The sequence below is a fragment of the Cupriavidus sp. GW823-FHT07A04 genome, assembly GCF_058794615.1.
Window position 1 is genome coordinate 80357 of record NZ_JBXAHA010000018.1, and the last position, 54011, is coordinate 134367.

At 67.7% G+C, this 54011-nt stretch carries 48 protein-coding genes; 25 read left to right on the forward strand and 23 right to left on the reverse strand.

Annotated elements, in window-relative coordinates:
• Positions 1-46: 46 nt before the first annotated feature.
• From AC1Q7Q_RS28410 to AC1Q7Q_RS28420, 3 genes are all read right to left on the reverse strand, one after another.
• Complete coding sequence (locus AC1Q7Q_RS28410; RefSeq protein WP_492374147.1) at positions 47-886, reverse strand: BON domain-containing protein; 840 nt, start codon at positions 884-886, stop codon at positions 47-49.
• A gap of 90 nt (positions 887-976) precedes the next feature.
• Complete coding sequence (locus AC1Q7Q_RS28415; RefSeq protein WP_043350515.1) at positions 977-1564, reverse strand: phosphoheptose isomerase; 588 nt, start codon at positions 1562-1564, stop codon at positions 977-979.
• A gap of 99 nt (positions 1565-1663) precedes the next feature.
• The gene (locus tag AC1Q7Q_RS28420) at positions 1664-2032 is read right to left on the reverse strand and encodes a YraN family protein (protein WP_492374177.1); all 369 of its coding nucleotides are present in this window, start codon (positions 2030-2032) and stop codon (positions 1664-1666) included.
• A 39-nt stretch (positions 2033-2071) separates the two neighbouring features.
• Here AC1Q7Q_RS28420 and rsmI point away from each other — a divergent pair, with 39 nt between their 5' ends.
• Complete coding sequence (gene rsmI, locus AC1Q7Q_RS28425) at positions 2072-2995, forward strand: 16S rRNA (cytidine(1402)-2'-O)-methyltransferase (RefSeq protein WP_492374146.1); 924 nt, start codon at positions 2072-2074, stop codon at positions 2993-2995.
• Between the two features lie 72 nt (positions 2996-3067).
• Here the strand turns inward: rsmI and AC1Q7Q_RS28430 are convergent, their stop codons facing one another.
• Complete coding sequence (locus tag AC1Q7Q_RS28430) at positions 3068-3892, reverse strand: septal ring lytic transglycosylase RlpA family protein (protein ID WP_492374145.1); 825 nt, start codon at positions 3890-3892, stop codon at positions 3068-3070.
• A gap of 335 nt (positions 3893-4227) precedes the next feature.
• On the opposite strand from AC1Q7Q_RS28430, the gene AC1Q7Q_RS28435 reads away from it, so the two are divergent.
• The 3 genes from AC1Q7Q_RS28435 to AC1Q7Q_RS28445 all read left to right on the forward strand — a co-directional run bounded on the left by AC1Q7Q_RS28435 (position 4228) and on the right by AC1Q7Q_RS28445 (position 6000).
• Entirely contained in the window at positions 4228-4878 is a 651-nt protein-coding gene (locus AC1Q7Q_RS28435; RefSeq protein ID WP_492374144.1) for an MBL fold metallo-hydrolase, read from the forward strand.
• 74 nt (positions 4879-4952) lie between these two features.
• Entirely contained in the window at positions 4953-5600 is a 648-nt protein-coding gene (locus tag AC1Q7Q_RS28440) for a 3'-5' exonuclease family protein (RefSeq protein ID WP_492374143.1), read from the forward strand.
• 172 nt (positions 5601-5772) lie between these two features.
• Complete coding sequence (locus AC1Q7Q_RS28445) at positions 5773-6000, forward strand: hypothetical protein (protein ID WP_492374142.1); 228 nt, start codon at positions 5773-5775, stop codon at positions 5998-6000.
• Between the two features lie 97 nt (positions 6001-6097).
• Here the strand turns inward: AC1Q7Q_RS28445 and arsC are convergent, their stop codons facing one another.
• Complete coding sequence (gene arsC / locus AC1Q7Q_RS28450) at positions 6098-6457, reverse strand: arsenate reductase (glutaredoxin) (protein ID WP_492374141.1); 360 nt, start codon at positions 6455-6457, stop codon at positions 6098-6100.
• A gap of 103 nt (positions 6458-6560) precedes the next feature.
• Positions 6561-7466, reverse strand: a complete 906-nt coding sequence (locus AC1Q7Q_RS28455; RefSeq protein ID WP_492374140.1) for a LysR family transcriptional regulator — start codon at positions 7464-7466, stop codon at positions 6561-6563.
• A gap of 248 nt (positions 7467-7714) precedes the next feature.
• On the opposite strand from AC1Q7Q_RS28455, the gene AC1Q7Q_RS28460 reads away from it, so the two are divergent.
• On the forward strand, positions 7715-8305 hold the full coding sequence (locus AC1Q7Q_RS28460) for a GNAT family N-acetyltransferase (RefSeq protein WP_150992589.1): 591 nt from the start codon (positions 7715-7717) through the stop codon (positions 8303-8305).
• A gap of 195 nt (positions 8306-8500) precedes the next feature.
• Here AC1Q7Q_RS28460 and AC1Q7Q_RS28465 read toward each other — a convergent pair whose 3' ends face one another.
• Entirely contained in the window at positions 8501-9769 is a 1269-nt protein-coding gene (locus tag AC1Q7Q_RS28465; RefSeq protein ID WP_492374139.1) for a M20/M25/M40 family metallo-hydrolase, read from the reverse strand.
• Between the two features lie 43 nt (positions 9770-9812).
• Positions 9813-11078, reverse strand: a complete 1266-nt coding sequence (locus AC1Q7Q_RS28470) for an allantoate amidohydrolase (RefSeq protein WP_492374138.1) — start codon at positions 11076-11078, stop codon at positions 9813-9815.
• Positions 11079-11503: 425 nt separating this feature from the next.
• Here AC1Q7Q_RS28470 and AC1Q7Q_RS28475 point away from each other — a divergent pair, with 425 nt between their 5' ends.
• The 6 genes from AC1Q7Q_RS28475 (at position 11504) to AC1Q7Q_RS28500 (ending at position 18359) form a co-directional block, all read left to right on the forward strand.
• Positions 11504-12916, forward strand: a complete 1413-nt coding sequence (locus AC1Q7Q_RS28475) for a C4-dicarboxylate transporter DctA (protein ID WP_492374137.1) — start codon at positions 11504-11506, stop codon at positions 12914-12916.
• Between the two features lie 45 nt (positions 12917-12961).
• A complete protein-coding gene (locus tag AC1Q7Q_RS28480; RefSeq protein ID WP_043350559.1) occupies positions 12962-13651 on the forward strand; it encodes a GntR family transcriptional regulator in 690 nt (229 codons plus the stop codon).
• A gap of 474 nt (positions 13652-14125) precedes the next feature.
• The gene (locus AC1Q7Q_RS28485) at positions 14126-14947 is read left to right on the forward strand and encodes an SDR family oxidoreductase (RefSeq protein ID WP_492374136.1); all 822 of its coding nucleotides are present in this window, start codon (positions 14126-14128) and stop codon (positions 14945-14947) included.
• A gap of 88 nt (positions 14948-15035) precedes the next feature.
• Complete coding sequence (locus tag AC1Q7Q_RS28490; protein WP_174425825.1) at positions 15036-15812, forward strand: enoyl-CoA hydratase-related protein; 777 nt, start codon at positions 15036-15038, stop codon at positions 15810-15812.
• 52 nt (positions 15813-15864) lie between these two features.
• Positions 15865-17544, forward strand: coding sequence for a long-chain-fatty-acid--CoA ligase (locus tag AC1Q7Q_RS28495; protein ID WP_492374135.1), 1680 nt, complete (start codon positions 15865-15867; stop codon positions 17542-17544).
• Complete coding sequence (locus AC1Q7Q_RS28500) at positions 17541-18359, forward strand: crotonase/enoyl-CoA hydratase family protein (RefSeq protein WP_043350572.1); 819 nt, start codon at positions 17541-17543, stop codon at positions 18357-18359. Before AC1Q7Q_RS28495 ends, AC1Q7Q_RS28500 begins: the two co-directional genes overlap by 4 nt.
• Before the next feature lie 76 nt (positions 18360-18435).
• Here the strand turns inward: AC1Q7Q_RS28500 and AC1Q7Q_RS28505 are convergent, their stop codons facing one another.
• The 3 genes from AC1Q7Q_RS28505 to AC1Q7Q_RS28515 form a co-directional block, all read right to left on the reverse strand.
• The gene (locus AC1Q7Q_RS28505) at positions 18436-18819 is read right to left on the reverse strand and encodes a DUF2784 domain-containing protein (RefSeq protein ID WP_492374134.1); all 384 of its coding nucleotides are present in this window, start codon (positions 18817-18819) and stop codon (positions 18436-18438) included.
• Positions 18816-19733 (reverse strand): LysR family transcriptional regulator, encoded by a 918-nt coding sequence (locus tag AC1Q7Q_RS28510; RefSeq protein ID WP_416049919.1) that lies wholly within the window; start codon positions 19731-19733, stop codon positions 18816-18818. Before AC1Q7Q_RS28510 ends, AC1Q7Q_RS28505 begins: the two co-directional genes overlap by 4 nt.
• 193 nt (positions 19734-19926) lie before the next feature.
• Complete coding sequence (locus tag AC1Q7Q_RS28515) at positions 19927-20865, reverse strand: LysR family transcriptional regulator (RefSeq protein ID WP_416049920.1); 939 nt, start codon at positions 20863-20865, stop codon at positions 19927-19929.
• Positions 20866-21214: 349 nt separating this feature from the next.
• On the opposite strand from AC1Q7Q_RS28515, the gene AC1Q7Q_RS28520 reads away from it, so the two are divergent.
• Positions 21215-22528: an MFS transporter gene (locus tag AC1Q7Q_RS28520; RefSeq protein ID WP_492373486.1), complete on the forward strand. Its 1314-nt coding sequence runs from the start codon at positions 21215-21217 to the stop codon at positions 22526-22528.
• Positions 22529-22583: 55 nt separating this feature from the next.
• Positions 22584-23795, forward strand: a complete 1212-nt coding sequence (locus tag AC1Q7Q_RS28525) for a M20 aminoacylase family protein (protein WP_492373487.1) — start codon at positions 22584-22586, stop codon at positions 23793-23795.
• On the opposite strand, the gene AC1Q7Q_RS28530 is transcribed toward AC1Q7Q_RS28525, so the two are convergent.
• Entirely contained in the window at positions 23780-24727 is a 948-nt protein-coding gene (locus AC1Q7Q_RS28530; RefSeq protein ID WP_492373488.1) for a hypothetical protein, read from the reverse strand. The two genes, AC1Q7Q_RS28525 and AC1Q7Q_RS28530, sit on opposite strands and share 16 nt — an antisense overlap.
• Before the next feature lie 364 nt (positions 24728-25091).
• Between AC1Q7Q_RS28530 and gcl the strand changes: the two genes are divergently transcribed.
• The 8 genes from gcl (at position 25092) to AC1Q7Q_RS28570 (ending at position 36812) form a co-directional block, all read left to right on the forward strand.
• Positions 25092-26867 carry a glyoxylate carboligase gene (gcl, locus tag AC1Q7Q_RS28535; protein WP_043350593.1) on the forward strand — a complete coding sequence of 592 codons (1776 nt, stop codon included), beginning with the start codon at positions 25092-25094 and terminating at the stop codon, positions 26865-26867.
• A gap of 130 nt (positions 26868-26997) precedes the next feature.
• Positions 26998-27780: a hydroxypyruvate isomerase gene (hyi, locus tag AC1Q7Q_RS28540; RefSeq protein WP_492373489.1), complete on the forward strand. Its 783-nt coding sequence runs from the start codon at positions 26998-27000 to the stop codon at positions 27778-27780.
• 52 nt (positions 27781-27832) lie between these two features.
• Entirely contained in the window at positions 27833-28759 is a 927-nt protein-coding gene (gene glxR / locus AC1Q7Q_RS28545) for a 2-hydroxy-3-oxopropionate reductase (protein ID WP_492373490.1), read from the forward strand.
• Between the two features lie 88 nt (positions 28760-28847).
• Positions 28848-30161: a glycerate kinase type-2 family protein gene (locus AC1Q7Q_RS28550; protein WP_492373491.1), complete on the forward strand. Its 1314-nt coding sequence runs from the start codon at positions 28848-28850 to the stop codon at positions 30159-30161.
• A gap of 65 nt (positions 30162-30226) precedes the next feature.
• Complete coding sequence (pyk, locus tag AC1Q7Q_RS28555) at positions 30227-31705, forward strand: pyruvate kinase (RefSeq protein WP_416049927.1); 1479 nt, start codon at positions 30227-30229, stop codon at positions 31703-31705.
• Positions 31706-31806: 101 nt separating this feature from the next.
• A complete protein-coding gene (ypfJ, locus tag AC1Q7Q_RS28560; RefSeq protein ID WP_174425813.1) occupies positions 31807-32700 on the forward strand; it encodes a KPN_02809 family neutral zinc metallopeptidase in 894 nt (297 codons plus the stop codon).
• A gap of 130 nt (positions 32701-32830) precedes the next feature.
• Positions 32831-33559 (forward strand): TetR/AcrR family transcriptional regulator, encoded by a 729-nt coding sequence (locus AC1Q7Q_RS28565; protein ID WP_492373492.1) that lies wholly within the window; start codon positions 32831-32833, stop codon positions 33557-33559.
• A gap of 154 nt (positions 33560-33713) precedes the next feature.
• Complete coding sequence (locus AC1Q7Q_RS28570; RefSeq protein WP_492373493.1) at positions 33714-36812, forward strand: multidrug efflux RND transporter permease subunit; 3099 nt, start codon at positions 33714-33716, stop codon at positions 36810-36812.
• Positions 36813-37042: 230 nt separating this feature from the next.
• On the opposite strand, the gene AC1Q7Q_RS28575 is transcribed toward AC1Q7Q_RS28570, so the two are convergent.
• The 8 genes from AC1Q7Q_RS28575 to AC1Q7Q_RS28610 all read right to left on the reverse strand — a co-directional run bounded on the left by AC1Q7Q_RS28575 (position 37043) and on the right by AC1Q7Q_RS28610 (position 42896).
• Complete coding sequence (locus tag AC1Q7Q_RS28575) at positions 37043-37396, reverse strand: hypothetical protein (RefSeq protein ID WP_492373494.1); 354 nt, start codon at positions 37394-37396, stop codon at positions 37043-37045.
• A gap of 436 nt (positions 37397-37832) precedes the next feature.
• Complete coding sequence (gene rnk / locus AC1Q7Q_RS28580; RefSeq protein ID WP_492373495.1) at positions 37833-38252, reverse strand: nucleoside diphosphate kinase regulator; 420 nt, start codon at positions 38250-38252, stop codon at positions 37833-37835.
• A gap of 533 nt (positions 38253-38785) precedes the next feature.
• Entirely contained in the window at positions 38786-39226 is a 441-nt protein-coding gene (locus AC1Q7Q_RS28585) for a Cd(II)/Pb(II)-responsive transcriptional regulator (protein ID WP_492373496.1), read from the reverse strand.
• 100 nt (positions 39227-39326) lie between these two features.
• Complete coding sequence (gene speD, locus AC1Q7Q_RS28590; protein WP_492373497.1) at positions 39327-39704, reverse strand: adenosylmethionine decarboxylase; 378 nt, start codon at positions 39702-39704, stop codon at positions 39327-39329.
• 10 nt (positions 39705-39714) lie between these two features.
• A complete protein-coding gene (locus tag AC1Q7Q_RS28595; RefSeq protein WP_158001334.1) occupies positions 39715-39882 on the reverse strand; it encodes a hypothetical protein in 168 nt (55 codons plus the stop codon).
• A 6-nt stretch (positions 39883-39888) separates the two neighbouring features.
• Positions 39889-41409, reverse strand: a complete 1521-nt coding sequence (locus tag AC1Q7Q_RS28600; protein WP_492373498.1) for a DUF4178 domain-containing protein — start codon at positions 41407-41409, stop codon at positions 39889-39891.
• A 21-nt stretch (positions 41410-41430) separates the two neighbouring features.
• Positions 41431-42465: an SPFH domain-containing protein gene (locus AC1Q7Q_RS28605; protein WP_492373499.1), complete on the reverse strand. Its 1035-nt coding sequence runs from the start codon at positions 42463-42465 to the stop codon at positions 41431-41433.
• Positions 42466-42509: 44 nt separating this feature from the next.
• Complete coding sequence (locus tag AC1Q7Q_RS28610; protein ID WP_043350632.1) at positions 42510-42896, reverse strand: DUF350 domain-containing protein; 387 nt, start codon at positions 42894-42896, stop codon at positions 42510-42512.
• 262 nt (positions 42897-43158) lie between these two features.
• Between AC1Q7Q_RS28610 and AC1Q7Q_RS28615 the strand changes: the two genes are divergently transcribed.
• From AC1Q7Q_RS28615 to htpX, 4 genes are all read left to right on the forward strand, one after another.
• Positions 43159-44670, forward strand: a complete 1512-nt coding sequence (locus tag AC1Q7Q_RS28615; protein WP_492373500.1) for a polyamine aminopropyltransferase — start codon at positions 43159-43161, stop codon at positions 44668-44670.
• Between the two features lie 27 nt (positions 44671-44697).
• Positions 44698-46416 carry an NAD(P)-binding protein gene (locus AC1Q7Q_RS28620; protein ID WP_492373501.1) on the forward strand — a complete coding sequence of 573 codons (1719 nt, stop codon included), beginning with the start codon at positions 44698-44700 and terminating at the stop codon, positions 46414-46416.
• A 59-nt stretch (positions 46417-46475) separates the two neighbouring features.
• Positions 46476-46877 (forward strand): hypothetical protein, encoded by a 402-nt coding sequence (locus AC1Q7Q_RS28625; RefSeq protein ID WP_492373502.1) that lies wholly within the window; start codon positions 46476-46478, stop codon positions 46875-46877.
• A gap of 161 nt (positions 46878-47038) precedes the next feature.
• A complete protein-coding gene (htpX, locus tag AC1Q7Q_RS28630) occupies positions 47039-47917 on the forward strand; it encodes a protease HtpX (protein ID WP_492373503.1) in 879 nt (292 codons plus the stop codon).
• Here the strand turns inward: htpX and AC1Q7Q_RS28635 are convergent.
• From AC1Q7Q_RS28635 to AC1Q7Q_RS28645, 3 genes are all read right to left on the reverse strand, one after another.
• Positions 47907-48947: a GlxA family transcriptional regulator gene (locus AC1Q7Q_RS28635; protein ID WP_492373504.1), complete on the reverse strand. Its 1041-nt coding sequence runs from the start codon at positions 48945-48947 to the stop codon at positions 47907-47909. The two genes, htpX and AC1Q7Q_RS28635, sit on opposite strands and share 11 nt — an antisense overlap.
• A gap of 85 nt (positions 48948-49032) precedes the next feature.
• A complete protein-coding gene (locus AC1Q7Q_RS28640; protein WP_492373505.1) occupies positions 49033-50247 on the reverse strand; it encodes an MFS transporter in 1215 nt (404 codons plus the stop codon).
• 108 nt (positions 50248-50355) lie between these two features.
• Positions 50356-53661 carry a bifunctional cytochrome P450/NADPH--P450 reductase gene (locus AC1Q7Q_RS28645; RefSeq protein ID WP_492373506.1) on the reverse strand — a complete coding sequence of 1102 codons (3306 nt, stop codon included), beginning with the start codon at positions 53659-53661 and terminating at the stop codon, positions 50356-50358.
• Between the last annotated feature and the right edge of the window lie 350 nt (positions 53662-54011).

Consider the following 54011-nt stretch of genomic DNA (forward strand, 5'->3'; position numbering starts at 1 on the left):
GCGCGAAAGGCGGGAGCCTGGCGGGCCGCCTTTCGCGCGCGGCCGTTCAGGGCAGGTTACGGCCGGGCGGCAATGCCACCGGCGAGGCAACGGGCGATGCCACCGGGCTGGTCGTGGCGCCGCTGGCGGCGTCGGGTGCGGTTTGCGCGGGCGCCGACTGCACCGGTGCTGGCGTGCCAGGTGTGGCGGGCGCTGCGTCTGGCGGCGTGGTCCGCCCGGTGGAGGCAGCGTCGAGCCTGGCCGCCTCGGCTTCGGTCACATAGTCGAATGCCTTGACCACCTTGACCACGCCGCTGGCATTGCGCGCCACATCGGTGGCGCGCTCGCCCTCGGGCGGCGTGACCACGCCGAGCAGGTAGACGACGCCCTTCTCGGTGACGATCTTGATCGAGTTCGAGGGCACGCCATCGGCGGTGACCAGCATGGTCTTGACCTTGCTGGTGATAAAGGTGTCCTGGCTCTGGGTGACGAACGACGGCGACGAGACGATCTCGAGCTCGTTGACCACTTCGCGCGCATTGGGCAGGCCCTTTACGTATTGCTCGATCTGCTGCTTGACCGTGTTGTCCTTGGCCTCGCCTGTCAGCAGCACCTTGCGGTTGAAGACCGACACGCTCACGCGGGCCTGGCCGTTGTAGCGCGAGTTCAGCGTGTTCTCGGCTTCGAGCTGCAGGCCGCGGTCGATGGTCTGGGTGGCGGTGGGCCGGCGGTCGGTGGCCATGGTCACGCCGCTGGCCATGCCGGCAGCGATGACCGGAAAGCAGCCGGCGAGCTGCGTGGCCGCGACGGTCAGGGCCGCCATCATGGCGGCGGTGCGGGCCAGGCGCGGCAGGTGCCCGGTCAGCCGGGCGGCGCGGGATTCACGCGGGTTGGGCAGAGTCGTCATGCGGTCCTTGCTGAAAGCGGTGAGGCAAAAAAAGGGCTGTGGTGGCAAAAGGCGGCAGCGCCGCGCGGCGAGCTTGGGTGGGCGCAGGCCTTACCCCTCGCCCAGCAACGCTTCGTCGATGCCGTCGCACAGGCAATGCAGGGTCAACAGGTGCACTTCCTGGATGCGCGCCGCGCGCTCGCTGGGCACGCACAGGTGGACGTCGAATTCGTCGAGCAGGCCGGCGAGCTCGCCCCCGCCCTGGCCGGTCAGCGCCACCACGCTCATGTCCCGCTGCTTGGCGGCCAGCACCGCGGCGATCACGTTGGCGGCGTTGCCGGAGGCGGACATGGCGAGCAGCACGTCGCCCGGCTGGCCGAGCGCTTCCACCTGCTTGGAGAACACCACGCTGAAATCGTAGTCATTGCCGATGGCGGTGAGGATGGAGCTGTCGGTGGTCAGCGCGATGGCCGCCAGGCCCGGGCGCTCGCGCTCGAAGCGGCCGATCAGGTCGGCCGCGAAATGCTGGGCATCGGCGGCGGAACCACCGTTGCCGCAGGCCAGGATCTTGTTGCCGCTGGTGAGCGCGCCAACCAGGCGCTCGATCGCCGCGGCGATGTGCGGCGCCATCACCGTGGCGGCCTGGCGCTTGGTCTCCGCGCTGTCGAAGAAATGCTGCTGGATGCTATCGATATGCATGGCTCGATCGGCCTTCTTGTTTTCAAACGCTTTTCAAATACGGCATGCGCCGCAAGATACCGCTGCATTATGACGCAGGCGCCTGGGCTGCCTGCCGCTTCATTGCGCCGCGCCAGCATCGAACGCGTCGCGGATCCATTCGAGGCGGCCCGGCTCCAGCGCGACCACATCCAGCCGGCAGCGCGGCTCGAAGCCCTGTCCTGCCTGCGCCGCCAGGTAATGCGCCGCCGCCAGCAGGATGCGCCGCTGCTTGGCGGGCGTGACGCTGGCCGCCGCACCGCCATAAGCACGGCTGGCGCGCTGGCGCACCTCGACAAACACCAGCGTGCCGTCGGCCGCGCGCATGATCAGGTCGATCTCGCCGCCTTTGCAGCGATAATTGCGAACCACGAGCGCCAGGCCCTGCCTTTCCAGGTAGTCCAGCGCGCGCGACTCGGCCCGGGCTCCCCGCGCCTGCGTCGGCGACATCGTGGATTTGAATGATGGTTTCAACGGAAGTTCTCAAGCATGACTGACTGGATCTCCCTGGCGGCCGGCCAGTCCTACCCGTCCGGCACCCTGTATGTGGTGGCCACCCCGATCGGCAACCTGGCTGATCTCTCGCTGCGGGCGCTGCATGTGCTCGGCCTGGTCGACGCCGTGGCCTGCGAGGACACCCGCAACACCGGGCAACTGCTCACGCGCGTGGGCCTGCACCGCCCTTTGCTGGCGGTGCACGAGCACAACGAGCGCGAAGCGGCCGAGCGCATCAACGCGCGGCTGGCGGCCGGCGAGCGCATCGCCTATGTGTCCGACGCGGGCACGCCCGGCATCTCGGATCCGGGCGCGCGGCTGGTGGAAGCGGCGCGCGCCGCGGGCCACGCGGTGGTACCGCTGCCCGGCCCGAGTGCGACGGTGGCCGCGTTGTCGGTGGCGGGCGCGATGCTCGACAGCGGTGACGGCCGCTTCACCTTTGCCGGTTTCCTGCCGCCCAAGGCGCGTGCGCGCGCCGATGCCATCGCCGGGCTGGCCACACTGGACCATGCCTGGGTGGTGTATGAGGCGCCGCACCGCATCGCCGACACGCTGGCGGCGCTGGCTGCCGCGCTGCCGGCCGGCCGGCGGCTGTTGATCGGCCGTGAGCTGACCAAGCTGTTCGAGGAAATCAAGGTGCTGCCCGTGAGCGAGGCGCCGGCCTGGCTCGCCGCCGATCCGTCGCGCGCCAAGGGCGAGTTCGTGCTGGTGGTGGAAGGGGCAGCACCGGCGGCGGCGGATGCCGGCCTGCCCGACGCCCGCGCCCAGCAGGTGCTGGGCCTGCTGCTGGCCGAGTTGCCGGCCAAGCGGGCTGCCAAGCTTGCCGCCGCCATTACCGGTGCGCCAACGGATGCGCTGTACCGGCTGGCGCTGGCCCAGCGCGCCGAGGGTGGCGCGGAGGACGAAGCCACGGAGTAAGCCGGAGACAAGCGCGAGGCTGGCGCCGTCGGCCTCGCGGACCTGGCAGGGCTGCATGGTCCGCGCCCCGGCTCAACGGCTCTTGCGCTTCGTGGTGGCAGGCTTGCGCGCCTTGCGGGCCGTGCGCGCCGGCTTGGCGGGATTGTCTGCCATCTCGGGACCGGTGGAGGCATCGTCGCCGCCATCGCCCGCATCGTCATCGCCCGGCGCGATCTGTGGCCCCAGCGCCGCGACCTCGGAGCGCGACAGGCGCCGGATTTCCACCTGGGTCGAGCCGTGGTCGGTGAAGCCGAGGCGCTTGGCGGCGCCATAGGAGACATCGAGGACGCGGTTGCTGTGATACGGCCCGCGATCGTTGATGCGAACCACCGCGACCTTGCCGTTGCGCAGGTTGCGCACCAGCACCCAGCTGTCGAGCGGCAGCGAGGGATGCGCGGCGGTCATCGCGCGCATGTCGAAGCGCTCGCCATTGGCGGTCTTGCGGCCATGGAAGCCCTTGCCATACCAGGACGCCGTGCCGCGCTGCTCAAAGGAGCCCAAGTCGGGCCGCAAGCCTTCCAGCGAGCCCTGGCCGGCGCCCTCGCCCAGCGCATCGTTGCCGCCGCCCCAGCGGAACAGGCCCCAGCCGTTACCGTTGTCTTTCTGGGCATGATCGGTCGCCTCGCCCCTGGTGGCGTCATCGGCCTTGCCATGCTTGCCGCCGTTTTTGTCGCCCTTGGCCGTCTTGCCCGGCTTGGCAGCCTTGGCACTTCCCGGGGTGGCGGCAGTGGGCATGCCCTCCTGCGCTTCATCCGCCGGCGGGATCGCACAGGCGGCCAGCGCCAGCGCGCACGTGGCGTGCAGGCACAGGCGGACGATCCGCCCGGGGCGGGGAAAATGGGGGGGTAACCAAGACATCGCGGGAGTCTAGCATCACGCAGTTACACCTATGGTCTTGATTATGTTACGAATTGTCTGTAACGCGCGGCAAAAACCGTACCCGATTCGGCGGCGGTCGGGCGCAATGCCAGTCCTGGCAAGGCTTTCACGGTGTGCTGCCCGCATGGCTTCATGGCTTGGCCGTGCTGCCGGGCGCAGCACGTTCCAGTGTGCCCGACGCTACAATGCGAGGACGATTCCAATCGCGGGCCGTCCCGGCGGTTGCGCCCGTTGTGGCGCATCAGGCGCCCGCGGCTTCCACGGCTTCCGCGGCTTTCGCGATATCCCGCGTTCCCCCTCCTGAATTCCGCCCCATGCAAGTCCTATTGATTCCCGTGACGCCTTTCCAGCAGAACTGCGCGCTGCTGATCGACGAGACCACCGGCCGCGCCGCGGTGACCGATCCCGGCGGCGACCTTGACCGCATCCATGCCGCGGTCAAAAAACACGGCGTGACGCTGGAGAAGATCTTTCTCACCCACGGCCATGTGGACCATTGCGCGGGCGCCGCGTCGCTCGCGCGCGAGCTTGGAATCCCGATCGAGGGGCCGCACGAGGACGAGCGTTTCTGGATCGAGCAACTGCCCGAGCAGACGCGCCGCTTCGGCTTTGGCCACGCCGAGATCTTCGAGCCGCAGCGCTGGCTCGACACGGGCGACACCGTGCAGTTCGGCAGCGAGACGCTGGAGGTCTACCACTGCCCGGGCCACACGCCCGGCCACGTGGTGTTTTTCTCGCGCGCCAACCGGCTTGCCATCGTGGGCGATGTGTTGTTCGCCGGCTCGATCGGCCGCACCGACTTTCCGCGCGGCAACCACGCCGACCTGATCCGCTCGATCCGCACCCATCTGTGGCCGCTGGGCGAGGACGTCACCTTCGTGCCCGGCCACGGGCCCGTCTCCACCTTTGGCGAGGAGCGCAAGAACAACCCGTACGTGGCGGACCACCTGATCGATGTGGCCTAGTGGCCTGGCAGGCTAGTGGGCTAGTGGGCTAAACCCGCCGCCGCTTTTCTCGAACCTCATTTCCAAGGCAGGCCATGGCCAAGCGACAGGCACCTGACACCCGTCCCGAAATCTATGTCAGCACCGACGTGGAGGCCGACGGCCCCATCCCCGGGCCGCACTCCATGCTGTCGTTCGCCTCCGCCGCGATGCTGGCGGACAAGACCGTGGTGAGCACCTTCTCGGCCAACCTGGAAACGCTGCCGGGCGCGGCCGGGCATCCGGCGCAGATGCAGTGGTGGCAAACCCAGCCGGAAGCCTGGGCCGCCTGCCGGCAGGACCTGGAGCCGCCCGAGCGGGCCATGGTGCGCTACGTGGAGTGGGTGGAAAGCCTGCCCGGCAAGCCGGTCTTCGTGGCCTTTCCGGCTGGCTTCGACTTCACCTGGATGTTCTGGTACATGATGCGTTTTGCCGGCCGCTCGCCGTTTGGCTGGGCCGCGCTCGACATCAAGACGCTGGGGTTCGCCATGACCGGGCTGCCCTACCGCAAGACCGTCAAGCCGGCACTGCCGGCCGAGTGGAAGGACCCGCTGCCGCACACCCATGTGGCGCTTGACGATGCGCTGGAGCAAGGTGCGCTGTTCTGCAACATGCTCGCCGAGCTGCGCGCGCGGGAGGCCACGCTGGCCGCCGCGCAAGCTTTGGCCGAAAGCGATGGTGCGCCACCGGCTCCCACGGCCTGAGCAGGTTTGCCCGCGGATTGCCGCGGGCCGTGCGCCGGCCTCGCATCCTGGGCCGCGCCAGCTATAGTTAAGACGTATATGGCATCCGAACCCACCCCGTCACAGGGCTGCCGCGGCGCCACGCCATATACGCTTACACGGCCTCGCGAGCCACGCCCAGGAGGTGTCGCCCATGCGTTTCCATCCCGACCTGCACTTGCGCCATATGGCCGGCCGGTTGCACTGGCCGCACGTGAGCGCATCCTCGCGAGAGTCCACACGCTCGCATTCCCTGGAGGACGACGCCGACGTCGCCAAGGCCACGGTCTACGTGAGCGCGGTGACGCTGGTGATCCTGCTGGTGGTCCTGGCGGCAATCGCTTTCGGCCAGGAGGCCATGCACTGGCTGGGTGTTCATTAGACGACCCGCCTGAAGCAGTTCAGCCTCCCTGACCGGGCCGGCCCCCACCTAGGTGGGGGCCGGTTTTATTCCGGGACCAAGGTATGCCGGCGCCGGCTCAGGCCAGCAAGGGGGAGACGTTCTCGGGCGGGCGGCCGATGGCGGCGCGGCGGTTGCGCACCACCAGCGGGCGTTGCAGCAGGATGGGGTGGTCGGCCACCGCGCCCAGCACCTCGGCATCGGTCAGGCCCGGATCGGCCAGGCCCAGCTCCTTGTAGGGCGCTTCGTTGTCGCGCACCATCTCGCGCACCGGCACGCCCAGCATGGTGTGGAGCTGCTTGAGCGTGGACAACGTGGGCGGCGTCTTCAGGTATTCCACGATCTCCACGGGCTCGCCCAGCCGGCCAGCGGCTGCCTCGACCAGCGCGAGGGTTTCACGCGACTTCGAGCAACGGGGGTTGTGATAGATGGTGATCATGGCGGCACTCCTGGTTCGACCGATGCCCCGGCATCGGGGCTGAAACCCGCACTATACAAGCGGCGTTGCCCGCCCGCATGCCCCCGAGAGGTGGCATATCGGCTCAGGCCGGGCTTTGCCTTTCCGGCGCCAGCCGCAGCAGGGCCGCCACGGTGGCGCGCAGCCCGGCGCGCAGCGGCTTGTCGTGGCGCAGCACCAGCGCCAGCGTGCGCGCCAGCGGCGGGGCCAGCGGGCGCACGGCGATCCGCGCGCGCGGCTGGCCCGGCGGCAGCGCCATGCCCGGCAGCACCGAATAGCCCAGCCCGGCGCCCACCAGCTCCTTGATCGCCTCGACGCTGTCGAGCTCCATCACCGGGCGTGCGCTGATGCCGGCGCGCAGGAACCATTCGTCCACCAGCCGGCGCGTATTGCCACCGGGCGAGAACAGCACCAGCGGCCGGCCGGCCAGGTCGGCGGGCGTCACGGTAGCGGGCAACGGCTCGTCGTCGGCGGGGCCGATGGCCACGAACGGGTCTTCCAGCACAGGCGTGATATCGAACATCCGGCCAGAGGCCGGCAGCGTCACGAAGGCCAGGTCCAGGGCGTTGTCTTCCACCGCCTTGAGCGCTTCGCCGGTGTTTTCCGTGCTGACCACGATCTCCAGCGCAGGCATGGCGCGGCGCAGGTCACGCAGCACCGCAGGCAGCAGGTAAATGCAGGCGGTGGCGCCAGTGCCCAGCCGCACCCGGCCGACCACCCCACCGGCGTGGCGCGCCATGCTGTCGTCAGCGGCGGCCAGCGCACCGGCCACGCCACGCGCGTGCGCCAGCAAGTCCTCGCCGGCGGCGGTGGGCAGCACATGGCGCCCTACCCGTTCGAGCAGGCGCAGGCCATAACGCTGCTCCAGCTGGCGCACCTGCAGGCTGACCGCCGGCTGGCTCAAACCGAGGCGCTCGGCCGCCGCCGAGAAACTGCCAAGATCGCAAACCAGTGAAAAAGCGTGCAGGAAGTCGGGATTGAGATGCCGCATGCCAAAGAATTTCTTATGCGCTGCATAAGTCAGCGAAGCTTCCTTTATAGCATCGGCGCAAGTTAAGGTAGCAGCGTGCCCCGGCCCTTGCCACTGCGGGGCAGCTTGCCGCAACACGGCTTTCATCCACGTATCGCCTTTCCCCCGGCATCGACTACGCTCGAACCGGCTCACCTGCCCAGACCGCTCGCCGCGCCAGCATCATGAAAGCCCCTCTCGCCACACTCAGCGCCGCCTCAGCCACGCCGATGGCCGTGGCCAATGCCACCGCCGCCGTCCAGGCCTGCGCCAGCCCGTCGATCCGCGACGCCACTGCTGCCGACATCCCCGCCATCCAGGCCATCTACGCGCACCACGTGCGTCACGGCCGCGCGTCGTTCGAGGAGGTCGAGCCGGGCGTGGACGACATCCGCCTGCGTCACGCCGAGGTGAAGCGCCAGGGCCTGCCCTACCTGGTGGCCGAGCGCGGCGGCGAGGTGCTGGGCTACGCCTACGCCAGCGCCTACCGCACGCGCAGTGCTTACCGTTTTGCCATTGAGGATTCGGTCTACATCGACGAGCGCTACCGGGGCCAGGGCCTTGGCCTGGCGCTGCTTGCCGCGCTGGTGTCGCGCTGCGAGAGCGGCCCGTGGCGGCAGATGGTGGCGGTAGTGGCCTGCACCGCCAGCGGCGAAGGCGCTGGCTCGCTGGCCTTGCACGAGCGGGTGGGCTTTCGCACCATCGGCCGGCTGCAGTCCGTCGGGTTCAAGCACGGGCAGTGGATCGATACGGTGCTGATGCAGCGGTCGCTGGGAGATGGGGACGAAACGCCGCCGGTGGAGCGTTCTGCCAGGCCGTAAGACCTGGCCGGCACCAAGCCGGCAGACAGCCGATCCACCTTAGTTAATTCCAATGAGGAATTATAAGTTGATATAACCAGGTAAATATATTCGTCATGCGCATGATCTTGCGATCAAGGCTGACGAGAGGGCGCGGCGAGCGCCTGCCCTCTCTTCTAGTCCCGAGGCTGATATCAGCCCCGGGACCATGACGGATCAACCGATCAGATCCGACAGCGCCAGCGCCACCACCTTGGTGGCACGGTTCAGGTCGTTCAGGCGCAGGTTCTCGTCCGAGTTGTGGCCGCGCGCTTCCATCAGCGTGCGCGGGCCGGCGCCGTACAGCACGGTGGGGATGCCGTACTTGGTGTAGTGGCGGGCATCGGTGTAGAGCGGCACGCCTTGCACCGGGATCTCCACGCCGAACACTTCCTCGGCACGGCCCTTCAGGGCGCCGATCAGCTTTTCCACGCCCGGCAGTTCCGACAGCGGCTCGGCCAGGATGATGCGCTCGACCTTGACCTCGATGCCCGGACGGTCCTTGGCGGCCTTCTCGACCACGGCGCGCAGCTCGCCCTCGGCGTCGAAGCCGATTTCCTCGGGGATCATGCGGCGGTCGACGCGGAAGGTCACCAGGTCAGGCACCACGTTGGTGTTGATGCCGCCCTTGATCAGGCCGACGTTCAGCGTGGCGGTATCGATGCCCAGCGTCTTCGACTTGCGCGTGGCCAGCTCGGCACGCAGGCCGTAGATGGCTTGCAGGATATGGGTGGCGGCTTCGATCGCGTCCACGCCGGTGTGGGGCATGGCGGCGTGGCCTTGCTTGCCCTTGACCGTCACTTCCACGTGCAGGCAGCCGTTGTGGGCCGAGGTGATGCCGTAGGAGAAGCCGGCCGAGATGGCGTAGTCCGGCTTGCTCAGGCCCTGGTCGAGCAGGAACTTGGGACCGATGTCGCCGCCGGTTTCCTCGTCGTACGTGAATTGCAGTTCCAGGGTGCCGTTGAGCTTGGCGCCTTGCTTTTCGGCTTCCATCAGCGCCAGCACAGCGTACGTGTAGGTGGCGAAGTCCGACTTGGACACCGCCACGCCACGGCCGTACATGACCGGGCCGTACTCGCTGTCGGCGATTTCGCCGCCGTACGGGTCCTTGGTCCAGCCCAGGCCCGGAGGCACCACGTCGCCGTGGGCGTTCATGGCGATGGTGGGGCCGCCCGTGCCGAAGGTCTTGCGCACCAGCAGGTTGGTGGCGCTGATCATGCCAGCGGCCTTGACCAGCTCGTCCGGCACTTTGTGCGCTTCGACCTTGAAGCCCAGGCCTTCGAGCAGCACCTTGGCGCGCGCGCCGTGCGCGTCGCAATCGCCCGGCGGGTTATCCGACGGCACCTTGACCAGTTCGGCGAGGAAGGCTTCCTGCGCGGGACGCTGGGCGTCGATGTAGTTGGTGAGCGTGGTCTGCAGCGGGTTCACGTTGTCTCTTGCGGTCATGTTGATTCTCGAAAAGTCTTTCAGGATGGCGGATGCGGGCGCTTTACTGCTGCGGCGCGGAATGCTTGTCGAAATGCTCGACGAAATCGCTGAACACGGCAGCCGCGCTGGCGGCATCCTCCGCGGTCATGATCTCGGTGGGGTGATGGCTGATGCCACCGTTGCCGCAGCGCACAAACAGCATCGCGACATCGGCAATGGCCGCGATGGCCATGGCGTCGTGGCCGGCGCCGGAAGGCAGGTGCCGCACCGGCAGCCCCTGGCGGGCGATGGCATCCGCCCATTGCTGTTGCAGCCAGGGCGCGCACGGCACGCTGACGGCCTCGTGGGTCTTGCGGATCTGCACGCGCACATTGCGCCGGGCACACACGCGCTCGATCTCCGCCAGCACGTCATTCACGGCAGCCTGGCGCACGGCGTTTTCGCCGGCACGGATGTCGATGGAGAAGACCGCGCGGCCCGGCACCACATTGGCGGCGCCGTTAGGCACGTTGAACTGGCCGATCGTGCCGACCAGGCCCGGCAGGCCACTGCAACGGCGCTCGATAAACAGGCCGATCTCGGCGCCGGCCATGGCGGCGTCGCGGCGCATGTCCATCGGCACGGTGCCGGCGTGGCCGGCCAGCCCTTCAAGTTCCACGATAAAGCGGGTGGCGCCGGAGATCGCGGTCACGACACCCAGTGACAGCCCTTCGTTGAGCAGCACCGGGCCTTGCTCGATATGGACTTCCACGAACGCCAGCACCTGCTCGCGCGCATGCGCGGCGGCGGGCAGGCCGGCGGGATCGAAACCTGCCGCGCGCATCACTTCGCGCATGGTCTTGCCCGAGTCGTCCACGTTGTCGAGCACATTGGTGTCGAAGGTGCCGGCGATGGCGCGGCTGCCCAGCAGCGTGGCCTTGAAGCGCACGCCCTCTTCCTCGGCAAAGCCGACCACCTCGATGGCGAACGGGAAGCGCTTGCCCTGGCGGTTCCACTGCGCCACGCAGGCGACCGGGAGGATCACGCCGAGGTTACCGTCATAGCGGCCGCCATCGCGCACGGTGTCGAAGTGCGAGCCGGTGAGCAGCGCCGGCGCATTGGGCGCGGTGCCCTCGTAGCGGCCGATCACGTTGCCGGCCGCGTCGCGGCGCACCGTCATGCCGGCAGCCTGCATCCACTCGGTGAGCTGCGCGGCGGCGCCGTGGTGCGCTTCGGTGAGATAGGTGCGGGTGAGCATGCCGGGCTGCTCGGTGTGGACGGCCAGGGTATCGGCCCAGGCCATGATGCGCGCCCCGGTTTCGGTAGCGGGCGTGAGGGTTGCTGCCATGCGTGTCTCCTGCTGGAAGTGCGCGAATGCGGGTGGCGCCGGATCATGCAAGCCCCGCACCAGCGGTGCCTCGGGTGCCGGGCCGGCGCCGCCGGACCATCCCGGTGCGCCCTGACTCTCGTGCGAGAGCTCTATTTTGTGCGATTCATGGTAGCACAGTGAATTCAAAAATTGCATACAAAAATGATATGCACTATATTGGCTTCCACGTTCCGACAATTCGCTGCGGACAATCCGATCCGGACAGCGAGTTGCGTGGATTTCGCCCCAACAAGCGGGCCAATCCACGAAGCGCCGCAGCCCTCACCCGGCCACGCGCCCGGCACGTCAGGCCGGCTGTCCCGCCACGCGGGCAACCGGCAATTCCTGCAGCAATGACAGGATGCGCCAGCCAAAGTCTAGGACGCGTCCGCATGGAGACAACGATGCACCCAGCAGTCCAGCAACGGCCGGCTTCCGGCCGCCCGCAAGCCGCCTTTTCCCGCTTCTTCCGATCCCTGTTTGGCCAGGTCCTCGTTGCCCTGGTGCTCGGGACTGCGCTCGGGCTGTTCTTCCCTGAATTTGCCGCCAAGCTCAAGCCGCTGGGCGATGCCTTTATCAAGCTGATCAAGATGCTGATCGGCCCGATCGTGTTCTGCGTGGTGGTGGCCGGCATCTGCGGCGCCGGCGAGCTCAAGAAGGTGGGCCGGGTCGGCGTCAAGGCCGTGCTCTACTTTGAGGTGGTCACCACCATCGCGCTGGCGCTGGGCATCGCGCTGGCTTACATCTTCCACCCCGGCACCGGCATGAACGTGAACCCGGCCTCGCTCGACGCCTCGGCCATGTCTGCCTATGTGGACACCGCCGAGAAGGTCAAGAGCGCGGGCATGGTGGATTTCCTGCTCAAGCTGATTCCCAGCACCATCACGGGCGCGTTCGCCAGCGGCGACGTGCTGCAGGTGCTGCTGGTTTCGATCCTGTTCGGCTGCGCGCTGTCGCTGGTGGGTGAGCGCGGCCAGCCGCTGGTGACGATCATCGACAACTTCTCGCACACGCTGTTCAAGATGATGGGCTTCATCATCAAGCTGGCGCCGCTGGGCGTGCTGGGCGCCGTGGCGTTCACCGTGGGCAAGTACGGCATCGGCTCGCTCAAGCAGCTGGGCTACCTGGTGCTGGTGTTCTACGGCGCGGTGGCCTTGTTCGTGATGGTGGTGCTGGGCACGGTGATGCGCCTGTGCGGCTTCTCCGTCTTCAAGCTGATCCGCTACCTGCGCGCCGAGCTGCTGGTGGTGCTGGGCACCGCATCGTCCGACAGCGTGCTGCCGCAGGTGATGAAGAAGCTGGAGTTCCTCGGCATCAAGAAATCGGTGGTGGGCCTGGTGATCCCCACGGGCTACTCCTTCAACCTGGATGCCTTTTCGATCTACCTGACGCTGGCCGCGGTGTTTATCGCCCAGGCCACCAATACGCCGCTGGCGCTGGGCGACCTGCTCGGCATCCTGGCGGTGGCGCTGGTCACCTCCAAGGGCGCGCACGGCATCCCCGGCTCGGCCATCGTGATCCTGGCGGCCACGCTGTCGGCGCATCCGGCCATTCCCGCCATCGGGCTGGTGCTGGTGCTGTCGGTGGACTGGTTCATCGGCATTGCCCGCGCGGTCGGCAACCTGATCGGCAACTGCGTGGCCACCGTCGTGGTCGCCGCCTGGGAAAAGGATATCGACCGGGCTCGCGCCCACGACGTGCTCAACGGCAGGATCGACGCCAGCGACCTCGAAGCGGGCTTTGCCCCGGCGCCGCACGAGGCCGCCCTGGCTACCCCCGGGGCATCCCCGCTGCCCGGCACGGCCGCGGGGCGCTAGAATCTCGGGATTCCTCCTACCGAGACGCTGCGCAAGTGCGCGACCATGCCTGAGCATATCGACCCTGCCATGACCGCCGAAGCGATCGCCGAAGACATCGTCGCGGCGATCGTCTCGCACCGCCTGCCGCCCGGCACCAAGCTGCGCGAAGAGGCCCTGGCCAGCGTCTACCGCGTCAGCCGCACCAAGGTGCGCGCCGCGCTGCTGATGCTGTCCAAGGACAAGCTCATCCAGATCGTGCCGGACAAGGGCGCCTTCGTGGCCAAGCCCAGTGCCGAGGAGGCACGCGAAGTGTTCGCGGTGCGCCGCATCCTGGAGGCGGCCCTGGCGCGTGAATTCGTGGCGCGCGCCACCGCCGCCGACTACAAGCGCATCGACCGGCACCTCGTCGCCGAGAAGAAAGCGCTGGGCGGCAGCGATGCGCATGTGCGCACCCGCCTGCTCAGCGATTTCCACATCATGCTGGCGGACGTGGTGGGCAATGGCGTGTTGACCGGCATGCTGCAGGAGTTGTCGTTGCGCAGCGCGGTGATCACCATGCTCTACCAGTCCCGCCGCGACGCCGCCTGCTCCTCGGACGAGCATCGCGACTTCATCGAGGCCGCCCGCGCCGGCGACACCGAGCGCGCGGTGACCCTGATGGTGGAGCACCTGAACCACGTCGAGGCGGCGCTGCATTTCGAGCAGGTGCCCGCCGCCCGCAGCAAGGACCTGGTGACGGCGCTGCTGGCCTGATCCCGGCATGCTGCTGCGCGCTTGACCCAGGTCAATGCGCGCCACGCGCCTTTGCACCATCATCGACCTCGTCATGAAGCTGCGGGGGCGCGCTTCATGACACACTGGCCCGTCCATCGCGGACGGCAGCCCGCACGCCGGCTTGGGTGCGGGCTTTTTCTTTTGCGCGCCGCGCGCGCCGTCATTGCCAGATCCGCGCGTGATCGAATCACGGCTTCGGAGTAGGATGTCGGAGGCCCAAGTCAGAGGCCGCTTAAAAGATCAATGGCAAAAGATAAAAGCCAGGAGACAGACATGACCCGTTCCAGCCGTCCGGTGGCGATGTTCGAGGCATCGCCAGCACCAGCCCGCGCCATCCTGCTCCCCGATTTGCCATCCGTGCGCCCGCGCCGCGTGCGCGGCTGATCTTCCCGCCCGACCCCCGTGCCGGGCCATCCGCTTTCATCATCCAACCCATCCTGGTGAGGGAAATCCATGTCCAACGCGTTCAAAGATGACGTCCTGGCCGGCAAGGTCGTGTTTATCGCCGGCGCCTCGTCCGGCATCAACCTGGGCATCGCCCGGCATTTTGCCAAGGCGGGCGCCAGGCTGGCGCTGGTCAGCCGCGACCCCGAGCGCATCGCCGCGGCGGCGGCCAGCATCAACGACGCCGGCGGCAGCGCCATCGGCATGGCAGCCGATGTGCGCGACTACGGCGCGGTGGAGGCGGCGCTTGCGCGCACGCGCGACGAGCTTGGCCCGATCGATATCGTGATCTCGGGCGCGGCCGGCAATTTTGTCGCACCGGCGCTAGGCATGTCCGCCAACGGCTTCAAGACCGTGGTGGATATCGACCTGATCGGCACCTTCAATGTCTTCCGAGCCTGCTTTGCCTTTCTCAATGCGCCGGGCGCCTCGCTGATCGCCATCACCGCGCCGCAGGCGGTCAACGCGATGATGTTCCAGGCCCACGTCTGCGCCGCCAAGGCCGGCATCAACATGCTGGTGAAATGCCTGGCCATGGAATGGGGCCCGGCCGGCGTGCGCGTCAACGCCATCTCGCCCGGCCCCATCGCCGGCACCGAGGGCATGGCGCGGCTCGCGCCCACGCCGGAAATGGAGGCGCGCTTCAAGGCGCGCCTGGCGCTGCGCGACTACGGCGACAAGGACGATATCGCCAATACGGCGCTGTTCCTGTCCACCGACAACGCCCGCTATATCACCGGCACCATCGTCGACTGCGATGGCGGCAGCAAGCTGGGCGACGCGTCCGCCGATGCACTGCATCCGCCCAAGGCACCGGGCAAGGCGGCCTGAGCCGCGCGGCGCTACACACACTCAAGCCTTCGTGCATTTGTGCATTTGTGCATTTGCGCATCAGAACACCTACGACAAGGAGACAGCCATGACATCACCCGTGCTCTATCACGCCGCCGAGGGCGTGGCCACCATCACCCTGAACCGCCCCGACGTGCTCAATGCGCTCAACAGCGCGCTGATGCTCGAGCTGCGCGCCGCCGTCGAGCGCGCCGCGCAGGACGAGGCCGTGCGCGCGGTGGTGCTGACCGCCAATGGCCGCGGCTTTTGCGCGGGCGCCGACCTGGCCGGGCGTGAGCCCGGGCTGCAGGATTCGGGCACGCTGCTGCGCGAGCGCTACCACCCGATCATCCTGGCGCTGCGCAATATGCCCAAGCCCGTCATCACCTCGGTCAACGGCGTAGCGGCCGGCGCCGGCATGAGCCTGGCGCTGGCCGGCGACGTGGTGCTGGCTGGCCGCTCCGCGTCGTTCCTGCAGGCGTTCTCGAAAATCGGCCTGGTGCCCGATGCGGGAAGCACCTACTTCCTGCCGCGCTACGCGGGCGAGATGCGCGCCCGCGCGCTGGCCATCCTGGCCGAGAAAATCGACGCCGAAGAAGCCCATCGCATCGGCCTCGTGTGGAAGGTGCATGAAGACGAAGCCCTGCCGGCCGAGACCGCCAAGCTGGCCGCCCACCTGGCGCAGATGCCCACCTTTGCCTACGGCCTGATCAAGGAAGCACTCAACGCCAGCCTGGAGAGCGACCTGCCGGCGCAGCTCGAACGAGAAGCCACGCTGCAGTCGCGCGCCTCGAAGAGCGAGGACTTCAAGGAAGGCGTGGCGGCGTTCCTGGAAAAGCGCAAGCCCGCATTCAAGGGCCGCTGACCACCGCTGGCTACGCATCGCACCACCCATTCGAAACCAGGAGACGCGCACCATGCTAGGCCTCATGCAAGACCGTCCGTTGCTGATTTCCTCACTGATCGAGTACGCCGCGCAGTACCACCCGCTGCAGGAGATCGTGTCGCGCACGATCGATGGCGGCACGGTGCGTTCCAACTACGCGCAGGTGCACCGCCGCGCAAAGCGGGTGGCCAGCGCGCTCGCCGGGCTTGGCATTCAGCAAGGCGACCGCGTCGGCACGCTGGCGTGGAACACGCACCGCCACCTGGAGCTGTACTTCGGCGTGTCGGGCGCGGGCGTGGTGCTGCATACCGTCAATCCCCGCCTGTTCCCCGAGCAGATCGACTACATCATCAATCACGCGGAAGACCGCGTGCTCTTCTTCGACCCGTGCTTCGCGCCGCTGGTGGCGCAACTCGCGCCGCGCCTGTCCAGCGTCAAGCACTACGTGGCAATGACCGATCGCGCCGGCACCGACGCGCTCGGCCTCGCCGGCAAGCTGCCTAGCCTGCTGTGCTACGAAGACCTGGTCGAGGCCGGCAGCGAGGACTATGCGTGGCCGCAGTTCGACGAGCGCACCGCGTCGTCGCTTTGCTACACATCGGGCACCACCGGCAACCCGAAAGGCGTGCTGTATTCGCATCGCTCCACCGTGCTGCACAGCCTCAAGGCCTGTGCGTTCGACACCTTTGGCGTGAGCGCGGACAGCGCGATCCTGCTGGTCGTGCCGCTGTTTCACGCCAACGCCTGGGGCATGCCCTACGCATGCGCCATGACGGGCGCCAAGATGGTGCTGCCCGCCCAGCACCTGGACGGCGAAAACGTCTACCGCATGCTGCGCGACGAACGCGTGACCTTTTCCACCGCGGTGCCCACGGTGTGGCTGATGCTGTTCCAGTACCTGGATGCGCATCCAGAGATCGATGCGCGCTCGCTCGGGCTGAAGCTGGCCGGCGTAGGCGGCTCCGCCGCGCCGGCGGCGATGATCGAGCGCTTCGAGCAGCAGTTCGGCGCGCGCTTCGTCCAGGGCTGGGGCATGACGGAGACCAGCCCGATCGGCGTGATCAGCACGCTCTTGCCCAAGCATCAAGCGCTGGGCACGCAGGAGCAATTGAAGATCAAGCTCAAGCAAGGCCGCGCGCTGTGGGGCGTGGACCTGCGCATCGAGGACGACCAGGGCAACGCGCTGCCGCACGATGGCCAGGCCTTTGGCCGGCTCAAGGTGCGCGGGCCGTGGATCGCCTCGGCGTACTTCAAGGCAGAGCACGACGCGCTCGACGCCGACGGCTGGTTCGACACCGGCGACGTCGCCAATATCGATGCCGACGGCTATGTGCAGCTGGTGGATCGCGCCAAGGACGTGATCAAGTCCGGCGGCGAGTGGATTTCTTCCATCGACCTGGAGAATGCCACCATGGGCCATCCCGCCGTGGCCGAAGCCGCCGTCGTGGGCGTGCCACATCCCAAGTGGCAAGAGCGCCCGCTGCTGGTGGTGGTGCGCCGCGCGGGCAAGGACGTGAGCGCCGCCGAACTGCTCGCGTTTCTCGCCGCGCGCGTCGCCAAATGGTGGGTGCCCGACGACGTCGCCTTTGTCGACTCGCTGCCCCACACCGCCACGGGCAAGCTGCTCAAGGTGAAGCTGCGCGAGCAATTCAAAGACTATGTCCTGCCCACGGCGCAGGACCCGATTCCAGCAAGGAGCCATGCAAGATGAGCACCAGCAGCGAACGCATCATCCTGACCATCGAAGATGGCGTGGCCGAGGTCAGGCTCAACCGGCCCGACAAGATGAACGCGCTCGACCCCGCCATGTTCGACGCGCTGATCGAGACCGGCCAGCGTCTCGCGCGCGAACCGGACTTGCGCGCCGTTGTGCTGTCGGGTGCAGGCCGCGCATTTTGCGCCGGGCTCGATATGCAGAGCATGGCCGGGCTGGGCGATGGCCAGGGCGACGCCATCGCCGCGGGCCGCCTCGCGGCGCGCAGCCACGGCATCGCCAATCGCCCGCAGTTCGCCTGCATGGTGTGGCGCGAACTGCCGGTGCCGGTGATCGCCGCTGTGCACGGCGTGGCGTTCGGCGGCGGCTTGCAGGTCGCGCTCGGCGCGGACCTGCGCTATGTCACCGCGGACACGCGCATGTCGGTGATGGAGATCAAGTGGGGGCTGGTGCCCGACATGGCCGGCATGCTGCTGATGCGCGGCCTGGTGCGCCCCGACCGCCTGCGCGAGCTGATCTACAGCGGCCGCATCGTCACTGGCGAAGAAGCCTGCGCGCTGGGCCTGGCCACCGCCGTGGTGGACGACCCGCGCGCCGCCGCGCTAGCCACCGCGCGCGACATCGCCAACCGCAGCCCGGACGCAATCCGCGCCGCCAAGCGCTTGATGCAGGTGAGCGAAGACGGCGACGGTGCCGCCATTCTGCTGGCCGAATCGGTCGAGCAGGACCGGCTGATCGGCGGCGCCAACCAGCGCGAAGCAGTGATCGCCAATATGGAAAAGCGGGCAGCAGCGTTCAAGCCGGCGTCGTAGTGTTGCGTGGTGCGGGCTGAGGTGCCTGGCGATCTGCGATCTGCGCCTTGCGCCTTGCGTTTTGCGTCTTGCGCGCTCAGGCGTGCCGACGCGTTCGCTGGCGCCGCATCCGGCAATAGAGCGCCACGTAGACCGCCAGGTTGAGCGCCAGTACCACGGCGCCAAGCACCATCTGGATCTCGCGCGTGAGGCCATCGGGATAGATCAGCGCCAGCACGTAGTGCTGCACAAAATCCCCGCCATAGGCTTGCTGCCCCGCGCGCTGGCGCAGCGCATTTTCCAGCGGCGTGAGCGGGCAGATCCATCCGCTCCACTCCACCACCACGCCCCAGGCCGCTGCCGGCAGATGCAGCCAGGCCATGCGCGGCCAGCGCAACACCAGCAAACCGCCCAGCATGACGAAGACGATAAAGGCGAGGTGAAAAAGGACGACCGCGTCCGCGAGCCACGCCGCCATCATCGTCCTTGCCGCCCGGTCCAGTAGCCCGGCACCGCGAACGCTGCCTTCAGGTGCTCGATAAAAAAGCGGATCTTTGCCGGCACCGGACGCTGCTGCGGGTACACCGCAAGGATGTCGTAATCGGGCAGCGCATACTCATCCAGCACCGTGATCAGCTCCCCGCTCTCCAGCTGCGGCAGGATTTCCCAGGTGGAGCGCCAGCCCAGCCCCAGGCTCTCGCCCGTCCAGCGATGCAGCAACTCGCCGTCGTTGCAATCCAGGTTGCCATTGACGCGCACCGTCACCGTCTTGCCGTCTTGCTGGAAATACCAGCCGCGCTGCTGGCCTCCCTGCAGGTTGAACGCCAGGCAGTTGTGCTGCGCCAGGTCGTCCAGTGTCTGCGGCACGCCGTAGCGTGCGAAGTAAGCCGGCGTGCCGCAGACCACGCGCTTGTTGGTCGCCAGCTTGATCGCGACAAAGTTTGGATCGATGGCCCCGCCAATGCGGATGCCCACGTCATAGCCCTCGCGCACGAGGTCCACCACGCGGTCGGTCAGGTTGAAGGAAATCTGCACCTCGGGGTTCGCCGCCAGGAACGCCGGCGCATGCGGCGCCACATGCTTGCGCCCGAACGCCGCCGGGGCCGACACGATCAGGTGGCCGGTCGCCTTGTGCTTGCCTTCGGCGATCAGCATCTCGGCCCGGTCCAGGTCCGCCAGGGCCTTCTTGCACTGCTCCATGAACGCCGCGCCTTGCTCCGTCACCACGATGCGCCGCGTTGAGCGGTGCAGCAGCTTCACGCCGATGCGCGCCTCCAGCGCATTGATGCGGCGCCCGATCATCACCGGCGTCACCCCCTGCGTCAGCGCGGCCGCAGCCATGCTGCCGTGTTCGACGACAGCGATAAAGGCTTCGATCTGTTTTAGCTTGTCCATGCTGTGTGTCTCCTGGGCGTCATTGTGGCGCATTTGAAGGCGGCGGGCATGTGTGGGGGCTATGGAGGCGATTTGGGTGGGGGCATGAGGAATGAGGAATGAGGAATGAGATATCAGGCGGGAGGCCCGGACCTGGCGTCCGCCATCGGGCCATTCGTGCCCGATCAAGCGCTCCGACAATGCATCACTGCACTCACCTGCCCGCACGCACCGCGGGCCGCCCTCGCGGCATCGTTTGCGCGCAATGCCGTACCTCCTTGCTGAACTCGGCGCAGGCGTGGGTCATCAGGTCTTCCGAGCGGTAGACGAGGAACACGCGGAACTCGGGTAGTTCGTCGCTGATCGGCAGTCGGATCAATGACGAAGGATCGAGCCGCAGCGGGCCGGTGCCGTCGAAGACGAAGTCGGACCACATGCTGATCAGGTCGGTGCGCGTGGCCAGCTGCAGGCCGAGCAGGTTGGAGGCGCTCTGCACCACGCGCTTGGGCATGTCGAGCCGGTGCAGCCGCATCACGCTGGCGAGCGGGCTGCCGGGGTCGTCGAGCGGGTCGAGGACGAGCCAGTCGGCGTCGAGCAGCGGCCTCAGCCGGCGTACCCGCCGCAGCGGATGGCCGGCGCGCACGGCCAGCGACATTCCGGTGGAAAACAGCGGTTCCCACTGGAAGGTGCCGGTGCCGGGGCCGCTGTTGGTGGAGATCAGGCCGAGGTCGAGCCGGCCTTCGCGCAGGCCTTCGAGGATCTGTTGCGGGCGCAGCTCGAAGCCGCGCAGGGCGACATTGGGAAAGCGCTTGCGGAACGCGGCCATGGCGTCGGGCAGCGGGCCGCTGGAGGCCACCGCAGTGAAGCCGATGTTGAGCTGCGCGTCGGCGTGGCCGCGGATGGCTTCGATGTCTTCCAGCGCATGCCGCAGTTCCTGCTCCACCAGGCTGGCGCGCTTGACCAGCGCCACGCCATAGGCGGTCAGGCTGACGCCGCGCACGGAGCGCGACATCAGGGTGACGCCGAGCTCGCGTTCCAGTTCGGCGATGGCTTTGGACAGTGCCGGCTGCGACACATGGAGGCTGCGCGAGGCTTCGTGGATGCTGCCGTGCTGGGCTACCGCCAGCAGGATGCGTAGTTGCTGCAGCTTCATCTTGGCTTTTCCTCTTTTTATGTTCTTCCAGGCGCCCCGCAACGGTGCGCGCCGCCCCGGAGCCGTGCCCGAGCGCCGTTGGCGGCACTACTGCGCGCACCCGGTGCTGCGCCGCGAATGCCCATGGCACAAGGCTTCTCGGTACTTGTACCGATAGCGGCGCGACGGTGGTTATGACGGCGATGCCATTTGGTTATCAGGATGAAAATATATGATTTTTGGCTTGCCGTGTTTGCCTCAATACTTCATCGCCAGGGAGTCCCCACTTTCCCGCGATGGATGCCCGGCAAGCGCCGGCCTCCACGGCCCCCACCCCCTCACCCCCTCAACCAGTTCGTGGAGATCCGACATGAACGATGCCACCCTGCCCGCGGCGCCCTCGCTGGCCCCTTCTCAGGCCAAGCCCGCGAGCCCGCCGCGCCAGAGCCAGTCCCGCCTGATCGCCGCCTGCTCGATCGGCAATGCGCTCGAGATGTACGACTTCACCGTCTACAGCTTCTTCGCGTTGCTGATCGGCAAGCTGTTCTTTCCGTCCGACAGCGCATACGGCTCGCTGCTGCTGGCGGTGGCGACCTTCGGCATCGGCTTCGTGATGCGGCCGCTGGGCGGCTTTGTGATCGGCAACTACGCGGACCGCCATGGCCGCAAGGCGGCAATGACGCTGACCATCGGCCTGATGGTGATTGGCACGATGTGCCTGGCCTTTGCCCCGACCTACGCGGTCGCTGGCTTGTTCGGGCCGGTGATGATCGTGGCCGGACGCCTGCTGCAGGGCTTTTCGCTGGGCGGCGAGATTGGCGCTTCCACCGCCATGCTGATGGAGTCCGGCGGCGTCAAGGGCCGCGGCTTTCGCGTCAGCTGGCAACTCGGCAGCCAGGGCATCGCGGCGACGCTGGGCGCGCTCACGGCCGCCATTCTTTATGGCGTGCTGCCGCAGGCTTCGCTGGAAAGCTGGGGCTGGCGCGTGCCCTTCGTGCTGGGCCTGCTGATTGCACCTGTGGGCCTGTATATCCGCGCTCACCTGGACGAGACGCACACGGCCGAGGCGCACGCGCCCAGCCCGCTCGGCACGCTGTTCCGCGAGCATGGCGGCACTGTGGTCAAGGGCATCCTGACCATCATCGGCGGCACGGTCGCCACCTACCTGGTGGTGTACTTCATGCCCACCTACATGATCCGCGAACTGCATCTGCCGCCATCGCTGTCGCTGCTGTCGGGCTGCGTGACGGGTGTGGTGTGCCTGGTGATGTCGCTGGTGGCCGGCACGCTGGCCGACCGCTTGCCGCACCGCAAGCCGCTGGTGCTGGGCTCGATGGCCTTCACGCTGGTGTGCCTCTATCCCGCGTTCTGGCTGATGACCCATTACCCGAGCGTGCCGCTGGTGCTGTCGCTGTCCGCGTTGCTGACCGCCAGCGTCTACCTGGGCTCCACGCCGATGCTGCTGATGATGATGGAACTCCTGCCGGCCCATGTGCGCGCCAGCGGCCTGTCGGTGATCTACGCGGTTGGCGTGACGGTGTTCGGCGGTTCCTGCCAGTTCATCGTCACCTGGATGCTGGCCAAGACCGGCAACCCGATGGCGCCCGCCTTCTACATGATGGCCTGCGGCACGGTGACCATCCTCGCGGTGCTGACGATCCGCGAAAACGCCCAAGCGCATTGAGCGCTCTCCTCCTCTACCCGGCCAGGCTGGCCGACTTGCAGCAAAGGATAAACACATGACCCGCGAACCGACCCTGACGCCCTTCCAGTTGCTGCCGCATCTGCTGCCGGCGATCCAGATCGATGCCGAGACCTTTATCGGCATCCGCCGCCAGATCCACGCCCAGCCTGAGCTCGGCTTCGAGGTTGGCGCCACCAGCAAACTGGTGGCCACCTTGCTGGAGAGCTGGGGCTACGAGGTGCACACGGGCATCGGCAAGAGCGGCGTGGTGGGGCAGTTGAAGCTGGGTAACGGCAAGCGCCGCCTGGGCATTCGCGCCGACATGGATGCGTTGCCGGTCGTCGAGGCCACGGGCCTGCCGTATGCCAGCAAGATCCCGGGCAAGATGCACGCGTGCGGCCACGACGGCCACACCGCCATCCTGCTGGCCGCCGCCAAGGCGCTGGCAGATAGCCGCGATTTCGATGGCACCCTCAACCTGATCTTCCAGCCCGACGAGGAAAACCTTTGCGGCGCGCGCGCGATGATCGAGGATGGCCTGTTCACGCGTTTCCCGTGCGATGCCGTGTTCGCCTTGCACAATATGCCGGGCGTGCCCGCCGGCACCTTCCGCGTGCTGCCCGGCCCGGTGAGCTTGTCGTCCGACGTGGCCGACGTGACCATCAAGGGCGTGGGCGGGCATGGTGCCATGCCGCACCGCGCGCGCGATCCGATCGCAGCATCCGCGGCCATCGTCACCGCGCTGCAGACGGTGGTGGCGCGCAATGTGGCGCCGGACGATTCGGCCGTGCTGTCGGTGGGCTTTATCCGTGGCGGCGCCACGCACAACGTGATTCCGGAATCAGTCACGCTGGGCCTGAACGTGCGCGCGGCGCGCCCGGAGACGCGCGCGCTGGTGGAGCAGCGCATCTGCGAGATCGTCAGCCTGACCGCGCAGGCGCACGGCGTGGAGGCGCACATCGACTATCGCCAGCTAACGCCGCCGATGGTCAACACGCAGGCCGAAACAACGCTGGCGCAGCAGGTTTGCGCCGATCTGGTCGGCACCGACAAAGTCGTGACGCAAGCCCCCAAGGGCCTGAACGGCAGCGAGGACTTTGCGTGGATGCTCAACGAGGTGCCGGGCTGCTACCTGATCCTCGGCAACGGCGAAGGCGAGTTTGGCGGCTGCATGGTGCACAACCCGGGCTACGACTTCAACGACCAGGTGCTGCCGCTGGGCGCGGCTTGCTGGGTCCGGCTGGCCCAGACCTACCTGGCGGGTTGAGGCAGCGCAGGCAGCGTGGGCGGACCCGCTGCCGCGTGGTCCGCGTGGTCCACTTGCGCCGCGGCATCCTCTTCTGGCGAGGTCGCGGCTGCATCCCCGAGCGCGCTTGCATGGAGGACTTCGGGCGGTACCGGCGCCGGAGATGGGACCGCGGATGCGGGCGCTGCAATGGGCGCTGCAACGGGTACGGCGGCGACCACTGCCGATGCCGCCGCGGGCGGCGTTGGCGCCTTTTCCAGCTGCGCGCTGATCTGCGCCGCTTCGCCGAGCACGTAGGCAAGCCGGCGCAACGGCCGGCTGACCTGCAATTGCAGGAAGACCGCCAGCGCCGCGCCCGACACGAAGACAAGGCCGTAGAGCGACAGCAGCGGCAGCAGGCTGCCGCCTTTGCGCGGCAACTCGAACAGGCCCGTGACCAGCACCAGCGCGGCCGGGCTGACCGCGATCAGCAAACCGATCGTCCTCGCCATGCCCTCCCACATCCGTAACTGCATCTCCACCCGCCGTGCCCTGGCGCGCAGCGCCTGGGCGGGGACGCGCGCCAGCGAGCGCAGCAGCGCGCTTTCCGTCTCATCGTGCCGGTCGACCTGGTCGGCCAATGCCCCGAGCGGATCGCGCAACTTGCGCGCCAGCGCCGGCAGGTGCGTGAGCAGCAGCGCTGCCAGCCCCGCCACGCTGCCGCCCAGCAAGCTATAGACCAGCCGCGCCAGCCATGGCGCCGGCGTCTGCCTGATTTGGTACTTGGTGTACAGCACAGCACCGGTCACTAGCAGCGCAGCCACCGAACAAGCCCAGAACAGCACCAGCAGGCCCCTTTGCAGCCGCATCAGGTTCATGGCGGCCGCGGGCGAACCGGCGGTATCGGATGCGGCGGGCGGCTTGCGCTTGAGCGCGTCAAGCAGCTCGCGGGTGGGAGGGAGCCTGGTATGCATGGCGGTTGGGTTGGCAATAGGTGGTTCCTGCGCCGTGCCTTGGCACAGGTACTGGCGCGATACCCGCACATTGTCGCCATTTAGCGGGCCGCAGGGTGCGCACCGGGACCGTCGGGCGGGCTTTTCCCGCAATTTCCTACGTATCGTTGCCGTCACACAACGTAGTTCCATGACACGCGCCAGACCGCGTCGGGCGATCGTGTTTTCTGCCTCGGGCGCCCTCATTCGATATCACGGGTATCGAATCAACTGATCTCCCTTCCCTTTATCCCAACCCGCTTGCGGGAATAGCATGGACTCCAACAGTGATTCGCAGCCATTCATAGCCATTCACAAAACATCGCATCAACGATTGGAGACAGACATGCCGAAGATGAGAGCAGTTGACGCGGCCATCGCCGTGCTGGAAAAAGAAGGTATCACCACCGCGTTCGGCGTGCCCGGCGCCGCCATCAACCCGTTCTACTCGGCCATGCGCCGGGCCGGCACCATCGACCATTTCCTGGCCCGCCACGTGGAAGGCGCCTCGCACATGGCCGAAGGCTACACCCGCGCCGAAGCCGGCAATATCGGCGTGTGCATCGGCACCTCGGGCCCGGCCGGCACCGACATGATCACCGGCCTGTACTCGGCCTGGGCTGACTCCATCCCCATTCTCTGCATCACCGGCCAGGCGCCGCGCGCCCGTTTGTACAAGGAAGACTTCCAGGCCGTCGACATCGAGTCGATCGCCAAGCCGGTGACCAAGTGGGCGGTGACCGTGCGCGAGCCGGCGCTGGTGCCGCAAGTGTTCCAGCAAGCTTTCCACCTGATGCGCTCGGGCCGCCCGGGCCCGGTGCTGATCGACCTGCCGTTCGACGTGCAGGTTGCCGAGATCGAGTTCGATCCGGAAACCTATCAGCCGCTCGCCCCGTACAAGCCGGTTGCCTCACGAGCGCAGATCGAGAAGGCCATCGCCATGCTCAACGCGGCCGAGCGCCCGCTGATCGTGTGCGGTGGCGGCGTGATCAACGCCGACGCGGCCGAGCTCCTGGTGGAATTCGCCGAGCTGGTCAACGTGCCGGTGGTCCCCACGCTGATGGGCTGGGGCGTGCTGGCCGACGACCACCCGCTGCAAGCCGGCATGGTTGGCCTGCAGACGTCGCACCGCTACGGCAACGCCACGATGCTGGCATCGGACTTCGTGCTCGGCATCGGCAATCGCTGGGCCAACCGCCACACCGGCAGCGTCGAGGTCTACACCAAGGGCCGCAAGTTCGTGCACGTGGATATCGAGCCTACCCAGATCGGCCGCGTGTTTGGCCCGGACCTGGGCATCGTCTCCGATGCCAAGGCCGCGCTGGAGCAGTTCGTGGAAGTGGCGCGCGAGATGAAGATGGCCGGCCGCCTGCCGTGCCGCAAGAGCTGGGTGGCGGACGTGCAAAAGCGCCGCCGCACCATGCAGCGCAAGAGCGATTTCGACAACGTGCCGGTCAAGCCGCAACGCGTGTACCGCGAGATGAACCAGTACTTCCCGCGCGATGTGCGTTACGTGTCCACCATCGGCCTGTCGCAGATCGCCGCCGCGCAGTTCCTGTCGGTCAACGAGCCGCGCCACTGGATCAACTGCGGCCAGGCCGGCCCGCTAGGCTGGACCATCCCCGCCGCGATCGGCGTGAAGGTGGCCTCGCCGGAATCGGATGTGGTGGCCATCTCGGGCGACTACGACTTCCAGTTCATGATCGAAGAACTGGCCGTGGCCGCGCAGTTCAAGGTGCCGTACATCCACCTGGTGGTGAACAACTCCTACCTCGGCCTGATCCGCCAGGCGCAGCGCAATTTCGAGATGGACTACTGCGTGCAGCTGGCCTTCGACAACGTGAACTCGCCTGAGCTCAACGGCTACGGCGTGGACCACGTGAAGGTGGTGGAAGGCCTGGGCTGCAAGGCGATCCGCGTGTTCAAGCCGGAAGACATCGCGCCGGCCTTTGCCGAAGCGCGCGACCTGATGGCCGAGTTCTCGGTGCCCGTGGTGGTGGAAGTGATCCTGGAGCGCGTGACCAATATCGCGATGGGCACCGAGATCGACAACATCAACGAGTTCGAGCCGATCGAAGACATCGAGGAAGCCATCCTCAAGGAAGAAGTGGAAACGGCGTAAGCACAGCAGGCTGACAAGCGCGGGCCACGAGCCCGCGCGCAGCGCTGCATCCCCGCTGTACCCTTGATGCGCCCCCCAATCACCGCCTCCGCGCGAGCGGAATCACAAGACAAGTCATCCGGAGACATCCATGCCAAAACTTGCCGCCAACCTGACCATGCTGTTCAACGAAGTGGCTTTCCTCGACCGCTTTGAAGCCGCCGCGCGCGCGGGCTTCCGCGGCGTGGAGTTCCTCTTCCCCTACGCCTTTCACGCCGACCAGATCGCCGACCGGCTCAACCGCTTCCAGCTCGACCTGGTGCTGCACAACCTGCCCGCGGGCAAGTGGGAAGCGGGCGAGCGCGGCATTGCCTGCCACCCGGACCGCGTGAGCGAGTTCCAGGACGGCGTGGGCGAGGCGATCAAGTACGCCAAGGTGTTGGGCGTGCGCCAGCTGAATTGCCTGGTCGGCATCCAGCCGCAGAACGTCAAGCGCGAGCAGGCCCAGGAAACGCTGGTGGAAAACCTGCGCTTCGCGTCGCAGGCGCTCGGCGCCGAGCAGATCGACCTGCTGGTCGAGCCGATCAACACCTTCGACATCCCCGGCTTCTTCCTGTCGCGCACGCAGCAGGCGCTGGACCTGATCGCACAGGTCAACGCGCCCAACCTCTACGTGCAGTACGACATCTATCACATGCAGCGCATGGAAGGCGAAATCGCCGCCACGCTCAAAGCCAACCTGCCGAAGATCAAGCACGTGCAGCTGGCCGACAACCCGGGGCGCAATGAGCCGGGCACCGGCGAGCTGAACTACCACTTCCTGTTCAAGTGGCTCGATGAGATCGGCTACGGCGGCTGGGTCGGCTGCGAGTACAAGCCGCGCACGACCACGGTGGAAGGACTGGGCTGGCGCGCGGAACACGGCGTGCAGTAAGCGGAACAAGCAAATCCACAAACATTCAACGATCCCATCAAGGAGACATCACATGGCAAACCAACGCAACATCGGCTTTATCGGCCTGGGCATCATGGGCGCACCGATGGCGGGCCACCTGCGCGCGGCCGGCCACACGCTGTTCGTGCATGACGTGAACCCCGCACCGCAAGCGCTGGTCGATGCCGGCGTCACGGTCTGCACCAGCGCCGAGGAAGTGGCCAAGCGCGCGGACATCATCGTGATCATGGTGCCGGACACCCCGCACGTGGAAGCCGTGCTGTTCGCCGAGAAGGGCGTGGCCGCCGCGCTCAAGGGCGCCGGCAAGGAAGCCGCGCACGGCAAGATCGTGGTCGACATGAGCTCGATCTCGCCGATCGCCACCAAGGATTTCGCCGCGCGCGTCAACAAGCTCGGCGCTGCCTACCTGGATGCACCGGTGTCCGGCGGCGAAGTGGGCGCGAAGGCCGCATCGTTGACCATCATGGTCGGTGGTCCGCAAGAATCGTTCGACGAGGTCAAGCCGCTGTTCGACCTGTTGGGCAAGAACGTGACGCTGGTCGGCGGCAACGGCGACGGCCAGACCACCAAGGTGGCCAACCAGATCATCGTGGCGCTGAACATCCAGGCCGTGTCCGAAGCGCTGCTGTTCGCCTCCAAGGCGGGCGCCGATCCGGCGCGCGTGCGCCAGGCGCTGATGGGCGGCTTCGCGGCTTCGCGCATCCTGGAAGTGCATGGTGAGCGCATGGTCAAGCGCACCTTCGATCCGGGCTTCCGCATCGAGCTGCACCAGAAGGACCTGAACCTCGCGCTGCAAGGCGCGAAGGCGCTGGGCGTGGCACTGCCCAACACCGCCACCGCGCAAGAGCTGTTCAACACCTGCGCCGCCAACGGTCTGGGCAAACAGGACCACTCGGCACTGTGCCGCGCCATCGAGATCATGTCCAACCATGAGATCGCCAAGGGCGGCGCCAAGTAAGCCAGCAGCGCCATCACGGCCTGCCTCGGCAGGCCAGCATCACTCCCGGCCGCTCGCGGCCGGGAACGCAGCACTTCCGGATCCCGTCATGCTCGCCACCGATTCCTACCCTACCTTGCTGGCGCCCCAGCGCCCTGCCGGACTCACCGATCCGCGCGCCCTGCTGCGCGACCTGTTCGATACCGCGGTTGCCGCCGTCAGCGCCAGCCATTGCCTGCCGCCGCAACTGCCCACGCCGCCCAAGGGCCGCACGGTGGTGATCGGTGCCGGCAAGGCCGCCGCCGCCATGGCGCAAGCCGTCGAGGCGCACTGGCAAGGCGAGATTTCCGGACTGGTTGTGACGCGCTACGGACATGGCGCGCCGTGCCAGCGTATCGAGGTGGTGGAGGCCGCGCACCCGGTGCCCGACGAAGCCGGCCAGCGCGCCGCGCAGCGCATGGTGGCGCTGGTCAAGGGCCTGACCGCCGACGACCTGGTGCTGTGCCTGATCTCCGGCGGCGGCTCCGCGCTGCTGGCCGCGCCGGCCGACGGCATCACGCTTGCCGACAAGCAAGCCGTGAACCGCGCGCTGCTAAAGAGCGGCGCCAACATCGGCGAGATGAACTGCGTGCGCAAGCACCTGTCGGCGCTCAAGGGCGGCCGGCTGGCATTGCACTGTGCGCCCGCACGCGTCGAGACCCTGTTGATTTCCGATATTCCCGGTGACGATCCCACGCTGATCGCCAGCGGCCCGACCCTGCCCGACGCCACCAGCTGCGCCGATGCGCTGGCGGTGATCGCCAAGTACGGCATCGACGTGCCCGCCAATGTGCGCGCGCACCTGGAGAGCGGCGCGGGCGAAACGCCCAAGCCCGGCGATGCGCGCTTCGACGGCCATCGCAGCGTCACGCTGGCCACCGCGCAGCAATCGCTGGAAGCCGCGGCGGCGCGCGCGCGCGAGCTGGGCGTTGAAGCCCACATCCTGTCCGACAGCATCGAAGGCGAATCGCGCGATGTGGCGCTGGTGCATGCCGCCATCGCGCGGCAGGTTGCGCGGCATGGCCAGCCGTTCAGGAAGCCTTGCGTGATCCTGTCCGGCGGCGAGACCACGGTGACGGTGCGCGGCAGCGGCCGCGGCGGGCGCAATGCCGAATTCCTGCTGGCGCTCGCGGTCGCACTGGACAGCCTGCCGGGCGTGCATGCCATTGCCTGCGACACCGACGGCATCGATGGTTCCGAAGACAACGCCGGTGCGTTGCTCGCCCCCGATACGCTGACCCGTGCCGAGGCACGCGGACTGTCCGCGCGCGCGCACCTCGGCAACAACGACGGCTACGGCTTCTTCGCCGGCCTGGACGACCTGATCGTTACCGGCCCGACCCGTACCAATGTGAACGATTTCCGCGCCATCCTGATTGTGTAAGCCCTGAATTTGAACAACGGCGCGCCCATCGCGGCGCGCCGCCCGAGATTGGAAGAGGAGACAAAATGAGACGCCAGCGCAAAGCCAAGATCGTTGCCACGCTCGGACCGGCCAGCACCGACATCGAGGTGATCCGTCAGTTGTTCGAAGCCGGAGCGGATGTCTTCCGCCTGAACTTCAGCCACGGCTCGCACGACGACCACAAGCGCCGCTACGACGCCGTGCGCCAGGTCGAGGCCGAGACCGGCCGCCCCATCGCCGTGCTGGCCGACCTGCAAGGCCCCAAGCTGCGCATCGGCACCTTCGCCGCGGGCAAGGTGGCGGTCAAGGCCGGCGACGCCTTCGTGCTCGACAGCGACCCCAGCCCGGGCGACGCCACCCGCGTGCACCTACCACATCCGGAACTGTTCCGGGTGGCCGCGCCGGGTCAGTCGCTGCTGATCGACGACGGCAAGGTGCAGTTGAAGATCGAGGCGGTGGCCAGCGGCAGCATCGCCACGCGCGTGGTCAACCACGGCACGCTGTCCGACCGCAAGGGCGTGAACGTGCCCGACGCCGTGATCCCGATCCCCGCCCTGACCGAGAAGGACCGCAAGGACCTCGACTTCGCGCTGGCGCTGGGCGCCGACTGGATCGCGCTGTCGTTCGTGCAGCGCCCGGCCGACATCGTGGAAGCGCGCGAGATCATCGGCACCCGTGCCGGCGTGCTGTCCAAGATCGAAAAGCCCGCCGCGCTGCAGCAGCTCGAGGAAATCGTGCGCGTGTCCGATGCGGTGATGGTGGCGCGCGGAGACCTGGGCGTGGAACTGCCGCCGGAGCGTGTGCCGGGTGTGCAGAAGCGCATCTTGCGCATCTGCCGCCAGCACGGCAAACCCATCGTGATCGCCACGCAGATGCTGGAATCGATGATCGATTCGCCGGTGCCCACGCGCGCCGAGGCGTCCGATGTGGCCAGCGCCATCTATGACGGCGCCGATGCGGTGATGCTGTCGGCCGAGTCGGCCAACGGCCGCCACCCGGTGCCGGCGGTGGCCATCATGAACCGCATCATCACCGAGGTGGAGCGCGATCCGCTGTACCGCAACCTGCTGGACGCGGGGCATGAGGCGCCGCTGTCCACCCGCCAGGATGCGATCTGCGCGGCGCTGCGCGAGGTCACGCAGATCATCGGCGCGGTGGCTACCGTCACCTACACCTCGTCGGGCTCCACCGCGCTGCGCGCCGCACGCGAGCGGCCGTGCGCGCCCATCGTCAGCATCACGCCGAACCTGGAAATCGCACGGCGGCTGGCGATTGCGTGGGGCGTGCATTCCACCGTCAGCCCGGACGTGCAAAGCGTGGACGAGATGGTGAATGCGGCAACCCGCGCGGCGCTGGCGGAAGGCTATGCCGAACCCGGCGACCAGATCACCATCGCGGCAGGCATGCCGTTTGGCCAGGGCGGCACCACCAACCTGCTGCGCGTGGCCGAAATCGGCGGCGCGGAGCCGGGCAAGGCGCAGGGGCAAGCCACTGCCAGCACGGCACCGGCGGTTACCGCCTGATACACCACACGCATGCGTTGGCGGCATTGCCGTTGCTATACTGATCGACACGCTGCGGCCACCTTTTTGCCGCGGCGATCAACCAGTAATGCGGAGCCACCATGCGTCTCGACGACGAAGCCGAAAGCCAGAATGTAGAAGACCGCCGGGGTGAAGGCTCCGGCGGTTTCGGCGGCTTTGGCGCGGGGCCCAAGACGCTCGGCATCGGCACCATCCTGGTGGCGCTGGCGGCGTCTTATTTCTTTGGCATCGACCCTTCCGTGATCATGCAGGGCGCCTCGGTGCTGCAGGGCTCGCAGCAGCAAGCGCCGCAACAGCAGCATGTGCCCAGCCATCCCCCCGCCAAGGACCAGATGACGGTCTTCGTGCGCAAGGTGCTCGGTAACACCGAGCGCACCTGGTCGCATATCTTCGAGACCGATCTCAACCGCCGCTATGCGCCGCCCACGCTGGTGATCTTCTCGGGCGCCACGCCTACCGCCTGCGGCACGGGCCAGTCGGCCATGGGGCCGTTCTATTGCCCGGGCGACCAGAAGGTCTATATCGACCTGGCCTTTTACGATGAATTGCGCCAGCGCTTCGGGGCTGGCGGCGATTTTGCCCAGGCCTACGTGATTGCCCACGAGATTGGCCATCATGTGCAGAACCTGCTCGGCGTGTCGGGCAAGGTCGACGCCGCGCGCCGCCGCATGGGCGAGGCGCAGGCCAACCAGTTGTCGGTGCGCGTGGAACTGCAGGCCGATTGCCTGGCCGGCGTATGGGCCGCTACCGCAGAGCGCATGAACCAGCAGTTGCTGGAGCCCGGCGATATCGAGGAAGGCCTCAAGGCCGCCGCCGCCATCGGCGACGACCGCCTGCAAAAGCAGGCCCAGGGCTATGTCGTGCCAGAGGCGTTCACCCACGGCACCAGCGAGCAGCGCACGCGCTGGCTGCGCCAGGGCCTGACCAGCGGCGACATCCGCAAGTGCGACACCTTCGCGGCCAAGCAACTCTGAGCCACGCCGCTGGATGACCGCGCTGCGCCGGCGCTCCGGGCAGCGCCCCCTCGCTGGTGGGGCACTTATTTGTGCTGAATTCGCCATGTAAACGTTGTTCACAAAGTGAGCGGTGTTTATAATCGCGGCCATGTCCGCCACCCGCCCAACGCAATCCAGCCTGTCGGCCCCGCCCGTGAGTGCACCCGCCACGCCGGTTGCCGCACGCGCCGGCGCGCCCGTTGCGCGGGTCAGCGGTGCCGAGCTGCGGCGCGAAAGTGTGCGCGAAGCCTTTTTCAATGCTGCCCGCGCGTTGTTTGCCGAGGCGGGCTTCAGCGGCGTCACGTTGCGCCGCATCGGCGAGCGCTGCGGCTATAGCGCGGCCGCCATCTACCGGCATTTCGACGACAAGACCGCACTGCTGTTCGAGCTGTGCGCGCAGGACTGGGTACGCCTCGCGGCGGCACTGGCCGCCGCGCGCGCCGCCGCGGGTACGCCTGCCCTGGCGTTGCCGGCCGTGCTCGATGCCTATGTGGCGTGGGCCCTGGCCAACCGCCACAGCTATCACCTGATGATGATGATGGGCCTGCCGGCCGACGCCGAGCGCGCGATCGACCTGCGCTGGGGCGAGCGTTTCCCGGAAGACCCGGTGAACGCGGTGCTGATGGCCTGCGTGCATGACCAGCAAGCCACCGCGCTGATCGATTCCATGTACGACCCCGGCGATGTCACCAACGCGCTGTGGACTGCCGTGCACGGGCTGGCCGCGCTCGATATCACGTTCGAGCACCTGCCCCGCGAGGACTGGCAGCCGCTGGTGCATCGGCAGCAGGTGCTGCTCACGGCGCTGCTGCGCGGCTTCTCCCGACCGTCCCGCTAGAGCGACGGCCAGACACACTTCCCTCACAGCGTTTGTGCCACGCTGCCCGGCGCGTTTCACCGCTCGCATCTCGCGGTGCCCGCGCGCCGGATCCGTTCCACCGCGCCAGCGCGGCGGCTAGCTGCCGCGCCGGCGCAAAACAATCCAATGTGCCATGGCGTCCTTTTTTCTTCGCCGGCCCGCGTTCGCGTGGGTTATTGCCATTCTCACCATGGTGGCGGGCCTGATCGCCCTCACCCGCATTCCCATCGCCCAGTATCCGGCGGTGGCGCCGCCCACCGTGATCGTCTACGCGGACTATGCCGGCGCGTCGGCGCGTACCGTGGAAGATGCGGTGACCGCAGTGCTGGAGCAGCAGATGCACGGCATTCCCGGGCTGCTCTACCTGGATGCCAGCAGCGAGGGCGGCGCCGCTACCATCACGCTGGGCTTCCGCCAGGGCACCGATGCGCAGCTGGCGCAGGTCAACGTGCGCAACCGCGTCATGCAAGCCGAGCCGCTGTTGCCGGAGGCGGTGCGCCGCGGCGGCATCTTCGTGGACCAAGCCGGCAGCAGCCCCTTCATGTATGTCTCGCTGGTGTCGCAGAACAGCCAGCTCGACGAAACCGCGCTCGGCGATTTTGCCGCCGCTTCGGTGCTGCCGATGCTGCGCCGCCTGCCCGGCATCGGCAAGGCGGAACCCTATGGTGCCGAGTACGCACTGCGCATCTGGTTCGACCCCGACAAGCTCAACGCCTACGGCCTGACAGCCGCGGACGTCGAGCAGGCCATCAAGGCGCGCAACGGCGACGTCACCCCGGGCCAGCTCGGCGGTGCGCCGGCGGTGCCGGGCCAGCCCTACCAGGCGCTGGTGCGCCCGCCCCGGCCGCTCGCCGAGCCGGAGGCCTTCGGCCAGATCGTGGTGCGCGCCGGCGGCGACGCCTCGCTGGTACGGCTGCGCGACGTGGCGCGGGTGGAGCTGGGCGCCAGCGACTACCGCTACAGCTCGCGCCACGACGGCCAGGTGGCAGCCTCGATCGGCCTCAAGCTGGCAGACGGCGCTAACGTACTGGCCACCTCGCGCGCGGTGCGCGCCGCGCTTGACGAAGCCGCGCGCGGCTTCCCCGCGGGCATGCGTTACGAGATCTCATCCGACAGCGCGCAGTTCGTCGAACGCTCGATCTGGCGCGTGCTGACCACGCTGGGCGAAGCCACGGCGCTGGTCTTCCTGATCCTCTACCTGTTCCTCGGCAACCTGCGCGCCACGCTGATCCCGGTGATCGTGGTGCCGGTCTCGCTGCTTGGCACTGTGGCCTGCCTGTACGCGTTTGGCCTGTCTCTCAACGTGATCACGCTGTTTGGCGTGGTGCTGGCGATCGGCATCCTGGTCGACGACGCCATCGTGGTGGTGGAGAACGTCGAGCGGATCATGCGCGAAGATGGTGTGGACGCCATGGAGGCGGCGGCCCGCTCGATGCGCGAAGTGTCCGGCGCGCTGGTAGGTGTCACGCTGGTGCTGTGCGCGGTGTTCGTGCCGATGGCGTTCCTGGGCAGTGCGGTGGGCGTGATCTATCGGCACTTCGCCATCACGCTGGCGATCTCCATTGCCTTCTCGCTGTTCTTCGCGCTTTCGCTGGCGCCGGCCATGTGCGCCAGCCTGCTGCGCCATGCCCCGCACCCGCAGCGCGGCCCGCTGGCCTGGTTCGAGCGCGGCTTCACGGCGCTCACCGCGCGCTATGCCGGCTGGGTACTGGCGCTGCAGCGGCGCCGCCTGCGCTGGCTGGGCATCTACCTGGCGCTGGCGGTGGCCGGTGGCGTGCTGATGTGGCAGATCCCCGCCGGCTTCCTGCCCGAGGAGGACACCGGCGAACTGGTGATCGATATGGAACTGCCCGCGGGTGCCACGCAGGAGCAGACGCGCGCCACCGTGGCGGCGCTGGAGGCGTGGCTGAAAGCCGGCAAGTATCCCGTGCGCTCGACCTTCGCCGTGCTGGGCTGGAGCAATTCCGGCAACGGCGAGCAGCGCGCCAGCATGTACCTGGCGCTGCGGGATTGGTCGGAGCGCGGCGCCGACGAACGCGCGGACGCAGTGCTGGCCAGGCTCCAGGCCGGGCTGGAAGCGTGGCCTGGGCGGGGACAGGCGCAGCTGTACGCGTATAACGGCGCGGCCCTGCCCGAGCTGGGCAGCACCGGCGGGCTCGACATGCGGCTGGTGGCGCAGGCCGGCTCCGGGCGCGAAGCGCTGTTTGCCGCGCGCGACAAGCTGCTTGCCGCCGTCAAGGATGAGCCGTCGCTGGGCGAGGTGCGCGCCACCACTGGCCAGCCGGCGCCGGCGCTGGACCTGCACATCGACTACGAGCGCGCGCGCAGCTTTGGCGTGGAGCCGCAGGCCATCCACCATGCGCTGTCGGCCACCCTGGGCTCGCGCTATATCGACGAAGTCGCGCGCGAAGGCCGTATCCGCCGGGTGATCCTGCAAGCGGATGCGCCTTACCGCATGGACCCGGCCAAGCTGTCCCGCGTGCATGTGCGCAATGCCAGCGGTGGCATGGTGTCGCTGGGTGCCTTCGCCGAACTGGCCTGGGGCAAGGGCGAAGCGACGCTGGAGCGGTTCAACGGGCTCACCTCGGTGCGCATCAACGCCGAAGTGGCGCCGGGCAACAGCACCGGCACAGCCATGGAACGCCTCACGGCCAGGGTGCGCGAGCTGGGCGGCGCCTACGACGTGCGCTGGACCGGACGCGCCTTCGAGCAGCAGCAAAGCGGCACGCAGGCGCCGTGGCTGTTCGCCTTGTCGATGTTGTTCATCTTCTTGTGCCTGGTGGCGCTCTATGAAAACTGGACCTTGCCGCTGGCAGTGCTGCTGATCGTGCCGGCGGGCCTCGTTGGCGCGCTGGTGGCGATCTGGCTGCGCGGCATGCCGAACGACGTCTACTTCAAGGTGGGCGGCGTGGTGATCATGGGGCTGGCGGCCAAGAACGCCATCCTGGTGGTGGAATACGCCGAGCAGTTGCGCCGCGGCGGCATGGACCTGCTGGAAGCCGCCGGCCAGGCCGCCCGCCAGCGGCTGCGCCCGGTGGTGATGACCTCGCTGGCCTTTATCCTGGGCGTGGTGCCGCTGGCGATCAGCACCGGCCCGGGTGCGGCCGCGCAGCGCGCGGTCGGCACCGGGGTGCTGGGCGGCATGCTGGGCGCCACCGTGATCGGCTCGCTGGCGGTGCCGTTGCTCTATGTCTTGATCGGGCGCAGGCGTGCCGGGCGCGAACGGGAATGACAAGGCGCGTGCCGGCCCGCGGCGTTCGGGATAGTCGGGGTGGGGGTCTTGCAAGGCTGCCGGAGGAAATACGAAAGGCAGCTAGTGCGGGGAGCGGCGGGTAAAAATCACCCACCCGGCGGGAGAGAAAAGGAGGAGGAGGTCAGCCGGGCAGGTGGGAGATAAAACGGGGAGCAAAAGTAGTACTTGGCGGCCACCAAAGTGGCCTCCAGGTACCACGGGGGTCGGTTTCAGACCCGGTAGCCGTACAGCGAACCGTCGCCGCCGCGCGAGTTGTCCAGCGAGCTGGCTGCGATCTCGCCGCGGAAAGCGCCGCGGGCACCATCGGTGAACGTGTCGAACTTGCCAGCCTTGGCGCCGTCGGTGAACGTGTCGAACTTGCCAGCCTTGGCGCCATCGGTGAACGTGTCGAACTTGCCGGCCTTGGCGCCATCGGTGAACGTATCAAACTTGCCGGTGCGCAACGCGTCGGCGTACACGTCGAACTTGCCGACCTTGCTGTTGGCGGGCGCTGCCAGTGCCGCGGCCGACGAGGCCACCATCAGCACGGCGAGAGCGCCGCCAAGGATGCGTTTGGCATTCATTTGGGACTCCTTCAACTGATTGTGTCGTTCTTGCTTTTAATTTGCTGTACTAGCTGCCCCGGCAAATCTATGTTGCGCTGCAGGCACGGACTGAAGATTAGTGGCTTGGCGGGCAAGGAGAAATACCACTGCGACGAATGGTGCGTTGCGAGTCGTGAAACGCTGGAAAGTCGGACGAACGGCGCGGATTGGCCGCCCAATGGCGTGACGGGAGGGCTTGCGAGGGGGCGCGGCGGGTGGCCGAAGCGATGCCTGATGGCCCGCCAGCCCAGGCCTCAGGCCGGTCTGCGGGCGAACAGCTTGCTGGCGGGCTAGCGTTTTGCGGGATGGGCGGCGCCGATGCGCGCGCGCCAGGGCGCCACGACCGGCGCCCGGAATCAGCCTTGAATCGGCCTGAAAGTACCCAAAAAGTGCCGGATAAGTTTTTGACCAGGCCTTATACGGTGTACTGGCCGTTGGCCTCAGGCTGGAAAGACAGCTCCACCACGGTGACGCTTTGCTCACGTCCGTCCGGCAGGCGGTAGCTCACGGTCTGCCCGGCGCGCGCGCCCAGCAGCACACGGCCGATCGGCGACAGTACCGACAGGCGGCCTTCATCGAAATCGGCGGTGTCCGGGTAGACCAGCGTCCAGCGGCGCGGTGTGGCCTCGCCCTCCAGCGCGCACAGCAGGCTGGAGTTCATGGTGACCACATCCTTGGGAATCGCCTCGGCCGGCACGATGGCCGCGCGCTCGAGGATGCTGTCGAGCATTTCAGCCAGCGGCGCGGCGCCGGCGCGGCCCGCGATGCGCTCCAGACGGGTCACGTCGAGCTCGGTCAGGTAAAGGGTCGGTTGTTGTTTGGACGATGCCGTCATGATGAATCCTCGCTAAGTGGCGATGCGGCGACCCGGAACAGGCTGGAGCGATCCGTCGGGGATCGGCTCCTGGCGTTGCCAGGTCATGAAACAAGGTGGGCCGTTACCGGCGGTCAGTACCGGCGGGAAAACCGCGAACAGGGAGTGACTCGGCCCGGTTCAGCGTCTGCCTGCGTTGGGGGGAACGTCAGGCTGGGAACCGGGCAGGATCAAGCGGTGCGCTGATCCGGCGGCAGGCAATCGCCTGTTTGGCTTGTGCGCGCGGCGCCTGGACTGCGCGCACGGTCGCGCCAGCCTGCCCGACAGGGGCAAGCTCGACAGCAATCGGCGACAGGCAGCAAGGCGTCATTGGGTGCGGCAGCAATTGGAATGGAAAATCGGGAAAGCGCGCCATGCGGCGAAACTGACGAGAGCAATGGCTCACTCAAAGGCTTCGTCGCGGGCTCGGCCCGCCGCTTTTTCACCAGCTTGGTGCGCGGCAGGTAAAGGGATCGTAGCATAGCCGGCACCTTTCAGGCACCGGGGCGCAACCCTTACGCGTGGCGCTCCGGATGCGGATGGCACTCGCAGGCGGCGCCGGCGGCAGCTTGCTGCAGGTTCTGCAGGATGCCGCATTCGCTGACCGGATGGGGCTGGTCGCAAGTATGGCGAAGTGCCCGCAACTGCCCTTCCAGCGCTTCCAGCGCCACGCGCTGGGCGTGGATCTGCTCGATCTGGCGATCCAGCAGGCTGTTGATATCGTCGCAGGCCAGGGCCGGATCGCGCTCGAAGTCGCGCAGCCTGCGCACATCGGACAGGCTCATGCCGAGGGAGCGGCAGTGCCGCACGAAGTTCAGCTGCAGCAAATGGCCGTCGCCGTAGCGGCGATAGCCGTTGTCCTCGCGCTGGGGCGCGTCGAGCAGGCCTTCGCGCTCGTAATAGCGGATGGTCTCCACGTCGCAACTGCTGTGCTTTGCAAGCTCACCGATACGCATGCCGACTCCAGGTCACTCCCGACCGCAACAAATACCCTGTAGTAATTACAGGGTTACCCGGCAGTGTAGACCATCGCGGCAAGCCTTGCCAGCTTCGCGCTCAGCCAGGCGCCGGGCCCCGCGCCTGATCGCGCAGCGTAAGCGTGCGCGGCACGAAGGCCGCGCGCACCACCTCCACCGCCAGCTCTGGCCGGGCGGCGCCGCACATGAACACATCCACGGCGGCAAAGCCGTACTCGGGCCAGGTATGGATGCTGATGTGCGACTCCTTGAGCAGCAGCACCCCGGTCACGCCCAGCCCCGGCCCGAAGTGCCGGAAGCGCGCATCCACCACGGTGGCGCCGGCGGCCTGCGCCGCCTGGTAAAGCACGCGCTCGACCAGTGCGGCATCGGCCAGCAGATCGCTCGCCACGCCTTGCATGTCGGCAAGCAGGTGGTGGCCGAGCACGGCCGGGCAAGGCAGGGCTGGCGCGTTCATGGCCGCGGGCTCATTTGTGGCCGCCGCCGGAGGACCAGCCGCTGGAGCCGGAGGAACCGCCGCTCCAGCCACGCGAGCTCGCGTATCCGGACGAGCCGGAACCGGTGGATTCGCCGATGTTGAAGAAGGTCGTGCCGAACAGCACGATGATGCCGTAGACAAGATAAAGCAGGCGCACGCTGACTCAATCCTTTCCGGCCCAGCGCTGGACCAGCCAGATCGGCACCCAAAGCAGCAGGAAACCGATGACGATAGTGAACCAGCCCCGATCGGTGACGAGCGCCACCGGGACATTGAGGATGGCGAGGAGGATGGCGTAGACCTTGGCGCTCTTGCGGCAAAAGGCGAGGTCGGCGCTATTGCCCGCAGCCGATGCGCGCGCTGCCTGCGGCGCGCGGGCGGCCTCGGCCAGCCCCGGGCTGGACTTGAACCACTGTGCCAGCTGCGCGCGCGCCACGGTGGTGGACAAAGTCCAGACGATCTCCGTGCCGGAGGTCTCGCGCGTGAGCCGGCGCGCCGGCTTGCCGAATTCGGTCAGGCGCGTGGTGTCGCCCACCTTGACGCGCCAGTTGAAGGTGCCGGCCGCGTACAGCACCTCGCTCTCGTAGTCGTAGCCCTGCTGGAACGTCTGGCCCTGGTAGCTTGCGGCCGTGCCGGAGACCATGCGCGGCCAGGTATCCAGCACCTCGACCCGGTCCCAGCCGCTGTCCTGCTCCACCAGCCACATCAGGCCACGCTGCTCGTTGAACAGCAGATACTCGACCCAGGTGGAGGCTTCTTCCTCGTCGTTGTCAGTGCACTGCATCAGGCCCAGCACCGTGTACGGCTTGCCGTCGATGTTGCCGATGTCGCCCGGCGCCAGGCTGGTCTTGAGCGCATCGAGCTCATGCTGCTTTTCCAGCACGAGCGCCGTGGAGGTAGAGCAGTCGATCTCGCTGTGGCAACTCGGGCAGACCACGAAGCTGGCCACGCCCGCGCGGTAGGCGATCGGGCCGCCGCAGCCCGGGCAGGCCAGCGGCACGGCTTTGCCGCGGTAGCGGTCGGCGGTGCCGGCGATCTGGTCGGCTTCACGCAGCAGCTGGCATTTGAGCTGGTCGAGCGTGACCGCCTGGCCGGTATAGATGGCGGGCGGATCGCCATCGGCGTAGTCGAGCGTGAGGAAACGGCCTTCGTCGCGGAAGTCCGCAACCTGCGCGGTCCAGCCGGCGCCTACCGTGAACGGCAGCTCGCCCTGCCCGCCGGTGCAGCGCGCGCTGCGCACGTCGCTGGCCAGGTAGCGATGCTTGTCGAAGTACAGGGGCGTGCCGGGCGTGAGCTGGTCATAGCGCGGCAGCGCCACGCCGTTAAGCTGCGCGGCGGATTGCTCGGCCGTGACGCGCCGGGTCAGCATGTACTGGCCGGAGGCATCCGCCAGCCAGCCGTCGCTGCCGTCGTCGAACAGCAGGTACCACTCGTTCCACAGGCCGGAGTCGTAGCGCAGCTGGATGCGGCCGACCAGGGTGAAGCCCTGCCCGTCCCACTGGCCCGAGGTGTGGATCTGCAGCGGCGTGTAGTCCTCCAGCACGGTGGACATCTTGCCGACGTCCTTGACCGTGTCGGCGTCCTTGAGCAGCGTGCTGTGGCAAAACTCGCACACCACCATCACCGCGGCAGACGAGCGGAAGGCCGCCGGCGCGCCGCAGCTTGGGCAGTTGATTTCTTGCATGCTTAAGGGATAAGGGCGCGCTCAGCCGATCAGTTTCTTGAGGATCTCGGCCTTGGCGGTGTCGAACTCAGCCTGCGAGATCAGGCTCTTGTCGAGCAGGTCCTTGAGCTTTTGCAGCCGTGCGGCGGGATCGTCGGCAGGTGCGGCCACTGCGGCCGGCGCCGCTGCCGCAGCGGGTGCGGCAGGCTGGACGCCGGCGGCGGCGCCAAGCCCGCCCGCCATCGCCTGGCCCATCACCGCGCCGGCCGCCAGGCTGGCGCCAAGGCCGGCCACGCCGCCCTCGTTCTGCGCGGCCAGCGGGATCGAGGTGGCGACCTGGTACTGCGTGAACTTCGCCATATCGCCCATCATGCCCATGGAGATACGGGTGTCAATGGCCTTTTGCAGTTCTTCCGGCAGCGACACATTGGTCACCGCGAAGTTATCCAGCGCCACGCCATAGCGCTCGAACTCCGGCGCCAGCTTGTCGCGGATGGTCTGCGACATCAGCGCCTGGTTGGCGGCCATGTCCAGGAAGGGCACCGAGGCGCTGCCCAGCGTGGCGGTCATGGTGGCGATCAGCAGGTTGCGCAGTTGCTCTTCCACCTCGTCGCGGGTGTACTCGGCGCGCGTGCCGCTGATCTCGGTATAGAACCTGGCGGCGTCGGCCACCTTGTACGAGTACAGGCCGAAGGCGCGCAGCCGCACCATGCCGAAATCGGCGTCGCGGATGGTAATCGGCTGGGCGGTGCCCCACTTGCGGCCGATCTGCAGGCGCGTGCTGAAGAAGTACACATCCGACTTGAAGGGCGACTCGAACAGCTTGTCCCAGTTCTTCAGGTAGGTCAGCACCGGCAGCGTTTGCGTGGTGAGCTTGTGCATGCCGGGCCCAAACACGTCGGCGATCTTGCCTTCGTTGACGAACACCGCCATCTGCGACTCGCGCACGGTCAGGCTGCCACCGTACTGGATTTCCATATCCTCCATCGGATAGCGCCAGGCCAGTACGCCGTCCGTGTCCTCCGTCCACTGGAGGATGTCGATAAACTGCTTCTTGATGAACGATCCGATGCTCATGGCAATCCCCAGGTTCTCAGCGTTGTTCCAGCATGTTCAGGAAGTCAGGACAGGCAGGCGGCATTGATCAAGCCGACCGTCACTGAAATAGCGCCCATCAGGCCGCCCATGCCGATGTTGTTCGATTCGATCGCTGCATCCATGTCGGGCAGCGCGCGCGCCAGGCCCGCGTAGGCCAGCGCCTGTACCAGCATCGCCCCCACCGACCACACCAGGAACATCAGGAAGGTGTCGTTGTGCTGGATGCTGGACGACAGCGTAAAGCAAAAACCGATCATCGCCCCCGACAGCGAAAGCGCCGCCGCGAGGTTGCCCTGGCGGATCAGCGCGAACTCGCGAAACGGCGTGATCCTGGTGTAGACTCCGACGAACACCGCCAGCAGGGCAAGGCCGGCCAGCAGGTGCAGCACATAGGCGTAGATGGCTTGCATCTTGATTGTTCTCCGGCTGGTTCTACGACGGTGTTCCGGGCTGCCGCAACAGTAAGCGAGCCGTGAATCGTGAAGCCATATTGGCGATATCAGCATCGTTGGCAGTTCGCGCCCAAGTATATCCGTTGTCCATTTCGGTTCATTACAACTTTTTGCGGTTTGCCAGGCGTGCGCGCATCGCGCGGCGGCTCGCCTGAGCGTCACGCCTGCCCTCCCGGCTTCCTTCCCGGCTTCCTCTCCGACCCCCGATTCCCTAGCCCCGATGCGCGACCGTACCCTTGTTCTTTCGGTGTTGATCGTGGCGTCCTGCGGGCTCGGCTACGAGCTGATCGCCGGCGCCCTGTCCAGCTACCTGCTGGGCGACTCCATTCTCCAGTTTTCTTCCATCATCGGCTGCTACCTGTTCGCCATGGGCGTGGGTTCCTGGCTGTCGCGCTATGTGAAGGACGAAGACGTGCTGGCGCGCTTCATCGATATCGAGATCCTGATCGGCCTGCTCGGCGGCATCTCCGCGGCGCTCCTGTTCGTGGTGTTCGCCTGGCTGTCCGCGCCCTTTCGCACCGCGCTCTACGCCATGGTGTTCGTGCTTGGCGTGCTGGTGGGCATGGAGATCCCGCTGGTCATGCGGGTGCTCAACACGCGCCGCACCGCCTTTGGCGAGCTGGTCAGCCGCGTGCTGACGTTCGACTACCTTGGCGCGCTGGCTGTCTCGCTGGTGTTCCCGCTGGTGCTGGCGCCGCGCCTGGGGCTGTCGCGCACCGGCTTTCTGTTTGGCATGCTCAATGCGGGCGTGGCGCTTGTCACCATCCATATCTTCCGCGACGAGCTCAAGCCGGTGATGTCGCGCATGCTGCGCGCCTCGCTGGTGCTGGTGCTGCTGGCGGGTGGCTTTCTGGCCTCGGGGCGGCTGACCCACTGGGCCGAGCGCGGCATGTTCGGCGACGAGATCATCCATAGCGAAAGCACGCCGTACCAGCGCCTGGTGATCACGCGCTGGAAGGACGACATGCGCCTCTATATCAACGGCAACCTGCAGTTCTCCTCGCGCGACGAGCACCGCTACCACGAGGCGCTGGTGCATCCCGTGCTGCAGGCGCTGCCGTGGGCGCGCCGCGTGCTGGTGATCGGCGGCGGCGACGGGCTGGCCGTGCGCGAGATCCTCAAGCACAAGAACATCGAGCACGTGACGCTGGTCGACCTCGACCCCGCCATGACCACGCTGTTCTCGCGCAGCGAGCCGCTGGTGGCGCTGAACCAGGGCTCGCTCAAGGACGCGCGCGTGCAGGTGGTCAATGCGGATGCCGCGCAATGGATGGAGCAGCACAACGAGATGTTCGACGCCATCATCGTCGACCTGCCCGACCCGTCCAACTTCGGCCTGGGCAAGCTGTACTCGGTGCCGATGTACAAGCTGATGTCGCACCACCTCGCGCAGAAGGGCTATGCCGTGGTGCAGTCCACCTCGCCGTACTTTGCGCCGCGCTCGTTCTGGGATATCGACGCCACGCTGCGCGAGGCGGGCCTGCATACCTGGCCCTACCACGCCTATGTGCCGTCATTCGGCGAGTGGGGCTTCATCGTTGCGGGCAAGCGCGGCGACTACACGCCGCCCACACGCTACACCGTGCCGCTCAAATTCCTCGACGCCGACAGCACTGCGCTGATGTTCCGCTTCCCCGCCGACATGGCGCCGCGCGAGGCGCGTGCCAACCGGCTCAACGAGCAGTCGCTGGTGCATGACTTTGAGCAGGACTGGCGCAATGTCATTCGCTGATCTGCATCCCCCGCAATCGGAGCTGGCATGGACCGCCGCTGCTTCCTGATCGCCGGCGCTGGCGCGAGCGGCCTGGGCTTGCTATCCGGCTGCGATCGCCTGGGCGACGATGCCAGCCGCTTCCTGGCCGGCGTCGGCCTGCGCGAGCCCGTGCCCGTGGTGCTGCGCCCCGGCATGGCCGAGGGCCACGCGCTGCGCGATGCCGCCAGCTGGCCGTCGACCGTTTCCGCGCAGGATGAGATCGTGACCGACGTTGCCATCCTCGGCGGTGGCGTGGCCGGGCTCAGCGCCGCGTGGCAGCTGGCGCGCGGCGGCCTGAAGGATTTCCTGCTGGTGGATGGCCCGGAGTTCGGCGGCAACGCGGCAGCCGGGAGTTTCGGCGGCGACCTGGCCTTCCCGCGCGGCGCGCACTATCTGCCGCTGCCCTCGCCCGAATCCACGCATATCCGCGAGATGCTGGCCGACACCGGCGTAATCCAGCGCGACCCGTTCGCCGCGCGGCCCGAGTTCGACGAGCGTGCGCTGGTGCATGCGCCGGACGAGCGCCTGTTCTTCGATGGCAAGTGGCACGACGGCCTGCTGCCTGGCGACGCTGCGCCGGACGAGGAAGCGGCGCAGCACGCGCGCTTTCTCGCGCGCGTCGAGCAGCTCAAGAGCGCGCGCGGCAGCGACGGCCGCAAGGCCTTTGCCATCCCGCTGGCGCTGGCCTCGCAAGACCCGGCCTGGACCCGGCTTGACCAGCAAAGCATGCGGCAGTGGATGCTGGCCGAAGGCTTTACCGCGCCCACCCTGCACACCTATGTGGACTACTGCTGCCGCGACGACTACGGCGCGGGGCACGAGCTGATCTCGGCCTGGGCCGGCCTGTACTACTTCGCCAGCCGCGCGGGCCATGCAAGCGATGCGGCCGACGGCGCCGTGCTGACCTGGCCGGATGGATTGCACGCGCTGGTGACGCGGCTCTCGGCGCGCACCGATGCGCACCGCGGCGTCAAACCTGGCGACCAGCCCTGGCGCCGTCCCGGCATGGCGCTGCAAGTGCAGGAGCAGGGCCGTGGGGTGTCGGTGCTGTGCGCCTGGTGGCCGGATGGCGTTGGCGCCCGGCCACCGCGCCTCTACCGCATCCGCGCGCGCCGCGTGATCTGCGCCATGCCCCTGCATGTGGCCGCCCGCGTGGCGCCGCTGCGCGAATTCGGCTTCGACCCGGCGCGCCACCTGCCGCCCACCGCGTCCTGGATGGTGTCCAGCTTCCGCCTGCAGGGCTTCCCGCCGGAAGCGCCGGGCGTGCCGCTGGCGTGGGACAACGTGGTGCATGGCGGACGCGGGCTGGGCTATGTGGTGAGTACCCATCAACTGATCCGGCAGGCAAAGCCGGCAGCCACGGTCTTTACCGCGTACTGTCCGCTGGACGTTGCGGCCAGCCCCGGCGCGGCGCCGCGCTCGCTCGCCGACACCCGCCGCTGGCTGGCCGAGGCCAGCGCCGCCGAGCTGATGGACTATGCCACCACCGATCTGCGCACGGTCTACGGGCGCGCCTTCTGGCGCCACGCGGATGCGGTGGAAATCACGGTGCGCGGGCACGCCATGGCCTCGCCGCGCACGGGCTTTCTGGGCAATGCCGGCGCCGCGGCCCTGCGCGCGGCCGATGGCCGCATCCTGTTTGCCCATGCGGACCTGTCGGGCGTGTCGGTGTTCGAGGAAGCGGCGTGGTGGGGTACGCACGCCGCGCGGAATATCCTGGGCTGAGCGTGGCAGAGTGATGCTTTCGCCATAACATGCCGCGGCGGCGCATCCTGTAGAATTCCTTGCTCGATTTCGTGTCGAATCCCCCGACACGTGATCCCAACCCCAATTTTTTTGTGCGCGCAATCCGCTTCCTGCTGCTGCTCCTGATGCTTGCCGTCATGCCCTTCCAAAGCTGGGCAGGCGTGCGCACGTGCGCAGTGGGCAACACGATGCAGGCGGATTCATGCAGCACCTTGGCACAAGATGCCGCTGTCGCCCCGGGCCCCGCTGACGTTGACGTTGGCAGTGCCGGCGACGCCAAGGATCCGTCGCAGCCCGGCGCCGACCTCGCCGAATCCCTGTTGCCGGCCTCGCCCCCGCGCTTCACCGCAGGGCTTGCCCGCAGCGCAACGCCCGTGCACCGCGCGGGCGTCATGCCCGACCCCGACCTTCCCCTTCAGCAGCGCCCTCCCAACGCCTGAGCCTCCCCCGCGCGCGCTGGCCTTGCGTGCGCTCGTAGTCAGGTTCCCGGTTTTCCTGTCGTTAGTCTCCTGCACGCGGCGCGCCAGGCCTTGGCGCTGCGCGTGCTGGCGATGCGCGCCCCTGTTTTCACCATGGCATTGATCACTTCCTCACACAAAAAATGAAACGCGTCCTGCTCTTCCTGGCGACCAACCTCGCCGTCATGCTTGTCCTCAGTTTCACCGCCAGCTTGCTGGGCGTGAACCGCTTCCTCACCGGCAACGGCCTCAACCTCGGCATGCTGCTGGCATTCGCCGCGCTGATGGGCTTCGGTGGTTCCTTCATCTCGCTGCTGATGTCCAAGACCATCGCCAAGTGGTCGACCGGCGCGCAAGTCATCACCCAGCCCAGCAACGCCACCGAAGTCTGGCTGGTGCAGACCGTGCAGAAGCTGGCTGACCGCGCCGGCCTGCCGATGCCTGAAGTCGCCATCTATGAAGGCGAAGCCAATGCGTTTGCCACCGGCGCCACCAAGAAAAGCTCGCTGGTCGCCGTTTCCACCGGCTTGCTGCAAACCATGTCGCACGACGAAGTGGAGGCCGTGCTCGCGCACGAAGTCGCCCACATCGCCAATGGCGACATGGTCACGCTCACGCTGATCCAGGGGGTGGTCAACACCTTCGTGATCTTCCTGGCGCGCGTGGTGGGCTACTTCGTGGATTCGATGCTGCGCAAGAACGATGAGGAATCGAGCGGCCCCGGCATCGGCTACATGATCACGGTGGTGGTTTGCGAGATCGTGTTCGGCATCCTGGCCAGCATCATCGTGGCCACCTTCTCGCGCCATCGCGAATACCGTGCCGATGCCGGCGCGGCCAAGCTCATGGGCAGCCCCACGCCGATGGTGGCGGCGCTGCGCCGGCTGGGCGGCCTGGACTCCGAAGGCCTGCCGCAGAACATGCAGGCGATGGGCATTGCCGGTGGCAAGTCGTGGATGTCGCTGTTCTCCAGCCATCCGCCGATCGAGCAGCGCATTGCCGCCTTGCAAGCTAAGGCCTGAGGCCCTTGCCGGACTCCTCTGGCCTCGCCCGGAACGCTGCCCGATAGCGTTCCGGCGTGGTCTGCACATGCCGCTGGAACGCCTGCCGCATCACGTCGGCGTTGGCAAATCCCGTCGCACGGGCGATGCCATCCAGGCGTCGCCCATCTTCCTCCAGCATCCTGCGCACCGCTTCCACACGTAGCCGCTCCACGTAGCGCGCCGGCGTCTCGCCGACCTGCCGCGCGAACACGCGCGCGAAGTTGCGCGGGCTCATCGCCACGCGCTCGGCCAGCACCTGCACCGACAGGTCGCGCGCCAGGTGCTCCGCCATCCAGGCCTGCAATTCGCGCAACTCCGGGCTTTGCGCGCTCTGCGCCTGCAGCAGCGTGGAGAACTGTGCCTGGCTGCCGGGACGGCGCAGGAACAGCACCAGTTCGCGCGCCACGGCCAGCGAGGCGGCATGGCCGAGATCGTCCTCCACCAAGGCCAGCGCCAGGTCCATGCCAGCGGTCACGCCGGCCGAGGTGTACAGATCGCCCGCGCGGATCCAGATCGGGTCCGGGTCCACCTGTACCAGCGGATGGCGCTGCGCCAGCCGCGCGGCGTGGCGCCAGTGCGTGGTGGCGCGATGGCGGTCCAGCAGCCCGGTGCGCGCCAGCACGAACGCGCCGGTGCAGACCGCGCCGAGGCGGCGCACGCGCGGTGCCTGCGCGCGGATCCAGTCAATCAGGCGCGCGTCGTTGGCTGCCGCGGCGTGGCCTGAGCCGCCGGCGATCAGCAAGGTGTCGATCGGCCCGGGCAGCATGTCGCCGATGCGATGATACGGCGCGTCGGCCAGCAGCCGGATCCCGCTTTCGGTGCACACCAGGCCGTCGTCGCGCACGCTGGCAATGCGGATGTCGTAGGCCGGCGAGGCCCGGCCGGGGAGCCGGTTGGCATGGCCGAAGACCGCGCTGGGCCCGGTCACGTCGAGTTCCTGCGCCGGGTCCGGCGCGACGAGCACGACGATGCGCGGCGGATCATTCGGCAAGGGATGGCTGGCAGGCATGGACGGTGACCCAGGGCGAGAGTGTGCGTGCGCGAGTGCGCTAGTGCGCTAGTGCGGTTGCCGCCGATCATACCGGCGCCGGCGCTTATCCGGCCAGCACCGCCGCGCGCGGCGTGCCGCGCCGCCAGCCTAGCGTGACCAGCAGCGCCACCGCCAGCGCTGGCAGCACGGCGAGGTTGACGGCCTGCCAGCCATAGCGGTACAGCACCTGCCCGGCCGCGAGCGTGGCCAGCGCGGTCAGCGCGGCGGCGGAGAATTCGGCCAGCGCCTGGGTCCGCGCGCGCTCGGCGGGCCGGTAGCTTTCCGCCAGCAGCGTGGTGCCGCCGACAAACATGAAGTTCCAGCCAATGCCAAGGCACAACAAGGCGACATAAAAGGCTGGCAACGCCGTCGAGGCCAGGGCCACGAGCGAACCCATTGCAGCGAGCGCGATGCCGCACATCAACATCGGCCCGCGCCCAAAACGCTGCAGCAGCCAGCCGGAGAAGAAGGACGGCGCGTACATGCCCACCAGGTGCCACTCGATGATCTGCGCGCCCTGCGTGATGGTATGGCTGCATGCCACCGCGGCAATCGGCGTGGCAGTCATCACGAACATCATCACGGCGTTGCCGATGCCGTTGTTGGCAAACGCCGCCAGGAACACCGGCTGGCGCGCGATCTCGGCGAGCGGGCGCGCGGGCAACGCCGCGGCGCCATGATCGGCCGCCGCCGCGCCTGCGTGCGCCTTTGGCTCGCGGTAGCCAAGGGCCAGCAGCAGGACCGTGGCCATGCCGAACACCGCGACCACCGCATACGATCCGGCAAAGGGCTGCGCCACCATCAGGTCGCTGCTCCACGCGGCGATGGCGGGCCCGCACACGGCGGCCACCACGCCGCCGGTGAGCACGGTGGAAATGGCGCGCGGCTTATCCACAGGCGCGGCGGCGTCCGCCGCGGCCAGCCGGTAGAAGCGCGCGAACGCCTGGAACACGCCGACCAGCGCCGTGCCCACGCAGAACGCCACGAAGTCATGGTGCGAGATGGCCCACACCGACACCAGCCCGCCTGCGCAGCACGCGAGCCCGCCGAGCGAAAAAGCGATGCGGCGCCCCAGCCGCTCGATCAGGAAAGCGGCCGCGATGGCGGTGAGCGCCGACGCCACCGTGATCAGCGCGAACGGCAGCGTGGCCAGCGCCTTGTCGGGCGCGAGCGTGTAGCCGACCAGCCCGGTCAGGGTCAGGTCGACCGACAGCGCCGAGGTGAACAGGGCCTGGCAGATTGCCAGGACCCGGGCTTGGGACATCGCGGGACGTGCCATCGGGCGCTCCGGTGAGGAAGAGACGGGGATGGCACCGAGCGTACGAAAAGCGCGAGCGTGGTGGCTGACAATGATCCGCAGAATCCTGCCAACTCGCTCCTGGCTGGGCTAGTTGAACACGTCCTGGCGGTAACGTCCCTGCGCCACCATGCCTGCCAGCCAGTCGGAGGCCGCGGCCTCGCTCATGCCGCCCTGCTGCGCCGCGATCTCGATCAGCGTGCGCCGAACCGCCGGCGCCATCTGCCGGCCATCGCCGCACACATAGATCGTGGCGCCGTCCTGCAGCATTGCCCAAATGGCCTGGCGATCGCGCCATAGCAGATGCTGCACATAGCGCTGGTCCGCAGCGGCGGTAGTGGAGTAAGCCGCATGCGCCTGCACCACGCCCTCGGCCTGCCAGCGTGCGACGTCATCGCGGTACAGCCAGTCGTGCCCGGGATGGCGGCAGCCGTAATAAAACTGGCTGGCGGCTACCGCCTGTCCGGCGGCCTTCTGCGCCGCGCGCTCTTCCAGGAAGCCGCGGAACGGCGCGATGCCCGTGCCTGGCCCGACCAGGATCATCGGCCGCGCCGGGTCGGGATCGGGCGCGAAGGCCGGGTTGGGCGTGCGGATCGCGGCCGCCACCACCGCGCCAGGTGCGAGTCCTTGCAGCCAGGTGGATGCCACGCCACGGAACATGCCGCGCCCCGAAAGCGCGGGCGACCACACGGTGCCGACCGTGATCGTCGCCACGTCCGGTGCGACCAGGGGCGACGACGCGATGGAATAGAAGCGCGGCCGCATCGGCACTGTGCAAGCCAGCAGGCCCGGCAGCGTGAGCGCGATGGCGGGGTGGCTGACCAGCACATCCACCAGCCCCAGCCGCTGCGACGCCACGCGCGCCGCGTAGCCCTCTTGCGCGTGGTCCGAGCCGAGCCGCTCCAGCGCCGCACGCGTGAACGGGCAACGTGTGTATTGCAGCAGCGTGCGCAGCGTCTGGCGCGACACCACGTCTTGCAGCTCGATGAAATGCGTCAGCAGTTCGCGCAAGGGCAATGCCTCGTCCAGTGGCAGCCCGCGCGCGGCGCAGCCAGGCGCGGCGGACAGCGTCACCATGGCGTCGGGATCGAGATCGAGCCGCTCGCACAGGTCCCGCACGGTGGCGGGATGGTTCTGTGGATACACCGCAAGATGATCGCCGCTCGCGTAGCTTGCGCCTTCCGGCAGGCGCAGCTGGATGTCGCGCGTGGCGGTGCGCGGCGCTTCCAGCGCGAAGTCCCACAGCCCCGCCGGATCGTTCACCAGCTCCGTGTTGGCCAGCACCGTGAAGGCCTGCGTCGACGGCGGCAGCGTGCTGGCACGGATGGTGGCGATATCGCGCAGCCGCACCGCGATCTGGCTGGCGCCCGCCGCATCGGGTGCCGCGCCCTGCTCCACGCGCAGCGCCTGCAGCGATTGCCACAGCGCGGCGAGCCACGACTCCGCAGCCTGGTCGAAGTCGCCATTGCCATCCGCCTCGCCCCGCGCGAGCAAAGGCGCCGCGCCGGCCGCGCTGAAGAAGTCGTGCAGCCGCTTGGGGAATGCCTGGTACGTGGCCCATTGCGAATTGCCGCAGCCTAGCAACGCAAAGCGCAGGCCTTCTGCGCGGTAGCCGCCGGCATCGCCGCTATCGAGCATCGCTTCGAAGCGTCGCGCTGAATCGGGTGCGCGCCCGTTGTAGGTCGCCGCCACGATCACGGCAAGCCCATCGGTGGGCAAGGCGCCTACGGCTTCGTCCAGGTCGCGCAGCGTGGCGGCAAAGCCGGCCGCCAGCGCGCCGGCGTGGATCTGCTCGGCCAGCTCGCGCGCGGTGCCCAGGCTGGAGCCGCACAGCACAGCAAGGGGCTGGCCGTTGCCGCGCACCGCCGGGGCTTGCGACTGCGCGCTGGCAGCGCCGGGCGCAGCCGCGGCAGCAATGCGCTCATGCGCCCGGCGCCGCCGTGCACGCAGCGTGAACGCATCCGGCTTCAGGGTCAGCGTTTCCTTGATGCGGAACTGGTAATCGTGCGGATCGCTGAACTGGAAATTGCGCAACATCAGGGCCAGCGCGAGCTTGGCTTCGGTCAGCGCGAACTGGCGGCCGATGCAGGCGCGCTCGCCATTGCCGAACGGCTTGTAGGCGTGGGGATGGATCCTGGCCTCGTTCTCGGGCAGGAAGCGGTCGATGTCGAAGGTCTCCGGATCGGCCCACACTTTCGGGTCGCGGTGCAGCGCGGTGAGCACCACCGAGACGCGCCGATCCTTGCGGATCAGGTAGCGCCCGCCGATCACCGTGTCCTCGAATGGCGCCACCGCAAAGGCGGGCGCCGTGGGCCACAGGCGCAGCGTTTCCTTGAGCACGCGGTCAATCACCTGCAGCTTCGCCAGGTCGGCATAGACCGGCGGCGCGTCGCCCGGCAGCACCGCGTCCACCTCGGCATAGGCTTGCGCCAGCACGCCGGGATGGCGCAGCAGCTCATACAGCGCGAACGTGAGCAGGCCGCTGGTGGTCTCGTGCCCCGCGATCAGGAAGGTGATGACCTGGTTGCGGATGTTCACGTCGTCCAGGCGCTGGTCGGTATCGGGGTCGCGCGCCTCCAGCATCAGGTTGAGCAGGTCGTGCGCGGGCGGCTGTCCGGCGTTCTTGCCGGCCGCGGCGCGGCGCTGCCGCACCACGTCATCCACCAGCTCTCGCATGTACTGGATATCGTCGGCGAACTTGCGGTGCGCCTTGTGCATGAACTTGTCCTGCAGCGCAAAGCGCGTGAGCTTGCCCATGGCCTCCTCGAGCGCGCCGACCATGGCGTCGATAAAGGGATGGAGCTGCTCGCGCGAGAACGAATCGAAGTCATAGCCGAAGCCTGACAGCGCAATGGTGTCCAGCGTGAGCCGGGTCATGTCGTCGGCGATCGGGATGTCGGTGTCGGCGCCCTGGCGGTCCCACTTGTCGACCAGCCGGTTGGCCGCGCGCAGCATCACGTCGAAGTAGCCCTTCATCGCGCGCTGGCTGAAGGCGGGCATCAGGATGCGGTGAGCACGGCCCCAGTTCTCTTCCTCGGCATGCGCGGTGAACAGGCCGTCGCCAGCCAGGTCGCGCAGGTACGACAGCGGCGGCCCGACGATCTTGCGAAAGTGCTGCCCATCCGACAGCTCGCCCACCAGCGCGGCGTCGCTCACGAACGCCACCCGGCGCCCGGCGAAATCCAGTTCGAAAATGCCATCGAAGGCGCGGCTGCGCGCCAGCAGGTGCTGCCCGACCTTGCCCGGCGTGACCTGCAACAGGTTGCCAACCAGCGGCCAGCCCGGGTCGCGCGGGATAGGTTCGAGCGAGCGTGCGGGCTGCGCCGCCGGAATGGTTGCTGCGGTTGCCGAGATTGCGGCCGGAGCGGCGGAGGCGGGAGTGGAGGCGCGCTGCATGTTCAGGTCACCAGATGGTAGTCGGCGGGCGAAACGCCGGGGTTGGGCCAAGGGGCTCAGGCGCCGCCTTGTGTCTCTTGTTCGTTTTTCTGTTTTCTGCCGGGTGCATGACGTACATGACGTACATGACGTACAAGGCTATCCCTGCAAGTCGACGTAGACAACCGTCTACTTTTGCAGCAAAGTAGACGAATGTAGACCGAGTGTCAATTCCAAACCGGATTCGCTCTAGCCGGCGTATTCAAGCCGGTGTATCCCGGCCTTAACTTTTTTGCCTCACACCATGGAAGACGTTGCCGGCGGCAAACGCAAACTGATCGACGCGGCGCTGGGCCTGGCGGCAGCCAGGC

Coding starts and splice junctions, on each gene's coding strand:
- AC1Q7Q_RS28410 (WP_492374147.1), bottom strand. CDS start 886: ATGACGACTCTGCCCAACCCGCGTGAATCCCGCGCCGCCCGGCTGACC.
- AC1Q7Q_RS28415 (WP_043350515.1), bottom strand. CDS start 1,564: ATGCATATCGATAGCATCCAGCAGCATTTCTTCGACAGCGCGGAGACC.
- AC1Q7Q_RS28420 (WP_492374177.1), bottom strand. CDS start 2,032: ATGTCGCCGACGCAGGCGCGGGGAGCCCGGGCCGAGTCGCGCGCGCTG.
- rsmI (WP_492374146.1), top strand. CDS start 2,072: ATGACTGACTGGATCTCCCTGGCGGCCGGCCAGTCCTACCCGTCCGGC.
- AC1Q7Q_RS28430 (WP_492374145.1), bottom strand. CDS start 3,892: ATGTCTTGGTTACCCCCCCATTTTCCCCGCCCCGGGCGGATCGTCCGC.
- AC1Q7Q_RS28435 (WP_492374144.1), top strand. CDS start 4,228: ATGCAAGTCCTATTGATTCCCGTGACGCCTTTCCAGCAGAACTGCGCG.
- AC1Q7Q_RS28440 (WP_492374143.1), top strand. CDS start 4,953: ATGGCCAAGCGACAGGCACCTGACACCCGTCCCGAAATCTATGTCAGC.
- AC1Q7Q_RS28445 (WP_492374142.1), top strand. CDS start 5,773: ATGCGTTTCCATCCCGACCTGCACTTGCGCCATATGGCCGGCCGGTTG.
- arsC (WP_492374141.1), bottom strand. CDS start 6,457: ATGATCACCATCTATCACAACCCCCGTTGCTCGAAGTCGCGTGAAACC.
- AC1Q7Q_RS28455 (WP_492374140.1), bottom strand. CDS start 7,466: ATGCGGCATCTCAATCCCGACTTCCTGCACGCTTTTTCACTGGTTTGC.
- AC1Q7Q_RS28460 (WP_150992589.1), top strand. CDS start 7,715: ATGGCCGTGGCCAATGCCACCGCCGCCGTCCAGGCCTGCGCCAGCCCG.
- AC1Q7Q_RS28465 (WP_492374139.1), bottom strand. CDS start 9,769: ATGACCGCAAGAGACAACGTGAACCCGCTGCAGACCACGCTCACCAAC.
- AC1Q7Q_RS28470 (WP_492374138.1), bottom strand. CDS start 11,078: ATGGCAGCAACCCTCACGCCCGCTACCGAAACCGGGGCGCGCATCATG.
- AC1Q7Q_RS28475 (WP_492374137.1), top strand. CDS start 11,504: ATGCACCCAGCAGTCCAGCAACGGCCGGCTTCCGGCCGCCCGCAAGCC.
- AC1Q7Q_RS28480 (WP_043350559.1), top strand. CDS start 12,962: ATGCCTGAGCATATCGACCCTGCCATGACCGCCGAAGCGATCGCCGAA.
- AC1Q7Q_RS28485 (WP_492374136.1), top strand. CDS start 14,126: ATGTCCAACGCGTTCAAAGATGACGTCCTGGCCGGCAAGGTCGTGTTT.
- AC1Q7Q_RS28490 (WP_174425825.1), top strand. CDS start 15,036: ATGACATCACCCGTGCTCTATCACGCCGCCGAGGGCGTGGCCACCATC.
- AC1Q7Q_RS28495 (WP_492374135.1), top strand. CDS start 15,865: ATGCTAGGCCTCATGCAAGACCGTCCGTTGCTGATTTCCTCACTGATC.
- AC1Q7Q_RS28500 (WP_043350572.1), top strand. CDS start 17,541: ATGAGCACCAGCAGCGAACGCATCATCCTGACCATCGAAGATGGCGTG.
- AC1Q7Q_RS28505 (WP_492374134.1), bottom strand. CDS start 18,819: ATGATGGCGGCGTGGCTCGCGGACGCGGTCGTCCTTTTTCACCTCGCC.
- AC1Q7Q_RS28510 (WP_416049919.1), bottom strand. CDS start 19,733: ATGGACAAGCTAAAACAGATCGAAGCCTTTATCGCTGTCGTCGAACAC.
- AC1Q7Q_RS28515 (WP_416049920.1), bottom strand. CDS start 20,865: ATGAAGCTGCAGCAACTACGCATCCTGCTGGCGGTAGCCCAGCACGGC.
- AC1Q7Q_RS28520 (WP_492373486.1), top strand. CDS start 21,215: ATGAACGATGCCACCCTGCCCGCGGCGCCCTCGCTGGCCCCTTCTCAG.
- AC1Q7Q_RS28525 (WP_492373487.1), top strand. CDS start 22,584: ATGACCCGCGAACCGACCCTGACGCCCTTCCAGTTGCTGCCGCATCTG.
- AC1Q7Q_RS28530 (WP_492373488.1), bottom strand. CDS start 24,727: ATGCATACCAGGCTCCCTCCCACCCGCGAGCTGCTTGACGCGCTCAAG.
- gcl (WP_043350593.1), top strand. CDS start 25,092: ATGCCGAAGATGAGAGCAGTTGACGCGGCCATCGCCGTGCTGGAAAAA.
- hyi (WP_492373489.1), top strand. CDS start 26,998: ATGCCAAAACTTGCCGCCAACCTGACCATGCTGTTCAACGAAGTGGCT.
- glxR (WP_492373490.1), top strand. CDS start 27,833: ATGGCAAACCAACGCAACATCGGCTTTATCGGCCTGGGCATCATGGGC.
- AC1Q7Q_RS28550 (WP_492373491.1), top strand. CDS start 28,848: ATGCTCGCCACCGATTCCTACCCTACCTTGCTGGCGCCCCAGCGCCCT.
- pyk (WP_416049927.1), top strand. CDS start 30,227: ATGAGACGCCAGCGCAAAGCCAAGATCGTTGCCACGCTCGGACCGGCC.
- ypfJ (WP_174425813.1), top strand. CDS start 31,807: ATGCGTCTCGACGACGAAGCCGAAAGCCAGAATGTAGAAGACCGCCGG.
- AC1Q7Q_RS28565 (WP_492373492.1), top strand. CDS start 32,831: ATGTCCGCCACCCGCCCAACGCAATCCAGCCTGTCGGCCCCGCCCGTG.
- AC1Q7Q_RS28570 (WP_492373493.1), top strand. CDS start 33,714: ATGGCGTCCTTTTTTCTTCGCCGGCCCGCGTTCGCGTGGGTTATTGCC.
- AC1Q7Q_RS28575 (WP_492373494.1), bottom strand. CDS start 37,396: ATGAATGCCAAACGCATCCTTGGCGGCGCTCTCGCCGTGCTGATGGTG.
- rnk (WP_492373495.1), bottom strand. CDS start 38,252: ATGACGGCATCGTCCAAACAACAACCGACCCTTTACCTGACCGAGCTC.
- AC1Q7Q_RS28585 (WP_492373496.1), bottom strand. CDS start 39,226: ATGCGTATCGGTGAGCTTGCAAAGCACAGCAGTTGCGACGTGGAGACC.
- speD (WP_492373497.1), bottom strand. CDS start 39,704: ATGAACGCGCCAGCCCTGCCTTGCCCGGCCGTGCTCGGCCACCACCTG.
- AC1Q7Q_RS28600 (WP_492373498.1), bottom strand. CDS start 41,409: ATGCAAGAAATCAACTGCCCAAGCTGCGGCGCGCCGGCGGCCTTCCGC.
- AC1Q7Q_RS28605 (WP_492373499.1), bottom strand. CDS start 42,465: ATGAGCATCGGATCGTTCATCAAGAAGCAGTTTATCGACATCCTCCAG.
- AC1Q7Q_RS28610 (WP_043350632.1), bottom strand. CDS start 42,896: ATGCAAGCCATCTACGCCTATGTGCTGCACCTGCTGGCCGGCCTTGCC.
- AC1Q7Q_RS28615 (WP_492373500.1), top strand. CDS start 43,159: ATGCGCGACCGTACCCTTGTTCTTTCGGTGTTGATCGTGGCGTCCTGC.
- AC1Q7Q_RS28620 (WP_492373501.1), top strand. CDS start 44,698: ATGGACCGCCGCTGCTTCCTGATCGCCGGCGCTGGCGCGAGCGGCCTG.
- htpX (WP_492373503.1), top strand. CDS start 47,039: ATGAAACGCGTCCTGCTCTTCCTGGCGACCAACCTCGCCGTCATGCTT.
- AC1Q7Q_RS28635 (WP_492373504.1), bottom strand. CDS start 48,947: ATGCCTGCCAGCCATCCCTTGCCGAATGATCCGCCGCGCATCGTCGTG.
- AC1Q7Q_RS28640 (WP_492373505.1), bottom strand. CDS start 50,247: ATGGCACGTCCCGCGATGTCCCAAGCCCGGGTCCTGGCAATCTGCCAG.
- AC1Q7Q_RS28645 (WP_492373506.1), bottom strand. CDS start 53,661: ATGCAGCGCGCCTCCACTCCCGCCTCCGCCGCTCCGGCCGCAATCTCG.